Below are 57,671 nucleotides of genomic sequence, written 5' to 3' on the forward strand. Positions count from 1 at the left end.
TTTCTTAGAAAGCCTTGTAAACTGGGACTATGCAAACGCGAAATATGCCGGCCAAGAAGCTGGTGTTGAAAAATAAGATCTCAGCATTTTATTTTTGTATAAAGGCCATTCTGTTTAGAATGGCTTTTTTATGCGATTTAATTTTTTTTAATTCGAATATGATCAATCCTAATTACACAGTAAAAGCAGATCCAATAAAAATCTTTTATAGTTATGCGATGCTTAGCGCCATTCAGATCCTATGAACCTTTCTGCAACTGCAATAAAATTTAACCACTTATAATCATTTGATCTCGAATAAAGAGCTGGAAAACTTTAAAAATAATCAATATATATACAAACTCTTTAAATTCGGACAATAAAAAAACATTTAAGCCTTTTTTCTTATCATTTCACTTGACCACTTTGGCTTTCATCCATAAAATGCGCATCAGATTCTCCAATAGCTCAGTCGGTAGAGCGACGGACTGTTAATCCGCAGGTCCCTGGTTCGAGCCCAGGTTGGAGAGCCATCTATTCTTCCATAGCTCAGTCGGTAGAGCGACGGACTGTTAATCCGCAGGTCCCTGGTTCGAGCCCAGGTGGAAGAGCCAAATTCTAAAAAGCCCACTCATAATGAAGTGGGCTTTTTTATATCTTTATTTTCTATAAAGAAAAGATTTAAGCGCTTTTCGGCTTACACCTAAATTTTAGAACGCTTAAAACAACTTTGCTTTTATTCAGATTTACTTTTATTCAGAATGATCAAATATTTAGCAAATAATGCTTTTTTATGATGAATTTAACAATTTTTCCTTGACCCATTCCCATTTCATCCCTAAAATGCGTTCCAGATTCTCCAATAGCTCAGTCGGTAGAGCGACGGACTGTTAATCCGCAGGTCCCTGGTTCGAGCCCAGGTTGGAGAGCCAGATTTTAAAAACCCACTCATGATTGAGTGGGTTTTTTCTTATCTATACGATACCGATCGCTTATGTCTCTCGATTTACATCAAATTTTATTTTTATTGATTGGCAGTATCGCAACCATTGCTTTATTGCTTGCCTGCTTTGGTCAGCATTTATTTCGAAATAAACATTATTATGCAAAACGTGTGATCACCCCTTTTGAACAGAAAATGTTTTTCCGTTTAAATGAAGCCTTTCCTCAATATCATGTACTTGCGCAAGTCGCGTTTAGCGCGTTAATTGATTGCAATCAATTTAAATTGCGTTCCAAATTCAATCGTAAAGTGACCGACTTTGTCCTACTCGACAAACAGCTTGAAGTGATTGCTATTATTGAACTCGATGATCCCAGTCACCTCGGCAAAGAACATATTGATGCACAACGTGACGAGATGTTAGAACAAGCAGGTTATCAGGTATATCGCTATACCGATATTCCCAGTTGTCGAGATTTAAGAAAAGACATCGCGGATTGACCATGATCAGCCAAGCATTTCCAAATGCTAACCATTCAGCCATGTCTTATAAAATAATCGATGCAATACATAAGTAAACGATGACACCTGTTGCATCACAAATCGAGGTGACCAAAGGTGCCGAAGCACTTGCTGGATCCAGCTTTAAACGATTCAATATAAATGGCAGGCTCATCCCAATTAAGCAACCCATCAATACAATACCCATCATACTTAAAGCTAACACCAAAGCGACCATTGCATCGCCTCTAAAGTAACCAAGAATGGACACTGCAATTGCCATTGTTCCGCCCAAACATAAACCAACCAAGCTTTCACGCCCAATCAGATACATCCAATCTTTTAAATGTACATCACCCGTTGCCAATGCCCGTACCATTAAGGTGGCCGATTGTGAGCCAGCATTCCCGCCACTCCCGACCAAAAGCGGTAAAAAGAATACCAGCACAATATTCTTTGCAATAATATCTTCAAAATGGGCAATCCCGAATCCAGACAATAAGCTGCCAAAAACCAAAATCACCAACCAAAATACCCGTTTTTTATACAGGTAATGAATCGGTGCTGTCTTAATGCTCATTTTAGGAGACGATGAGACGGCACTGGATTTTAAAAAGTCTTCTGTGGCTTCTTCAGTGACGACATCCATGGCATCATCATAAGTAACAATACCTAAAAGCCTTTGTTGCTCATCAACAATTGGCAGCGCAATAAAGTCATAATAATGCAGCTTCTCTGCAATGCTCTCTTGGTCTTCATTAACGTCCCCAACAATCAAATCCGTACTCATGACTTCAGCAATGGTTTGCTCAGGCTCAGCAAGAATAATTTCACGTAAGGACACAACCCCGAGTAACTTGCCTTGTGCATTGACCACATAAATCAAATAGACCGTTTCACGATCTGTGGCAATTGCTCTGATCTGCTTGATGGCTTGTGTCATGTTCAAATCAGGTGACAATGTCACATAATCTGAACTCATGATTGCACCAGCAGACTCTTCTGGATATCTGGCTAAATGTTGGATCTGCTGTTGTATTTCAGGGCTTAAATCGGCATAAACAGCTTGCTGTAATGCATAAGGCAAGTACTTAAATAAATCTGTACGATCGTCCGAGTGCATCTCAGAAATGATATTGACCAGTATCTGTTTTGGTAAATGTTCAGAAATTTTAAGTTGTTGTTCGAGTGATAAAAACTCAAGAATATAGGCAGCATTGGGTAAATACTCCACCAATGCCAGCTGTTCATTTAAAGATAAATCTGCCAAAATTTTTGCGATATCGGCATCATTGATTTGTTCAAATTGTTTTTCAATGAGATCAAATTGATGGTTTTGAATGGCTTTTTCTATTTCTGAAACGAGTGCCAAAGAAAATTGCATAGGATGATCCAAATTCCATCAAACTTTTGCCACATGTTGGACTGCAATCCCACGAAAATAAAGATGTTTTTTGTTGTGAAACATATTTTAAAGATTCTATATGATTTGAAGCTTGCTCAATCTTCATCAAAGAACATTGAGCAAGCAAAGCTCATCAATCAACACCCTTACTCAGAGGGTACTTTTGATTTAAAAATTGAACGGACCAGCACATACATAAATGGGATAAACAGCAAAACTAAAACTGTTCCGAAGATCACCCCACCCAATACGCTTACCCCTATTTCTTGACGGCTGGCAGCACCTGCACCAAATGCAACAACCAAGGGAATAATCCCCGCACCAAAGGCCAAGGATGTCATCAGAATTGGACGCAACCGCAACCCTGCGCCTTCTAATGCAGCAGCAATCGCTGTTTTACCTTTTTCCTGTGATAGTGCAGCAAACTCAACAATCAAAATCGCATTTTTACACGACAAACCAATCGTGGTCAGCAATGCAATTTGAAAGTAAATATCGTTTGGAAAACCTGCCAATTTACTAAAAATAATATTGCCTCCAATCCCCAAAGGAATTGCTGCAATCACAGCAGTTGGAATCGACCAACTTTCATATAAGGCTGCGAGGCAAAGGAAAATAAAGCCGATCGAAATCAAATAGAGTAACCATGCTTGGCTACTTGATTTTTGTTCTTCAAATGACAAGCCACTCCACGCAACATCAATTCCATCTTGTTGACTAATCAAGGTCTGAATATCTTTCATGGCTTGACCTGAACTGGTATGCGCTGCTGCATTGGCTTCCATTTGTAAGGCGGTATAACCTTGGAAACGATTCACCACGTCGGGACCACCTTCCCAACGCGTTGTTGCGAAATTGCTAAATGGCACCATCTGGTTCTGTGCATTACGCACCGTCCATACTTGTAAATCTTCAGGCTTAGAACGAAACTCTGCATCGCCCTGCATCATCACCCGTTTAATTCGTCCACGATCAATAAAGTCATTTACATAAGAGCCACCCCATGCTGCTGACAAAGTATTGTTAATCGCGGTTTGACTCAGCCCATTTGCCAATGCCAATTTTTGATTAACATCAACTTTTAACTTAGATTTATCGGGATTGGATTTTTTATCCAGATTTTCAAAGGATTGGAACTGTTTGGCTTGTGCCTGCAATGTTGTGAATTGTTGGTCTAAATATTTCCGTCCTTGACCGTTAATATCCTGAATCCAAAATTCTAAACTATCACTATCCCCCAAGCCATTTACTGAAGCAGGCAAACTGACTGTAATCCGGGCATTGCGATCTTGACTAAAATACTTTGTCGCACGTTCACGAATTGCTTGCGCAGAATTTTGTGTACCTGAGCGATCATCCCAATGCTTTAAAGCCACAAAGCCTGTTCCTAAATTTTGCCCTGTACCTGAAAAATTACGCCCATAACGAATCAACACAATATCAACATTTTGTTTTTCATGCTCAAGGAAATATTTTCGAATATTTTCCCCAACCACCTGACTACTCGACATCGGTGCACCATCAGCTAAACGGAACTGTACACTCAACATGCCCTGATCTTCACTTGGAATAAAACTGGTGGGTAAAGCCCGATAGATCAGTGAAAATACAGCAATCAAAGCCACAAAAATCGTCAAAATTACCCATTTCAAATTTAAGGTCTTTTGAATCAGGCGAATATAACCTTGTCTTAGATTTTCGAGTTTAAGATTGAACCAAGTGGCCCAACGCATAGGTTTAGGATTAGGTTTTAAAATAATGGCACAGAGTGCTGGGGTTAAAATCAATGCAACCAACAATGACAAGGCCATTGCCGCTACTAAGGTGATGGAGAATTGACGATAAATTACACCTGTCGAACCTGTAAAGAACGCCATCGGAATAAATACCGCCGTCAAAACCACGGTAATCCCAATCAAAGCTCCTGTCATTTCCTGCATAGACTCGATAGATGCCTGTTTTGCAGTTAAGCCCTGCTCATGCATCAAACGTTCGACATTTTCCACCACCACAATGGCATCATCAACCAACAGACCAATTGCCAATACCAAGGCAAATAAAGTCAATGTATTAATACTCATACCAAGCACATTGAGTACCGCAAAGGTCCCTAAAATCACAATCGGTACAGTAATGGTTGGGACCAACGTGGCACGCCAGCTTTGTAGGAAAATAAACATGACCAGAACCACCAATACGATGGCTTCTAATAAGGTTTTGACCACCTCTTTAATCGATTCTTGCACAAACGGCGTGTTATCTCGTGGATAAACAATCTTATAGCCTTGTGGCAGTTTTTCAGAAATCTTTGCCAATTCGGCTTTAATTAATGCAGAGGTTGCTAAAGCGTTTGCACCTGAAGATAAAGAAATCCCCATGCCCGATGAAGGATAACCATTAATGGTATTAAACGACTGATAATTTTCTGCACCCAACTCAATACGCGCCACATCTTTTAAATAGATATAGCTACCATCGGTATTGGATTTAACAATAATATTTTTAAATTCGTCGACTGTTCTTAAACGTGAACCAGCGGTGACTTTTGCATTTAAATATTGGTCAGCAGTTACCGGTAAATCCCCCACACCACCAGCAGCAACCTGTGTATTCTGTGCTTCTATTGCTGTGCGAATATCACTGGGCATCAATTGATACTGTCGCAGTAAATTCGGATTCAGCCAAATTCGCATGGCGTATTGAGAACCGAAGACATCAACTTCACCAATCCCTTCAATCCGTGATATTTCTTGTTCTATAAGATCAGATAAATAGTCACCTAATTCGATATTGTTACTTTTACCTGTTTCATCATACAAACCCACCACCATAAAGGTATCGCCAAGCGATTTATTCACCGTTACACCTTGACGCTGTACATCATCTGGTAAGCGGTTGAGTACACCATTAATACTATTTTGTACTTGGACTTGTGCAGTATCCGGATCCGTTCCGTTTTCAAAACTGATACTAATTCTGGCACGACCCGATGAGTCACTACTCGAACTAAAATACAGCAGGTTGTCGATCCCTTTAATTTGCTGCTCTAAAACCTGAGTAACACTCTCTTCAACAGTTTCAGCATCTGCGCCTGTATAGGTTGTAGAAACAGTAATCCTTGGCGGAGCAATATCTGGATATCGCTCTATCGGTAAATTCAAGACTGAAAATACGCCTAAAGCCATGACAATAATTGCAAGTACACAGGCAAAAATAGGACGTTGAATAAAAAATTTTGAGAGCATCAGAGTAGGTTCTGCGTCAAAGGATTGAGGTAAAGTTGTCGTAGCAATTAAATCGACTTTATATGGATATTCTGTGACTTAAACTAAAAACTCAAGGAAAAATAACAGAAAAGCGAATGATAAGTTTAAATATGAAGAAACTATGAAGAATTTTTTTCTTCTAGGCATAAATCTACCAAAAGCATTTCATTAATTTTTCATCTTGATGTCATCGCAGTGTCAATTTAATGACATAAGCTATGCACAGTTTCCATATAAGAATTTGAGAAAAATATGATTAAAAATACTGGGTTAATGATCAGTATTATGGCGCTATTAACCGCTTGTAATGATGACGATAAAAAAACAGAAAACGTCACACCAGAATACAAAGAACCTAAAATCATTATTGTTGGTCACCGTGGGGCGAGTGCTTTACGCCCTGAACATACCCTTGAAAGTTATCAAAAAGCCATTGATGATGGTGCTGATTTTATTGAGCCAGATTTGGTATCAACCAAAGATGGCGTATTGGTTGCACGTCATGAAAATGAAATTGGTGGCACAACCAATGTCAGCACATTCAGCCAATTTGCAGATCGCAAGAAAACGAAAATCATCGATGGGACATCATTAACGGGATGGTTTACAGAAGACTTTACTTTAAGTGAATTAAATCAACTTAAAGCCCGCGAGCGTATTCCAGCGTTACGCCCAAACAATACCCAATACAATGATCAGTTGAATATCCCTACCCTTGAGCAGATTATTGAACTGGCAGAAAAGAATTATAAAAAAACTGGTAAAGTGGTTGGACTCTACATCGAAACCAAGCACCCAACATATTTTCAAAAATTAAATTTAGCCATGGAAGATCCATTGCTGAAGACTTTGGCAAAGTACCAATATAGCCGTGAAATTGCGCCGATTTATCTACAGTCTTTTGAAGTCAATAATTTAAAGTATTTTAAGGACCAATTGACAGCGCACAAAAGTTTAAAGCATGCCAAAATCATTCAGCTTTATGATGATAAGAAAATCAGCCCAGCAGATTATGTCGCACAAGGAATTAAAACCACTTATGGCGATATGGCCACAGCACAAGGTTTAAAAGACGTCGCCAAATATGCCGATGGTGTTGGTCCATGGAAACCGTATATTTTTAATGATAGCTATACTGCACCCTCTTCTTTCGTTACCGATGCACATACAGTGAACTTAAAAGTCCATCCATATACTTTCCGTCCTGAAAATAATTTCCTTGCCAACAATTTAAAATGTAGCACAGCTGAAGCAGATGCAGCCAAGCGTTGTGAAGCTGGCGCAAACAAAGAATATGAGATGTATTTTAAAGCTGGCGTGGATGGTGTATTTACCGATGATCCCGGTTTAGGTCGTAAAGCTTTGGATGCGTACTGGAAAGCCAATCCAAATACCAAGTAACAACTGATTTTTTCAAACAATTAAGCAAATGATTCAAACATTTGCTTAATTTTTTCTAAACTTGGTGTTTTTTGTTTAAAATTAATTCCGATTTAAGTTTAGAATAATACACTTCTTAAAAACTTTAGCTGCTTTGATTTATGAGTGATTATTCTCCATTTAAGGGTACGACGGGTTTCAAACGCATTCTCAATGCGACAGGCTATTCTTTAGCAGGATTTAAAGCTGCATATCAAAATGAAGCGGCTTTCCGTCAAATTGTTTGGATTAATATCGTTTTAATTCCGATTACGTTTTTTGTCGATGTCTCTTCTGTTGAACAGGCAGTGATGATTGCGGTGTGCTTATTGGCAATCATTGTAGAATTGTTTAATTCAGCATTAGAAGCTGTGGTTGATCGTGTTTCTTTAGAACGCCATCCACTGTCTAAAAATGCCAAAGATATGGGAAGTGCTGCACAGTTCGTAGCTCAAGCAATTATTTTCTTTACTTGGGTCATTATTCTTTTTAGATAAGTTATTTTTTCTAGATCAAATAATCTTGTTAGGTAAGTATTCTTTTAAAAAATTAGAGCGAATATTGACATTCCCCCACAGGTAAAATGTCAATTCATAAAAATTGATAACAGCCTAATTTTGCTTTGCTGCACTAATCCAGTCTAAGCACCACGACCTTTTAACTCGAACAGCGCACTTTTAGCTTAAAATTATCTCTGTAAACAATGGATTAAAGTGATGGTTTTGGAATTGGGATATTCTTGTCAATTTTGTCAGGTCGATTGATCTCCATAGAACAATTACTATATCCCCATTTGGTGACCTTACCTTGTTCAAGCATAAATTTCCTTGTACAAGCATTCCAGCCATCATTATATGAAATAATTTTTGCACCATTTGGGAGTTCATAGCTTCTATACGGTGGTCCCCATTTACTGATCAGTTTTTCTTCTGTACTCCCCACCCAAGACTGCATAAAATCATTTCTTGTTTCAAGTCTTTGTCCCATGATACTTAAACATCCTGTTAGCATCTGGCTGATTGCAATAATGAAGATTAATCTTTTCATTTTAGTTCTCCTCAGTTTTCGTGTTGTATTTATATTTACCGAATAGTACAAAAGCATAATAAAAAATATACAAAAAGACAAGGATGAAACAACTTGCATAAAAAATCCCCGCATAAAGCGAGGATTTTTTATGATCTGAGATCGAAACGATATTACATCATTCCGCCCATACCACCCATGCCGCCCATATCAGGCATAGCAGGTTTGTCTTCTGGGATATCAGTAATCATACATTCAGTTGTTAACATCAAACCAGCAACAGATGCAGCATGCTCAAGTGCAGAACGCGTTACTTTAGCAGGGTCAAGGATACCCATTTCTAACATATCGCCATATTGTGAAGTTGCAGCATTGTAACCAAAGTTACCTTCACCGCTCTTCACTGCATTGATCACAACTGATGGCTCATCGCCAGCGTTAGACACGATTTGACGAAGTGGCGCTTCAATCGCACGACGAAGGATGTTCACACCTACAGTTTGGTCATCATTTGCACCAACAAGACCGTCAAGTACTTTAGCTGCACGTACCAACGCAACACCACCACCTGCAACAACACCTTCTTCAACCGCAGCACGCGTTGCATGAAGCGCATCATCTACACGGTCTTTCTTCTCTTTCATTTCAACTTCAGTTGCAGCACCAATTTTGATTACAGCAACACCGCCAGCGAGTTTAGCTACGCGCTCTTGAAGTTTTTCTTTATCGTATTCAGATGTTGATTCTTCGATTTGAGCACGAATTTGAGTTACACGTTCAGCAATTTGATTTGCATCACCAGCACCATCAACAATCACAGTATTTTCTTTAGAAATCGTGATTTTATGTGCAGTACCTAAATCTTGAAGTGTTGCTTGCTCTAAAGACATGCCCACTTCTTCAGAAATCACAGTAGCACCTGTCAAGATTGCGATATCTTGAAGCATTGCTTTACGACGATCACCAAAACCAGGTGCTTTAACCGCACATACTTTGATGATACCGCGCATATTGTTTACAACCAGTGTTGCAAGTGCTTCACCCTCAACATCTTCAGCGATGATGAGTAATGGTTTACCTGTTTTTGCAACAGCTTCTAAAACTGTAATCAATTCACGGATATTACCAATTTTCTTATCAACAAGAAGAATGAATGGATTTTCAAGTTCAGCAGTCAAAGTATCTTGTTTGTTTGCAAAGTACGGGCTGATATAACCACGATCAAACTGCATACCTTCTACAACATCAAGCGCATCTTCAAAGCCTGAACCTTCTTCAACGGTAATCACGCCTTCTTTACCAACGCGTTCCATTGCTTGCGCAATCAACTTACCTACAGTTTCATCAGAGTTTGCAGAAATCGAACCGACTTGTTCAATTGCTTTAGTATCAGAAGCTGGTTTAGCAGTTGCTTTGATATTTTCAACAACAGCTCTAACTGCAAGGTCGATACCACGTTTCAAATCCATTGGGTTCATACCCGCAGTGACAGATTTGATCCCTTCATTTAAAATCGCTTGAGCAAGGACAGTTGCAGTTGTTGTACCGTCACCTGCGATATCATTGGTTTTTGAAGAAACTTCACGAACCAATTGCGCACCCATGTTTTCGAATTTGTCTTTTAAAGAAATTTCTTTCGCAACAGTTACACCATCTTTAGTGATGTGCGGTGCACCAAAAGAACGATCAATAACCACGTTACGACCTTTAGGGCCTAAAGTTACTTTTACTGCATCTGCAAGTACGTTTACGCCGGCGATCATTTTTGAACGCGCTGAATCACCAAATTTTACGTCTTTAGCTGACATACTAAACTCCAGATATCTTTATAAATTTTAAATTTTGACCAATATGTTTGGATGAAAACTCATCTCAACGGCAGAAGATTAACCTTCCAATACCGCTAAAATGTCAGACTCTTTCATCACAAGAAGTTCTTCACCATCAACTTTAACTTTAGTACCTGCATAAGCACCAAACAGTACGTTATCGCCAACTTTAACGTCTAAAGCGCGTACACCGTTATCAGTGATTTTGCCATTACCTACAGCAAGAATTTCACCTTGAGCAGGTTGTTCAGCTGCAGAAGTACTTAAAATCAAACCACCTGCTGTTTTAGTTTCTTTTTCAACACGGCGGATCACAACGTTGTCATGTAAAGGACGAATCTTGCTCATTTCTAACTCCATAGACATTTAAAATGTCATTGATTACTCAGCGAAGATGACTTCTTATTCCTAGGTCATCGACAAAATATTTGTATGTCACATTTGTGGGGATGGAAATAAACGCTTCAAGGGGAAAACGAAAAAAAATTTATTTAATTTGTATGTTTTTTCTTCTTTTGTATCAAATCATGTCTAATTCAGAATTTTTTATCGCAGTTTTGGCAATAAATTCCTGTAATTGTTCATCAAAAAAATAATGTTCAAAGCCACCATCTTTATGAATCACATTAAAGCTGTTGGGTATATTTTTATGCAAACGTCGAGAAACTGCTGTACCCGCATGAACCTCATAAACTGGTTGCTTTAAATTTAGCGCAAAGGCTTGATTCAGATCATAGACCGCAACTAAATGTAAATGACCATGCAATAAAGCATACAGTTGATGTTGTCCCCATTCTTTAATGGCAAACTGCCCTAAAGCTGGACAATCTTTTAAGTGATGGTCTTCATTAGAGGTATAAAAAGGTTGATGACTAACGATTATTTTTAATTTATTTTTCGGTGCATTGGCCAACAACTGATTTACATTTTGAATTTGCTCAAAAGAAATATGTCCGCGTGTGTGATAACGGCGACGAATACTGTTCATGCCAATTAAATAAAAATGCTCTGTAAATAAGCTGCGTTCTAAACTGCCAAAGAACAGTTGATATAAGCCAAATGGTCTAAAGGCACGATTCCAGACATGATACAAAGGAATATCATGGTTGCCAGGCACCACAAAATAAGGGATGTTTAGTGATTCTAAAAACTGCTTACATGCATAGAATTCTTTAAATTTAGCACGTTGAGTTAAATCACCGCTCACCACAACCACTTCTGGTTTATGCACAGCACAAAACTTTTGAATCGCCCGTATACACTCTGGACGCTCAGTACCAAAATGTAGATCAGACAGATGCAATAACATGCGGCACCATAATTTTTAAAGCATTTTTTTCTACGTGTAAGGTTAACGGGGTCGTCATTGAAACAATTTCTCCATCGACAGCAACGGTCAGTTTAGGCTTTTTTGAATAGACAATGACTTTTTGTGCACCAAAACTATACACATCGGAAGCGTTTTCCAATTTTCCACGAATGGTTTGAAACAAGGTTTTAAATAAAGTGGCTTTATCTCCTTTGGCGATCACCACACCGGCAATTTCCCCCACCTCTGCACATTTCGAAATTTTTAAATTTAATTCTTTTAATTGCAGTTGATTATTACCAAAAAAAATCAGTGGTGTTTTTACAGGATACTTTTGCCCATCTACTTCAATCTCTAATTTGAGTTCTTTACGATCACGAATCAGGACATCTAAACCTGACGTATACGCATTTAAAGGAAAGCGCCCAAACCGGCGATTATATTCTTCGCGTTTTTTAATAAACAAAGGATACAAACCTAAACTGGCATTATTTAAATAAATTTGATCATTGATACAGGCCACATGTGAGGCACGCGGCTCCCCTGTGGCAATCACATTGGCTGCCTCTAAAATATTCAAAGGGATATGTAGAACACGCGCCACATAATTAAAAGTACCCAAAGGTAGTATTCCCATAGGAATTTTTTGCTTTAACATTTGCGAGGCGACTGCATTCAACGTACCATCACCACCTGCAGCAACAATGACACCACAATCTGAGTATTGTGCATGACGTTGAAAGATTTTTTGCATCAGGGTTTTTATATCAGGCTCTGAACCAATATCAAAAACTTGAATTTCAAAACCATGTGAGGTCCAGATGGTCATGAGTTTTTCATAAATATCATCTTTCTGATTGGCATGAAAACCTGACTTTTCATTGTAAATCATTGAAAGAGGCTTGAGTTCTGTGTCCATAAGCTTGATTATTTTGAAGTATTTGCACTAATTTCGTCGATTTTCTAAACAAATAAAAGCACCTTTATGTAAAATTCGAATTATGCCCATTTATTAAATCAATAATTAATTTAGTAAATCTTATAATTTCAACTTATTGTAAACTATTATTATTTACAATTAAAATACCCTACATTCTATTTAAAAATACCAATAAAAATCAAACAATAATCCATGTTAGGCAATAAAAATCAAATACTTAGTGAAAATTCAGGCATTGGTATCTTTTAAGCCTTTAGTCTTATTTTTTTTATGAATATATGTTTTAATACCACCACTTTTTTTCATACTTAAATTTGAATGTAGTATCCCTTCATTCAGATTATTATTTGTACACAAAATTGTACATATTTTAGATAGGCCTCACCATGACCCAAGTGAACGCACCAGAATTCGTTCGTCATCCCAAGCTCATTGCATGGGTTGAAGAAATTGCTAAATTAACTAAACCTGCAAAAATTGAATGGTGTGACGGAAGCGAAGAAGAGAATCAACGTTATATCGACTTGATGATCGCTAACGGCACTATGCAAGCGTTGAACCAAGAAAAACATCCTGGTTCTTATTTAGCGAATTCTGATCCGTCTGACGTAGCGCGTGTTGAAGGTCGTACATACATCTGCTCTGAAAAACAAGAAGATGCTGGTGCGACAAACAACTGGGAAGCTCCTGCTGAGATGCGTACTCGCCTTAACGGTTTGTTTGATGGTGCAATGCAAGGACGTACCATGTACGTAGTTCCATTCTCTATGGGTCCATTAGGTTCTCACATTGCTCACATCGGTATCGAAATTACAGATTCTCCTTATGTTGCTGTAAGTATGCGTAAAATGGCTCGTATGGGTAAAGCTGTTTATGACGTACTAGGCACTGATGGCGACTATGTTCCTTGCGTACATACTGTTGGCGCTCCGCTGGCTGAAGGTCAAAAAGATGTTGCATGGCCTTGTAACCCAGAAAAATATATCGTGCATTATCCAGAAACGCGTGAGATCTGGTCTTACGGTTCAGGATACGGCGGTAACGCATTATTGGGTAAAAAATGCCTTGCTTTACGTATTGCATCATCTATGGGTCGTCAACAAGGCTGGTTAGCTGAACACATGTTGATCCTTGGTGTGACCAATCCACAAGGTGAGAAACACTATATTGCAGCAGCATTCCCATCTGCTTGTGGTAAAACCAACTTTGCGATGCTGATTCCACCTGCAGGTTATGAAGGTTGGAAAATTGAAACTGTAGGTGACGATATTGCTTGGATCAAACCAGGTGAAGATGGTCGCTTATATGCAATCAACCCTGAAGCTGGTTTCTTTGGTGTCGCACCTGGTACAAACATCAAAACAAATCCAAACTGTATGGCGACACTTCACAAAGATGTTATCTATACAAACGTTGCTGTAACAGAAGATGGCGACGTATGGTGGGAAGGTTTAACCAAAGAAGCGCCTGCTAACTTGACCAACTGGAAAGGCCAACCGCATGTTGCTGGTGAAAAAGCAGCACATCCAAATGCGCGTTTCACCGTTGCAGCGGGTCAATGCCCTTCTATTGATGCTGACTGGGAAAATCCAGCTGGCGTACCAATTTCTGCGTTCATCTTCGGTGGTCGTCGTGCAGATACAGTACCTTTAATCTCAGAAGCTTTTGACTGGGTTGATGGTGTTTATAAAGCAGCAACAATGGGTTCTGAAACAACTGCAGCTGCAGTAGGTCAACAAGGTGTTGTACGCCGTGACCCATTTGCAATGCTTCCATTTGCTGGCTATAACATGGCTGACTATTTCTCTCATTGGTTAGAAATGGGTGAAGAAGTTGGTGCTAAAGCGAAAGCTGCAGGCAATAAACTTCCTGGCATTTATAACGTAAACTGGTTCCGTCGCGATGCTGAAGGCAACTTTGTATGGCCTGGTTTTGGTCAAAACATGCGTGTGCTTGAGTGGATCATTGACCGTTGTGAAGGTCGTGCTGAAGCAGTGGAAACACCGATTGGTTTTGTTCCAACTTATGAGCAATTGAACTGGACAGGTTCTGACTTCACTAAAGATCAATTTAATCTTGTGACTTCTCAAAACAAAGATCAATGGATCAAAGAGATTGAGAGCCACACTGAGTTATTTGATAAACTTGGTGAGCGCTTACCAGCTGCACTTAAAACTCGTCAAAATGAGCTTTTAGAGGCTGTTAAAAAATCTGCTTAATCGCTAAAAATTAAGTCATACAAAAAGACCGCTACATAGCGGTCTTTTTTGCTTAGTGTGAACCAGTTCACTTTATTACTCTGGTATTCATTACAATTATGTAATAAAAATACAAATGATTACTGTTTCCATGTACAAAATTCATATTTTCTCTATAATTCAAACATTACTTTATTTTATTGATTTTTTTAATCATGTTAGAAAATATTATTTATTCGGCAAAAGTTATTAGAGCCAAATTTGTCTCAGATAGACGTTATCTCACCAAAAGATTTATTGCTAAATTGGGTTATACCCCGAACTTTGATCAGCCTAAAAGTTTCAATGAAAAAGTCACCGCCAGAATGATCTATGAAAGAGCACCTTTACATACGAAATTAGCAGATAAATTTGCTGTACGCGAAATGCTTGCAGAGAAAATTTGTTGTTCCCATTTTGTTCCACTGATTGGTGTATATAAGTGCTTTGAGGAAATTGACTTTAATCAACTTCCTAACAAGTTTGTTTTAAAATGCAATCATGACAGTGGCAGTGCGATTGTCTGTAATGATAAAGCGCAATTTGATATCAAAAAAGCACAGCACAAACTCAATCACCACCTTAAACAAAATATGTATTTTAGAAAACGAGAATGGCATTACAAAGATATTGTTCCTCTAATTTTGGCCGAACAACATATTGATTTGTTTGTTGATCAAGACAATAAACTGACCATTACAACATGCCGTGTTCATTGTTTTGAAGGTCAGCCTCGATATATTGAAGTCGATGTACAAGACAGCCAAGGCGTGGATTATTCAAATATGTATGACACATCTTGGGTGCTGCAACCCTTTACCGTTGATCTAAAAAGCAATACGCCAAGCTGTTTAGCAAGACCGCAAAAATTAAATAAAATGCTTCAACTGTCAGAAGATCTTTGTTTTAAATATGGTTATAGCCGAATCGATTTCTTATTATCTCAAGACGATGTTTTCTTTAGTGAGATTACCTTAACCCCCAATGCAGGTCGTATGGTCATCACCCCAAGTGAGTGGGATGAAAAGTTAGGCGCTTTATGGCTGACTGACTAAGCCGAGTAAAAAGACCGACGTGTTCGGTCTTTTTTGTGATTTAATGCAACCATTCAATGATCTAAAAATAAGCGCAATGACAACAATTAAAAACATTACCACAGTTCAACCTTATCTAACCCTGCTACCTGACCACGAAGTCGTCTTCGCCCCTTCAAGTCTATTTCTAGCTCAGCATTTACTTCCACTTATTTCAATTGATTTATCTACAATCAATCCAGCATGGCAAGGAAAAATTCATTTGCTCAATCCGATTGAACCTTATGAATGCTATATCGGAAGTGATACCACAGAATTTGCTGATGCATTTGCCAATGAAAATTGGTTTATTATGCAATTAAATCAACAAAATCAATATGAATGGTTAGCAAACAAAAGATATTTTGCTTTAGAGAATCCTGATTGCGAGGCCGATCTAAAAACCCATCATAAAGAAATGCATGAAGATTACTTGCAGCTTAAACAGCGCTTTGCTGAAACTGGAAAAGTCATTTCAACATCACGCATTGAATATCAAAATGATTCTGCAACAAGTCTGCTTGACCAATTAGGGGGTGAATGTGGCGGTGGAAACTGGACTTATCCGATTGATGAACATTTTGATTTACGCTACATCAACGCAGACCGTGATGATCAAGAAGTTCATATTTATGACCGTGATGGCAGGCGTTATTATTTTATTGCAGCTGTTGCTGGCTGGGAATATTGTTCACATGGGGCAGATTGGATTTTAATGTACTACCAACCTGAAACCCGACGCGTTTTATATACCTTTGATTGGTCATAACGTACCTTGTGCAAAGCTATATATTTTCCACTTTTGCTTAGGCAACATCTTTCTGTAAGCGGCGTTCATGCAATTCAAGCAAATATTCATCCAATGCTTGAATTTCAGCTTCGGTAAATTTTAAATATAACTTGCTACGGCGCTTTAAAATATCCTGACTGGTGATCGCCCACTCTAGGTCAACCAAATAATCGACCTCTTGGGCATATAAACCATGGCCAAAATCTTGACCAAGTTCATGAACAGATGTCGAATGATTTAAAAATTTCCATGTATAAGTTCCATAGGCATGTGCCCAACGGCTTGCAGTTTCATGATCAAGCCCTTTGATTTTATTTTGAATTTCTAAAACCAATCCATCAATTGAAACTAAATTCTCAGCACCCGGCAGTAAGGATTTTTCAGTCCAAGCTTTCCCAGCGTTAGGGAAGAACTTCTGCAAATGCTCCATGGCAGATTCAGCCAAGCGTCGATAAGTGGTTAACTTGCCACCAAACACAGAAAGTAAGGGTGCATCATTTTCATGATCTTGCGATAAAGCCAAAGTATAGTCACGGGTGATTGCGGCTGGATTATCAGACTCATCATCACACAATGGGCGCACCCCTGAGAATGTCTGAATAATATCGGCTTGAGTCAGTTGCACTTTAAAATGATCATTGGATACATCAAGCAGATAATCAATCTCTTGCTGACTAATTTCAACATTATTCGGATCTGCTAAATATTCACGATCAGTTGTACCAATCATGGTGTATTGATTGAGATAAGGAATTGCAAACACGATACGTTGATCATCATTTTGCATAATAAAGGCTTTATCACCGTCATATATTTTCGGCACAATAATATGACTGCCTTGAATGAGGCGAATTCCATATTGCGATTTTAACTGAAGCTCTTGCTTAATAAATTGTGCAACCCAAGGCCCCGCAGCATTGACCAAAACCTTCGCTTGTATCTGATAAATGCCCTGCTCATTTTCAAACTGGATATTCCATAAACCATGTTCACGCTGTGCTGAAATACAGCGTGTTTGCGTAACCACAGTGGCATTTTTTTCACGTGCTTGCATCGCATTTAAAATGACTAAGCGTGAATCATCTACAGCACAATCTGAGTATTCAAATCCGCGTGTGATCTCTGTTTTTAGTGGGCTAGTATAAGGATCAAATTCAACCAAATGTGAACCTGCAAGCTTCTCTCTTTTGCCCAAATGATCATATAAAAACAGCCCCGTACGAATCAGCCAAGCAGGACGCAAATGAGGTTGATGTGGCATGATAAAACGCATAGGACGAATGATATGTGGTGCTTTTGCCAGTAAGACTTCTCGCTCAGCCAACGCTTCTCGCACTAAACGAAATTCTTTATGTTCCAAATAACGTAGACCACCATGGATCAACTTACTGCTTGCAGACGAGGTATGGCTGGCTAAATCATCTTTTTCACACAAGAACACAGATAAACCGCGCCCAGCAGCATCATTGGCAATACCAACACCATTTATTCCACCACCAATTACAGCAATATCATAATACGTTTGTTGCTCATTGATTTGTGTCATAAACGCCACCACCTTTGATCATTTGCATATATTCACAATCATTTTTGAGAATATATTTTCGTTTGTTTTCATTTAAGAAAATAATAGATAGTTTTTTAATCAATGTCTATCAAAAAATGATCAATTTCACGTTTATCATATTTTCACTATGGGTTTTAAAATTAGCCTAAACCACAGTTAAAACCACTTCTGCTGCATGAATTTGTTTTAAATAATTTTCAGTGGGCACTTTATTGGTAAAAAGCCGATCTATTTCAGAAAGATGGCCTAAGCGCATCATTGCATGACGACCAAACTTGCTCTCATCTGCTGCTAAAAATACTTGCCGAGCACCTAAAATAATTTCTTGCGAGACAGACACTTCTTGAAAATCGAAATCGAGCATGGTTCCATCTTCATCAATCCCACTGATACCAATCAGGGCATAATCAACTTTAAACTGTTTAAAAAATTCAGAGGTGGCTTGTCCTATCACACCACCATCGGGGCGTACTTTTCCGCTGGCAATCAGTACTTCAAAATCATCATTCATACTCAAAATTTTCGCCACATTTAAGTTATTGGTGATCACTTTTAAACCGCGATGTTGCAATAAAGCATGCGCAATAGCTTCGGTTGTAGTACCAATATTGATAAATAACGATGCATGGTCTGGAACTGCGTTTGCAACAGCTGTTGCAATACGCTGTTTTGCCGCTAAATTATGGCTGATCCGTTGACTATATGCGGTATTGGTGACGCTTGAGTCTACCGCAGCGCCACCATGGTAACGACGTAATAGTCCGGCATCGGCCAATTGATTGATATCCCGCCGTACAGTTTGTGGGGTAACTGCAAAATGCTGTGCAATCTCATCAATACTGACGTAGCCCCGAGCCTTAACCAATGCTAATGTTTGCTGTTGTCGAATCATCAAGTCCATAGATGTGAAACCTTATTGTTTTATTTTCAAAAATGAACATTAAGCTGCTATAAATAGCATGACTGCTTAGCTTACGACTAGATTAAATTTTTAAATTCTCCCAACTCAGCTTATTAAATTGTGTACATTTCATACATTTAGATGCAAGCAAACATGCTTTAACTTTAAGCTAAATTCTTATAATTTATAAAATATTTCAAATTAAATAGCTGTTTTAAAAAAATTATTCATTTATTTCTAGAATTTCTCATTCTAGATCAACAATAAACCCTCAACACAGCTAAGACCAAAGTCTAATAAGGTCTGCTTTCATTCAAGCGTATAACGAGCATTGTAATTATTTGTATCTCCCTCGTCATACTGACTGAAATTCTCTCTGTTTGATTTTTCTGCTTTGATTTTCATCCAAAATAAAAGTTAAACAGGCTGTATTTTGCATATTCTTTTGGAGAATTGCCTTGTCCAATTCATCTCCTCAAGTTGCCACTTCGCAACTTGATAGAAAAACTCGTTTCAAATCTATACTTGGTGGTTCAGCTGGTAATTTAGTCGAATGGTATGATTGGTATGTCTATGCCGCATTTACCCTCTATTTTGCCCCTGTGTTCTTTCCAGAAGGCAATGAAACGGTCAAACTTCTCCAAGCTGCTGCTGTTTTCGCTTTAGGCTTTTTAATGCGTCCGATCGGCGCATGGATCATGGGCGTTTATGCTGACCGTAAAGGTCGTAAAGCGGGTTTAACACTTTCTGTTTCATTGATGTGTGTTGGCTCATTAATCATTGCTTGTGCGCCATCTTATGATTCAGTCGGAATGTTTGCTCCTGCACTGCTTTTATTTGCGCGCTTATTACAAGGTTTAAGTGTTGGTGGTGAGTATGGCTCTAGTGCCACCTATTTAACTGAAATGGCAGGTAAAAATCACCGCGGATTTTTCTCAAGTTTCCAATATGTCACCCTGATTTCAGGTCAATTACTGGCACTCTGTGTGCTGATTATCCTGCAACATAATCTTTCTGAAGATGCCTTACATGCATGGGGATGGCGTGTTCCTTTCTTTATCGGTGCATTACTTGCAATTGTTGTGTTCTGGATTCGTCGTGGTCTGGTTGAAACAGAATCATCTAAACAAGCACAACAACAAGCTAAAAATGGCGGTGAAACATCTGGTGCTTTGGCCTTATTCACCAAGTATCCTAAACAAGCATTTACAGTCATTATGCTAACAGCAGGCGGTACCTTAGCCTTCAATACATTTACGACTTATTTACAAAAATACTTAGTCAACACTTCGGGTTTTGAAAAAACCACCGCAACTGAAATTACCACAGCCGCAATCTTTATTTTTATGTTGATTCAACCTGCAGTCGGTGCACTTTCAGACAAAATTGGTCGTAAACCGATTATGATCACTTTTGGTGTACTCGGTGTGCTATTTACCATTCCTATTTTCAATGGTTTAGGCTCGACAACGGACCCTAAAACGGCTTTCTTCTTATGTATGAGTGGTATGGTCATTGTGACTGGATATACAGCCATTAATGCGGTTGTAAAAGCTGAATTATTTCCACCGCATATTCGCGCTTTAGGTGTAGCCTTACCTTATGCACTTGCCAACACTGTATTTGGCGGTACGGCTGAATTAGTTGCACTAAGCTTTAAAAATGCCGGTCATGAAAACTATTTCTTCTATTACATTACCTTTATGATCGGTTTATCTCTAATCACCTATGTGTTTATGAAAGATACCAAAAAACATAGCCTGATTACGGATGATTAATTCAAAATAAACTTTGCAATCTAATTCATTTAAAACAGCTTTTTTATTCACATGAAAAAGCTGTTTTATTTAAGCAATTCACTTATCGTGAAAATTGCAAAGCTATGGCATACTAAAAATAATTCAAAAAGCTAGGACTTTAAAAGATGAAAAAAATCACTTATGCAGGTTTAGGATTAATCGTTTTAGCTTTATCTGCATGTCAAACAACCCCTCGTCAATACAATGGCGTAACCGGTTATCAAATTGAAAATCAAACAGCAGATAGTGCAACCCTTGCGTATACCCTTTCAGGTCGTGCAGATCGTGATTTGGATGCGGATAAATTACAGCGCGCATGTCAAAAAGTATTGGGTGCAAACAAAAACTATAAAATTTCTGTATTAAGTACCAATGAAATTATCAACCCGCAAACAGCAAAAGATCAGGCTGGCGTTCAACTTGGACATAGCCGTACATCTTTTGGGCTTTCCAACACGCCAAGTCTAAATAACAGTGAAGATTATGCAACACGCCAAGCCTTAGATACCCGCCCAAGCACTTTACATGTGGTACGTTATACCTGTTCTTGATTTTAGCTATGTGTATCGCAGAATAAAATAAGACGCTGTCATAGCGTCTTATAAAAACTCACATTTCTAAATTCTTTGGCTTCATCTAAATCAGGCCAAGTGGTTGCACTTCGTTCATCCAATTTTTGGTAATTTGGATGACTAAAGTTTTTCACTCTACTATCTGCCACCCATACTTCTGGTGCAAATTTTAAAAACTCATCCAAGAAGAACCGGTTAGATTGATCATATAAAACATCTGCTGCTAATAAGACATCAACCTGTTCGGCTTTATATAAATCATCTAGATACTCAAGCTCAACATCATTGAGCAAAGCATTTTCACGACAAGCATCCAAACTTATCGGGTCGATATCACAACAGATGACACGTTTTGCACCTGCCATTTTGGCTGCAATTGCAACCACACCGGATCCAGCACCAAAATCCAGCACCACTTTATCTTTTACATGCTGTGGTTCTGCAATCAGCCATTGTGCCATTGCTAAACCAGAAGCCCAGCAAAAAATCCAATACGGTGTATCATTCCAAATACGGCGAATCACCTCATCATCCAAACGATCTGTTGGAAAAACTGGTGGAATCAACCATAACGAAATTGGGCTTTCAGGCAACTGCTGCGCCAATAATTCGCATTGAGGAATTACTTCATGCAAAGCATCAAGTAAATGTTGTGGGGCTTTAGGAAATTGATAAGTACAGCTCATGCAAAATATGACCAAAATTATTATTTTGATATTGAGGAAATACAGCTTCTTCCTCATATTCGATAGACAGTAACATCATGTGCTAAGGTTCGAGACGCTACTTCTTGTTAAGTCTCAGATACTGCTACTTAAAAGTAGATCTTAAACGCGTTAAGCCAATGACCATTAAACTAATGACAATATTGCCTACTTTTACTGAAAAATAAACATTGCTGTGTAAATGTAGGCTGAATTTAAGCACAGTGAATGCATGGCTTTCACTGTACCCAGAATAAAACAGAACTTAAGCTAACGCTTTTTCAGCTGCTTCCACAGTTTGACGAATCAACGTTGTGATCGTCATCGGGCCTACACCACCTGGAACTGGTGTATAAGCTGAAGCGACATCTTCAATACCGACCAATTGGATATCACCCACACCACCACCGTCACGAGGATGGAATCCAGCATCAACCACAACAGCACCTTGCTTAATCCAGTCTTTTTGGATTAATTCAGCTTTACCGACTGCACCAACAACAATATCAGCCTGTTTTACCAATTCAGCAAGATTTTGTGTACGAGAATGACAGATTGTCACTGTTGCATTGGCTTGAAGTAGCATCATTGCCATCGGCTTACCTAAAATAGCCGAACGCCCTACCACAACTGCATGTTTACCAGCAATTTCAATCTTGTTTTCTTGAAGAATCGTCATGATACCTGCAGGTGTTGCCGAACCATAAGCAGCCTCACCCATTGCCATACGACCAAAACCTAAGCAAGTTACCCCATCTACATCTTTTTCAAGTGAAATGGCATCAAAGCAAGCACGTTCATCAATTTGTTCAGGCACAGGATGTTGGAGCAAAATACCGTGAACATCAGGATTGGCATTTAATTTTTCAATTTCAGCCAATAATTGTTCAGTTGTGGTTTCTTTACCTAACTCTACTTTTAAAGAATCCATACCAACACGACGGCAAGCATTTCCTTTCATGCGTACATACGTCGCAGATGCACCATCATCACCCACTAAAATAGTCGCTAAAATTGGGGTACGACCTGTTTTTGCTTTTATAGCTTCAACACGAGTCAACAAGTCTGCTTCAATTTGTTTCGCTAATGCGCGACCATCCAATACCAATGCCACGGCACATCTCCAAAGTAGATATGAATCAATTTTGCAAATAATACATGATTATTTAGACAATTTTCTTTCATATGCTGAATTTATGTGCATATGCATGAATTATAGTATTGTTTTTTTTTCAAAGATTGCTAATATGTGCATCACCAAGACATGGCGGGGTGGCAGAGTGGTCATGCAGCGGACTGCAACTCCGTGTACGCCGGTTCGATTCCGACCTCCGCCTCCAATCTTGTAAAGCCCGAGTGGTGAAATCGGTAGACACAGGGGATTTAAAATCCCCCGCCCACAAAGCGTGCCAGTTCGAGTCTGGCCTCGGGCACCATTTTAATTCTTGTTAAAATGGTGCAATAAAGAACCCAGCGATAAGCTGGTTTTTTTATGCCTAAAATTTTATATTGTTTTTTATGTTAATATCCAAAGTGAAATTTAGATAAGCGAAGCCTATATGATTCAAAACAAGCAAGTTTCCCTCTATTTAAATCAATTACAACAACAATACCCACAAGCATTTAAGCGCAACTTTCTATTTTATAGTCAAATTAAAACCAAAGGGCTTTTAGATGAAGCAAAGGAATTTATTCCTTGGATTTTGTCGATTATGATTTTTTGCAGCATCTATTTTAGTTTAGGTCAGTATATTGCAAATCATTTTCCTCAATTCGATAGCTTTCAAGCCAATGGCATTGCCGCTTTAGCGATTATGTTATTTTTTATGATTATTGTTCCGATCATTATCAAACAAATAAAACACAGTTCGACACATTTATACCAACAACTCAATAATATTCCGCTTAAGCTTGCGGTACTGATCGTCCTGCAAGCCCTCAATCTTTATTTTATAGAAAGCACCCTGCTACAAGGCCTGTTATTTTTCTTTGCAATGAGCTTTGGTTTTGTCAAATTTTATAAAGAAAATTTATTTAGAGATAGCACCAAAGACACTGAATATTACCAATTACAACAAATTCGAAAAAGCTGTTTATGGGCTTATAAACAAGCCAAGAAAGCCAAATTCAAAATGCGATTCTTGGCCAAAGATTCTGAGAAGTATCAATTTTATCAAAAGCGCTTAGTCACCTTTTTAGAATTACATTTAGAACTATTAAAATATGAAAATGAAATGTGTAAAACCTATAAATATGAAGATTTAGATGCCTATATGGACAGTATGATGTAATCCATCTATCACGTTAAAAAGCCGAGTGATCTAAACTCGGCTTTTTAAGCTTGAAAATTTATGCACTTTTCTGAACAGTCTTTACATCAACCAAATTGTTATTTAAAACCACTTGATGGGCACGAGCAGTATCCACCATATAGGTTTTTTCCTTGATGCTATTTAAGAAAATCCAATCTGCTTGTACCTGTTGTGCTGTAAAGCTGACTTTTAAGTACCCTCGCTGATTTAAATTGGTGTAATTCAATTCATCAATGAGCGTGGTGAAGGCCATTTCAAATTGTTGTAACTGTGCCAAAGGAATACTTAAATACTTTTCCATCCCAGGTGAAGAGACCGAACTGGTTGCCAATTCAACCCCAACAAAATCACCCGCTTGGGTATGCAAGTCAGCAGACCATGCATTATGGGTATCCCCCGCCAACACCACAACTTTCTTATTTAATGTTTTAAGTGTGCCATATAAAATTTCACGTTCTGCATAGTAGCCATCCCAAGCATCTAAATTATAGGGTGCAACTGTGGTTACACGGGCTTTTTCTGCAGCGGTTAATGTTGGATCACCACTTTTCAAACGAACTTTTAAAGTAACTAACTCGATGATCTGCTGATTCATTTTTGCCAAAGTTTCGGCTGTGACATTTCCACTGGTAATTGCAGATAAAGACAATAGCAATTCAGCAGGGATTAACATTTTTGCCATCAACACTTGCTGACCCAATACATTCCAAGTCGTTGTAGATTGTGCCAGTTTCTTTTGTAGCCACTCACGTTGGGTATAACCCATCAGTGTACGCGTAGTACTGGTTAAATCTGCCTGAAACTTAGCAATATCTAAGCCCGAAGCCGTCATATAATTGGCATAATCGAGTTGCTTATCACGTGCCAAAATACGGGTATCTAACATGGTCAATTGTACCAATGAACCAAAGTCAAACTGGCGATAAATATTCAAGTGATCTGTTGCAGATACAGGACGAATCGGCATCCATTCAAAATAGGCTTGTAAAGCTGCCAATTTACGGTCTAAGAAATTACCCTCATTGGCTTGATGGTTTTCTGCACCGTCTTTCCATGCGTCATTTGCCAGTTCATGGTCGTCCCAAATCACGATAAAAGGATGACGGGCATGTGCGGCCTGTAGATCGGCGTCAGTATGGTAAAGCGCATAACGCTTACGGTAATCATCCAACTTGATAATTTCTTTATCATTGTCAGCAGCGAGGGTACGACCCAGCTTTACTGCCTCTTCTGTGGCATATCCATCTTTACCATATTCATAGATGTAATCCCCCAAATGGATGATCGCATCAACCTCTTGTTTTGCCATTTCCTTATACACATAGAAATAGCCAGCAGGATAGTTTGAACATGAACACACCGCAAACTGCACCGAGCTGGTGGTTTCAGGTAATGTTTTGGTACGCCCTACTGACGAAATCACCGAACCAAATTTAAAACGATAATAATAAGTTTGCCCAGACTTAAGCTTGTCTGCATCGACCTTAATAGTAAAATCCTGAGCTGATGCTGTTTGTACTTTTCCAGTATTGATCACTTGCGTAAATTTATCGTCTGTGGCAATTTCCCAAACCACTTCTAAACGCAAAGACGTATCCTGCGGGGTAATACGCGTCCACAAAATCACACGATCTTTTAATGGGTCACCACTGGCAACACCATGTAAAAATTCAACTTTTGTTGTAGGAGATGTTGAATCGTTGTTATCACTCCCACAAGCAGTCAACGACACTGGTATAGATAATGCCCCAAAACTGGCTAATGACTTTTGAATAAGTTCACGGCGTGAAATTGAGTTTGGCATTGAAGTAGGTTTCCTCTAAGTTTTTTTATCCAATCAATTTAAAGGCTTAATATTTCGCTTTAATCTCAAATTGATGAAAAAATCATGACAAAATACCCATTCAACGGCTTAAAATGCTTTATTTTCAAACATAAGCACATGAATTGATTGAAAAGAAAGCAAATCGACGTAAATACGCTTGCCAAGAGAAAAACTGTCCTTTATTATTGCGCACATGCCCGAGTGGTGAAATCGGTAGACACAGGGGATTTAAAATCCCCCGCCCACAAAGCGTGCCAGTTCGAGTCTGGCCTCGGGCACCATTTTAAGTCTTATTAAAATGGTGCAATAAAGAACCCAGCGATAAGCTGGTTTTTTTATGCCTAAAATTTGTAAATCATCTATAAATCGCCAATTTATAAATAACGCAAAGTTCAATACATCTTGCTAAAAAGCGTGATAGCTCAACTATATTTTTCTGGTTATTTTTCATTAAAAAACTTATAATATGTTAAATTTAAATTAATTATTAATATTTTCATAAACTTAATTAAACCAACACCATGTCTGAAATTACTACTGAAACTCAAAAAGCCGCCCCTATATTTCCTCGAATATTCGCATTTATCATCGACTGTATTACCGTCGGCGTAGCCTGTTTAGTGACGGGCAAAATACTCTACCCATATTTTGAAAATTCTCCTTTTATTTTCCAATGTATAGGTACGCTCCTCTGTCTATTTTATTTTGCTGCTTTTAACAGCCATATCGGTAATGGTAAAACCATTGGGAAAATCCTGGGTAAAATTAGGGTAAAAGACTTAAATGGTGCTTCAATTCCATTTATGCGCTCTCTGGTTAGATCAAGTATTTTTATCATTCCATTTTGCTTTGCTGGTTATTTACAAACATATTCAACTCAGCATCTTTCACTCAGCCTACTTGTGGCATTTTTTCAAAGTATCGTCTTTGCCTGTTTTTACTTGGCTATTTTTAATGGAAATAGCCAACAATCTCTGCACGACCTCCTCAGTGAAACTCAAATCCTCAGAAACGCTCAATCCAATATTCCACGCCAGTCTGTATGGCGTATTCATTACTACATCATTGCGCTGTTAACGATTGTGATTTTTTCTGTCAATTTATGGGGTTATTTCCAAAGCAAAGCAATGTCAGCCAATGATTTTAGTTTGATCTCCAATGACATTAAAAATGCTCAAGTTGAAAGTCGCCATACCTTCATCGGAGAAGCCGAATCCACAAATCAGGTTTTAATTTTAAATGTGAATCAGCCAGATTATCTGGATGACCTTGAGCGTGCCGAAACATTGCTAGAAAAGATTAATCAACAACACGCTGAGGTGTTAACGCAATACCACATCACTCAGGTGCAATTTAACTTTTCTTATCAATTTGGCTTGGCTAAATTATCAAAAACAACGCTTTATGATTATAAAAAGACGCCTAAAAGTAGCTTAAGCTATATTGGGGAGAGTACAGGGCTAAACCTTGGTTTTTAAACAAGACCAAGTCTCGCTGTTAAAGTTTAAATCTTGTAGATAAAAAAAGACCACGTTTTTGGAAACGTGGTCTATAAAAATGGTGGCTATGACGGGACTTGAACCTGTGACCCCCGCATTATGAGTGCGGTGCTCTAACCAACTGAGCTACATAGCCTAAAACTGTGCGCGCATTATCTGCTGTAAACAATGTTACGTCAAGCACTAATTAAAATAAAATTCATCGAAGTGAGCCGATAAGCCGGGTTCTGTCTAGAACGATCATTCCTCTAGGCGTATGATCACTCATACGCTCAAGCGACCTACCCGGATCCAGCATGGGCCATGCCTATAGGATCCCTATTTGGTCTTGCTTCCGGTGGGGTTTACCATGCCATGAACTGTTACCAGCCATGCGGTGCGCTCTTACCGCACCCTTTCACCCTTACCTTCCATTTCTCCGAAAAGAAACGTTATTGAAGGCGGTCTACTCTCTGCTGCACTTTCCGTCGGTTCACACCGCCCAGGCGTTACCTGGCACCTTGCCCTATGAAGCCCGGACTTTCCTCCCCTGCTTCAATCACGGAGATCTCCACAGCAGCGATCGTCTGGCTCACTTCGGGGCGTATCCTAACAAATTTCTCGGCTAATTGCTTGCGCTTTTTTGAGCAATTAGTTTTTTATACTTTTCCATCAAGTCGTCTTGGCTCTCTACATGGTTCGGATCGAGCGGAATACAGTCGACTGGACAGAAAAGCGCACACTGTGGCTGATCAAAATGCCCGACGCATTCTGTACATAGGTTAGGATGGATTTCATAAATCTCCTCCCCCATAAAAATGGCATCATTTGGACATACAGGCTCGCATACATCACAATTGATACATTCATCAGTGATAATTAAAGACACGCTACCAACCTTGTTGATGTTTACGATGGAAGGCTTCGACAACGCATTGAGGAACAAACTTTGCCACATCGCCTTTCAATCGTGCTATTTCTCGAACCATCGTCGAAGAAATAAATGAAAATTGCTCTGATGGTGTTAAAAATACTGTTTCAAAATCATGATCAAGCTGACGATTCATATTCGCAAGCTGAAATTCATATTCAAAATCTGAAACAGCTCTTAAGCCACGTAACACTGCTGTAGCATGTTGTTCACGTGCAAAATTGACCAATAACCCATCAAAACCGACAAACTCAACATTGGGTAAATGTTTGAGTGATATCTTTGCTAACTCTACACGTTCTTCCAAACTAAAGACTGGATTTTTATGATGCCCAATTGCAATTGCGACCACAACTTCATCAAACATTCGTGAAGCACGTGCGACTAAATCAACATGGCCATTGGTAATTGGATCAAAAGTTCCTGGATAGATGACACGAGTTTTAGACATCCATTTGTACTCTAGTTTGTTATGTAGGGCTATAGTTTAACAAAAACTTAAATATTAGCGAATAACCTCTTTTGATTTAGCTTTGGCTTTAATTGTGAAATGACTTCACCTGAAGCCAAGTTTGAGGCAAAATAAGGCTATTCTTGGAATATTTGTATTATGTCGAAAAACATTGTCGTTAAAAAAAATAATGGTATATATTCTTTATAGTTCGTTACAATTCTCTAAATCCTTTTAAGTTATTGAATATTAAAAATATCAGTTCATATTAGTTCGCAAGGTGCTCTTTTAATTTCCAGTCAAAACGGGTAAATATACGGGTAACGGTCAAGAATACTATTTAATCATGGCATCAATTAAGCTTTCAGACGCAAAAATCAAAACCCTTAAGCCTCAAGAAAAAACTTATCGTATTCTTGATGCAGATAGACTCTATATTGAAGTACGTCCTTCTAGTGCCAAGATTTGGCGATTTAAATTTGTTTTAAATGGCAAAGAGTCATCAATGAGCCTTGGTGAGTACCCATCTATAACTCTTGCCGAAGCCAGAACTCTCAAAGAAGAAATGAGAGCAAAATTAGCTAAAGGCATAAATCCTGTTGAAGAACGTCGCCAGGGTAAAGAAGCTCAAAAAGAAAGTAATAAAAATATATTTGATGCAATTGCTACCGAATACTTTAATGAGCGCTTAACTGGTAAATCTTTTCGATATAAGGAAAAATTTGGCATATCAATGCAAACAGATATTTTGCCTGTTATTGGAAATAAGAATATTAGAGATGTAACCGCTGCAGATGTTCTAAAAATATTAAGAAATACAGTTGCCCGTGTTAAAAAGGAAAGTGGTGGTAGATACTCTGGTGAATCAGCAGCAATTCAAAATAGGACCTTTATTGGATCTGTTTCGAGATATGCTATTGCAACACTAAGATGTGAGAATGATCCAACTTATGCTGTTCGTGATGCCATTCAGCGCCCACCAGTTAATCATGCAAGGCCACTAACAAAGCAAGAAAGAAAAATGGTTAGGGTAAATCTAGAAAACTACAACGGCACTCAAACAGTGAAGAATGCTGGTTTCATCTTAATCTATACGATGTTAAGGGCAGTTGAAATTCGGAGAATGGAGTGGTCATGGATTGATTTTGATGAACAGACAATTACATTCCCTAGAGAAGTAATGAAAAAGAATAGAGCTCATATTTTGCCAATCTCAAAACAAGTGAGTGCTATTTTGAAAAGCCAGTATGAAATATCGGGCAATCATGACATTGTATTTACATCTGTTTATCGAAGTAAAAAAGACAATGGCATGATTGCTAAGGAAACACTTAATGATATGCTTCGATACATTGGCTTAAAAGGCGTTACAACACATGATTTCAGAGCAACAGCTTCTACATTATTGTATGAGAAAGGATATGAAGAAGATTGGATCGAGAAGCAACTAGCTCATGCTGAATCAAATAAAACCAAAGCTTCGTATGATCACTCAAAACATTTGCAGCAAAGACGTGAGATGATTCAAGACTGGGCGAACATTGTTGATAGTTGGAAAGATTTAAAGTGAATTCTTCATAAAAAATTGATTTTATATACATGATACGCAAGTTTTATTGTTGTTTTGGCGAAATTGTCATTACAAATAAAAATGGTTTGGATTAGCTACCAACTAAACCAAACCATTAGGAATATAAAGTACTACCAATACTTTATATTGAATAGTCCTCTATCCGCTATTCACATATGATCAACTAAATAGAATCTTACTCTTAACAAGTTAATTCTATAGCAGAAGGCAATATTTTTCTATTTTATTTTAAGCTTGCGAAAATGCGCAAGTTAGCATTTTTTGCCTTTTTAATGGTTTTTTATTCCAAAATTATTCCTGAGAATATATTTGATTATTTTTTAGGCAAATTGGTTATAAAAAATTGAATTTTATTCTGTTGAATAAAGCCCTCACTCAGAGGGCCATGCATCCCTCAATCTTTCTGCATCAGCTGCGTGTTCATCAGCTTTTTCTGCCACTGTTCGATATTCAGTAATGCAGTTTTCGAGTATGTCACTGTTGGCAATGGTGTACTCAACGATGGTTTCTTTGGTAGAGCTGGACAAGCGACTGCCTGCAATTTTGAGTTGCTTTGACAAGCTGTCAGCGCTGGACTGAGCAATATCAGCATCAGACTCAATTTGTTTAATTTTGGCATTATAGTTTTGCTCCGCTTTTAACTGTTGTTCTGACCATAGTTTTTCTTTGATTGCTGAGTCTGCTTTGGCCTTTGCATTTTCAGCTTGCAGAATAATTTCAGTCTGCTTGAATTTATCGATCTGCCCTGTTTTGTGGTTCAGTAAGGCAAGGCAGATAAGCAATAAAAAAGCGAGAAGTCCGATTAAGATTTCTCGCCATTTTGAGATGATTAGGAATAGTGTCATTTTAAAAATAACTCCATTTCAGCTTTGCGACGTTTTACCAGACCAGCCAAGACGCGACCACCAGCTTTGTTCCATTTAGGAAATTCAGCTGCAGCACCTTTATAGTCTTTGGCATTTAGCTTTTTAAGCAGAGTTGATTTGCTAAGATTGCCTTCACCCAAGTTATAAGTGAATGAAGCTAAAGCATCGAATTGGTTTTGATTGAGTGGCACTTTCACCAAACGATTGATAGCGTTTTCAAATACTACTAAATCATTGCGAAGATATTGTTCTGCTTGAGATTCAGTGCATGTATCCCCTTTTTTGACACGCACACCATTCGGATATTTAATTGTGCCAAATCCAATGGTCCAAATGCCCACACCATCGTCATAGGCTTTCAAGCGTTTACCCTCGAAACCTTTGATTAGATTGATTCCTGAGTTACTTGTTTTCATGGCAACTTACCTCCCGAAACTACTGCTTTCCAAATCAACACAAATGTATCGATCGCTTTACCACCTAAATGACCTGCCATGCCTGCAAGTACGCCAATAAGTACCAACGGCATATCCCAATAAATACACAATAGAACTGTGATAATCCCTGCGAATGCAGAGATAATTAACTCACCGAAAAGTCGCATAAATATCTCCTTCAACGGCTTGGGTTCTTTTGACTGATTTAGTCTGCGAATGAAAGCAACCAAGCCTCCAAGCATTGCCAAAGCAATCATCCAACCGTATGTAATGAGACCTGTAACGATCTCTTTTAATGTTTCTTTATCCACACAACCCCCTATTTTTGGCAATAAAAAAGCACCCAGAGGTGCTAAAACTGAATTGATTCTATTTGCTCAATACTTTCTGAGTCATAAATAAGTTGCCGAGCTATTCGGCTTCTTGAATGACAGTTTGAAACATGCTGAGCTAGCGCAATTCTCAAACCTTTCAATTGTTCTGCATTTAGCGAAACGATTGAGTTGTCCTTTAAAGTCCATTCCACATCCGCGCCAAGTTCACTGGCTGTGATGATCCGAGACTGAGAAGTGATATCTGAATCAAAAATATGCCCTAAAAATGAAAAACCGCCATATTCGGCGGTTTCCCTTTCTTCTTTAATCTCAGACCATTTCTGATCCTTAATTTGATCTAATGATCGGGGATCAACCCACTGTTTTAAATCATAATCGAATACATGATAAATTGAGGGTTGTTTCGGTATAGATGCCCACCAACCACGATAATACATATTTGATTGTGGAGGATCCGAAACAGCCAAACAACCAAGTGGCTTATTTAAAGCAATTGTTTCTTTATTTGCATAAATCAATTGCAGCAATTCGCCTCTTCTTGAAATAATAGCTGTCATTTTTTTAGCTCCAACACTGATAATGTAGCAGTTAAGACAGATGCATTACCTGCGTTCCAAGGTCGAATCATGAGTCCAGCGTCTGATATTGAAGTTGACCAACCCACTCTAATTGAATACTGAACATTTCCAGTATATGCATCATCAATGATTGTAGGTAGCTGAACAGCCCCATTAAACACCGCAACATCGTTTGTGGTTTCACTTGAAGATGCAACACGACCTATAAAAATTGGTGATCCATTCCTGTATAAAACAACACCACAATACATAGTTTTTGGGGCATTGCTCACTGTAGATCCATTAGATCTCCAAGCTGATGCGCAAACATTATCAACATAAACATAGCCACTGATTTGGCACTTCCCTCCACTTCTGTTTAATGATAAAGAGATAATGTCTCCAAAATAGTTTGATGTATCTAGAATTACCGCATCTCCACCAGTAAATACAGTTGCACTTCTCTGAGTATTTTTTGGGATTGGTGTGACAAGTTTGATTCCAACTGGCACCGTTACTGCATTGTCTTTGATCTTCAGAGTATCTACCGCAAGATTTGCAATTTTCCCCTCAGTAACAGCTAAATTATCAATTTGACCAGTCTTCACAGCCAGGTTATCAATATGTGAGGTCTTAACAGATTGGTAATCCATGAATACTGATTTCAAGTATGCGGCAACAGGAAATACTGTACCTGTGACTGGATCGGTAAATGGTGTGGTTCGGAATATAAATGGGTAGTACCCGACACTATCACCGCGTCCAATAGCCAATGAGTCAACATCAAAGATATACTGCCCCTCTACACCATCATTAGCACCTCCCCACCCAATAACTTTGCCATTCACATCAATTTTAGTAAATTTTTGTGCGTACAAACCATTGGTTGATTCAGCAACTTCTTGAATCGAAGCTGTATTGTCTCCAACCTTTGTTTGAAGCGTTTCAGTCAATTTAACATTGGCTGATACCGCATCTGCTGTTGCTTTAATCTGTTGTTGATATAAAGCATCATTCTGGTTCATTTGGGCAGTAACTTGGTCAGTGCGAATAGACTGAGCTAAATCTCCTTCTATACGTGCTGATTGTTCAGACCATACGCCAGCATATCCACCAGAATTACCAATGAGATCAGATTCTGAACCAATCAGTGGTGGATTGATTTGAGCATATACACCATCAACCTTAGTCGTTGTTGCTGTCAATTTATTGTCAACATCAGCAACTTTTGAATCAACAGTACTCAATGCACCCGTTGTCGCATAATTGCCGAGCTTTGCCTCTACAGCATCCACTTTCGATACAGCAGAACTTGCATTTGTCACTGCCACATCAGCTTTTGATAAAGCAGTTGCAGAATTGGTTAATGCGTTATCGGCTGTACTTTTTGCTGACGTTGCTGTTGCATTGGCTTGTTGCGCCATAGATGCTGCCACACTTGAATCAGTAACCGCAGTATTTGCTTTGCTTAATGCACTGGCTGCATTAGTTTTTGCAGTCGATGCATCTGATTCAGCAACATCAACGCGGCTATCTAAAGCCTCAATAGAGCTACTGTTTGCTGTTGATTGTGTTACAGCAGTTTCAGCTTTTTGCTGTACTGAAGACAAGGCTGAATTATTGCTAGAAATATAGTTATTTAAAGCAAGCGTATTCGCTTTATCCCCATCAACTCGCGATTGAACCTCTTGTTGTGCAAATGCTTGTACATCATTGATCTGTGCAACTGTTGTATCAACTCGTTTACTAAGGGCTAGATCACCTTCAATCATTGCTGATTGGAGTGACCAAGTTCCAGCAAAGCCTTGATCATTGCCGATTAAATCAGAAGTGGACCCAATTAAAGGAGGATTCAGCTGAGCATAAACACCATCAGTTTTTTCAGCAGTCAATTTCAAATCATCAGCAACAACCTTGATACTTGATTGTGCTGCTGCTAAACCTTGATCACTTGATTTTTTGACTGTATCTACAACCTCTAAAACAGCATCATCGCCTGCTTTAATTTGCTTTGTTAATCCATCTTCCAACGTGCTAATTGCAGTTTTTCGATCCTGTATTTCAGTATTGATCTTTGTAGTTGTTGAATTGATTGATTCAATACGCTCAGTCCGTTCAATCGCTAAATCATCATTTGCTTTTTGAGCTGACTCTTTCGCTTGCTGTACAGAAGTCTTAAGCCCTGAAATATCAGTATCAATATTTTCAATGTGATCAATCTTAGTCTGTAAGTCTTTATGCAATTGGCTTTCAGTGATTTGCTCATTCAATAGTTCAAGTACATCTGAAGCATCTACTGAAGTTACACCACTGACCCAATCTGACCAGTCACCGACATTACCAATGCGATCAATTAAACGCCCACGATAAAACTGGCGCAGATTTGGCTGCATTCCTTGAATGGTATGTACCGTTGTCGGATAAGCAAATAAACCCAGTTGAGCAATATTTGATGTGCTATCTGGTGAAACTTCAATTTCAGTATATGCTGTATCAAGTGCGCCAACAGATGGAAACAACCAGGTTAATTTCATGCCAAATAAAATACCTTCAGCATGGATATTGGCTAACTTTGGTGGTTTTCCTTGCTTGCCTTTCAACTCTGTCAAAACTGAATACGTTGGCAAGGACGAAATATCAAAAGCACTGATTGCAAATACGCGTGCTTCATATTTACCTGCATAGATACCAGCTATCTCTGCCGAATTGTTTCCAGTTATTGGTAACTTTAACCAGGTGCCATTATCTTTACGCCATTCAACTTGATACTTGGTTGCACCTTTGGCTTGTGGCCAACTGATCACCATAGTTTCAACAGACATTCCTTGCTGAACCATTTGCTCACTGGAAATGCTGACTGATTCAACAGGATCTTGAGTTGTAGGATTAATGATTGAGATCGGGCGATCATCAATAAATGCACCATGATCAATGGCATCAAATTTAGAATCAGCATGCTGTAATGCAGTAATGGTAAATTGATGTGGATCGTCTTGTGAGATTGAAACTACACGAAATTTCATCGTAGCTAAATCTTGAGCATCAATCACCCAGACATTTTGTGGGGCAACAGAGTCATATGCTGATACAACAGTAATAACTCGACCAGCAATACTCGATACAACTCTTGCCTGTGCCTTTCCATTCTCACCATTCACAACTAGACGGTCACCAGCTCGGCACACCACATCATCACGATCTAAGGTGATTTGTTTTAAATCAGCACTGACTGATGAAATACGCCCACCATTATCGCGTCCAGCCAATAAGCTGTCAGCTAGCTCAATCACTTTACCGGGTAATGGAATATAGCCATCCAACCCAACTTTAAATGTGACAGTTCGAGTTTCGAGCTGTTCTGTTTTTAAAGCCCATTGACCAGTACGTTGTGCTTGACCTTCTGATGTACAACCCCATGCCTCAAGTTCTAATAAGCGTACTGCTTTAGCCTCTGCAATTGATTTTTCATCACGCACAAAAACATATTCAGTCTTATAGCGATTTTGCGGATTATCCCAAGCCACTTTGACTGCATTATGCCGATCACGTGCACGCGTACCGGTGTAATTGATACCAAGAACACCATCAATAATATTGGCAGATGTGTATGTAAAAATAGCATCTTGAGGTACATCAGCCTCACATACGATCGATGCACCATCCCAATAACTGATTGCACGAAATAAACCTGCAAGTTTGCTTAAAATATCAAAAGCAGATTCGGCACTTTGAATATATACATTACAAGTGAAACGAGGCTCTTGCTCACCCTTGCCATCTGGTACCAACTGATCACAATATTGAGCCAAACGATACAATGACCATTTATCAATCATTGGCTCTGTTAAGCGGTTACCCAATGCATATCGCTTATTGGTACATAAATCATAGTAAATCCAAGCTGGATTATTGCTATAAGCGCGCTTAAATAGACCATCCCATATCCCGATGTAGGTTCGGCTTACTGGATCATAGTTGCTTGGTACTTTGATCTTTACACCCTTTAGATCAACTGCAATTTTGGCAATATTCGAGAATGTTTCAGCATCATATTGCACGCCAATCAATGCAGTATTTGGGTAGGCAAGTTTAAGATCGACAACTTCAGTAATGGCTTGAATATACATCTTATCGCTGACATATTCAGAGCTTGAATTCGGTGTTTTACGTGTGACTCGAATCAACCAATTATTATTGGCTTTTGGTAAGCCGATACGATGGGTACGTTCATAATTTGCTGAAGTTTTTCCTGACATTTGAGTATCAAGCATTAACTCCCATGATCCCCCATCAGTCTGCACTTCAATCGAGTAATCAATAACAATGCCTGAAACATCGCCATTACTTGGATCTTGTTGTTTTAAAGCCCCAAAGCGCACTCTTACAATCACGGCATCAAGATTAAGATTGGTAATCCCTTTAACCCAAGGCGTATCACTTTTAAGTTCAACACCAACAGCAGTTTCAGAAGCAATGCTTTCAAAACCTTCCATGTATGCCTGATCATTGGTACCTGAGCGAAAATCTAGAGTGACATCTTCAAAGTTTCTTGCACCACTATCGTTTTCAACTGGTGTGTCATCAAGGAAGATTGATTTAAAGCCATTTGCTAAGCCCTCAACTTCTCCTTCACTCATGCCATATTGTAAACGTGCATAGGTTTTTGAAGCGGTTGTATCGTTTGCAACTTTGGGTTGTCTTTGGTTTTTGCTACCGCCTTTTGCGCCTTTTACTGTTTTAAGCATACTTTTTCCCACACAATAAAAAAGCGCTTAGTGCGCTTATATTCTTAAATTATTTTTTTCCACCGCTGCTGCCACCGCCTGTAAAACCAGCATCTGCAGAACTAAAGGTATCTACTGCAAATTGACCAGCATTTACAATGAATCCACCGACTTCGCGCTGACCATAAAGAATCGGAACTGGATTACCTTGTGCGATTGTAGTGACTGCCCCACCAAATCCAAAGTTAGACTTATTTCCATCTTGGTTTTGATCTTGAGCATCAACTTTTGGGGTAAGCATTTGTGCAATACCACCAATGGACATTCCAATACCTGCACCAATCAATGCTGCACCATAAGGAGTTGTTGCTCCAAAAGTAAAATAACCAGCAACTATCAACACAACCCCTAAAACTAAATTTAGAACCCCACTGTCACCGCCAGCTCCAATGACTTTAGGCACGATCTTGATAACTTTAGCACCAGTCTCAAAATCAATCTGATCCTCAGAGATATTTTCATCATCTTGAAAAACAGCAAAGGTAAGTCCTTGTTCATGAGCTGTTAGCATGAATTTTTCAAAGCCGGGCACTTGGACTGATAGCGCTTTTACAGCTTCACGGGTGCTTTCAACAGCAAGCTTAAATTCCTTACCAAACTTCTTTCCCAGTACGCCATATAATTTGATCGTTTTAAGCATTCTTATGCCTCACAATTTTGACAACACGCTCTTGCCATTGTTGCCCAAAGATTTCACGCACTGACTTTCGACCATAAGGATGATGTAGGATTAATGGTCCACCAAAACAACTTGTGCTTTCTTCTGACTTTAATTGCCACTGATCACCCAACCAAATCACAGCATGATTCGGGTGTTCTGTACGGCCAACATTACACACCAACATGTCACCATACTGAGGTTGACTGACTTCATAAAATCCCGCTGCGTCTAAATTTTCAAGATAAAGGGATTTATGTTTTTTATCACTCCACCAATTATCCAAACGCTCAAAATCAATGAGTTTGATATTCAACTCACGACGATAAAAATCACGAACAATTGAATAGCAGTCTTGGTAGCCATGATGATAGTCACGACCAATGAGTGGGGCTTTATAGCCACAGGGTTCATAGACTTGAAAATCAACTTCAGGATAAGCACAAATCACCCATGGCATTTCATGAAGCTCAATTTGTAATAAATCTAAATCAGAAGCACGTGCTGTAGCATTGGGATGTGAATGGACATAGGCTTGAATCTCACCTTGATCTTCAGCATTCGCCAAGTCTTCATGGTGAATTTGAAACTGACCTTTTTCAGCGACATTACGGCATGGAATATACTCACCTGAAACAATAACCCCGCAACATTCTGCGGGGAAACATTGTTCAGCATGAGATAGAATCGCTGCTTTAAGTTTTTTATTTAATTTCATATTTACACCATCGAAGATGCAGGGAACCCACCAAAACGAAGCTCATTTTTACGGCAGTTACACCCTGATGTTCTAAAACTGCATCGATCTAAAGCTGGATTGTCTGTCGGCTCGTCTTTCTCAGTAAACATTGCTGCACCGATGTAGCCACATTCTTCACTTCGATATTCCCAGTTGCAGTAATTTGAGATTTGTCGTGTAGGAATCTTTAGCCCTTCAAAATCCACTGGATTAGAAAGATCAAAAGTTACTTGCTGAGCATTTTCAGAAGTCTTTTGTTCAATGAACCAAATCTGCTCGCGCTTCTCACTTGGATTAGCCGTAACATTACCAGCACTAAAATTTTCAGCATCGAGATATTTGGCTAATGTAGTAATGACTTTGATTTTCGCACCAGCAAAATCACCAAACTGTAAACAATATGTAGTTACCGCACCTTGAATACCTTTAATATTGTTGGCCATACTTAAAGTCGGAGCAGAAGCTTTACCATCACTGCGCATTTCTAGACCATCGACTTGTAATGCCATTGGTTCATAGGTCTGACCATTAAAAATGATATTACGATGCCATACTTTCTCATCTCCAACATCAAATACCTTACCGATTGAGCCAGTATCAGCCCCCATTAACCCATCTGATCCAATCGATGAATAAATATTTTCCCAGTCTTCAAATGAAATATGCCCATGAAAACGTAAGATGCCAGCTCCCAAGTTGCTGGCGTCTAACTCAAATAATGTGATTAATCCATCTACATAGAGTTTCTGATAATCACTGTTCAGAGTCATCTTTCAATGCCTCCTCAACAGCTTTTGCCAAATTGGTTTGTTGAAATTCAGGTGGTGTGTTAGATATTTCAATTTCAGACTTTGGCAATTCTTTCAAACGAATGTCGATCCAACGACCAGCAGGAATGTCTCTAGGTTTCTCAAGATTTGGAACAATATCACCCGTTTCTTCGTCAAACTTTTTGGCTAAGGTTTTAACTTCGATCGTGTTATCTTCAAGCTGTTGATATTTAACTGCAACCAAAACATTACCATTCGCATCTTTTGGCATTTCGATATACCAGCCATTTTCTGAAAAACCTTCTGTATTTTTTAACAGGTAGTGACCAACATCCACTTTTTCAAATATAGGTTGTTGTTCTAATGCTTCTTGATTCGCATCAATTTTATCTGCAAACAATTGAACAATTGGAGATGCAGCTTTAACAAAACCGTTTGAATCTATTGTTGTATTATTTCCTGATAAAATTTTGCCATACCGCACTCCACGGACCGAAGGATCTGCCTGAACAGAAGTAGAAACTCCGTGATATAAATCTCCATTATTAGTACCAATCAAATAATTATTTGTATAAGCGTTTAAAGTCGGTAACGATATTGCTGATCCCGAACCGGAAGACACATCAGGCACATCCTTAAAACTAATAAATCTTGTTTTACGCAACTCGGCAGTTGGTAAATTTTTAAATGGATTTGAAATCTCAGATTGAAAAGCACCTAAGCCAAATGCCCCAGTTTGAAGTAAATTTCCACTTCCTTCACCTACATAACGACTTGCAGCATGTGTATTATCTGTGAAGTTTTCATTTACCTTTGTGCCAGTCGAACGAAATGTATCCCCGCCTGCACCACTTGGTGCGGATCCTAAATTAATTGTTTGGATTGTCATATTTTTCTCACAAAAAAGCCCCAGCTAGTGGGGCGTGAAGTTGATTGGATTTAAGGGTAAAAAACTTGGGTGAAAGTGGTGGAGATTTGCCACATGCCAGCACCTAATGATACCAATTGATATTCACCAGCTTTGACACGAACCTCGCCATCTAAAGGGGAATCCCATAAAAAAGAATCTGCACCCTTATGATCATCAAAAAAGGCCTTAATTTCTCGAATTAAAGCCTCTTTACCATTTTTAGAGAATTGCCAAACACCTGATTTATTGTTAATCCCTACCGAGACATTTTGCTCATAACCATCACCAAATTTACTGGTTAAAACTTTAAATGTATTGGATTGAGAGTTGCCTTCAAAGTTTTGGCAGTGAGTGAATTTACGGTTGCTCATTTAGACAATAATCCCCCTTGACGCTTCTCTCGAATAATCACAGCTCGTACAGCATTGCCAATCGCATCACCAAGTTGCTTTTGGTTTTGAGTGTTCCCACCTGAAGTATTTACGCCTGAGTCGGTGATGTTGACTTCAATTTTAATATCTCCACTGCCTTCACCCTGAGCTGAATTTTTTGGAATGGAATTGAATCGTCTACTATCAACATCAGTATAATTAAGTCGAGGCACCCCGATCTCACCACCATCTTTAAATTTTTGAATACTTAAATCTGACTGAGTAGATGGGGACTTCATAGACATATATTTGCTATGATCTGGAATCTCACCAGTAAGATTCATGTAATTTAAAGCGGATAAACCAAGTTTGGACACAGCTGAAGCCTTCATCATAAACTCGCCATTGGATGCCATGATTGGAATATCATCACTCGTTCCAGTGCCTTTGCCTGTGATGTGTCCGCCAGTTGCAAAACCCTGAGGGGTAATAGCTTGGATCATTGCTAAGAAAGTGCCCTGATCTAAAGCCGCCTTAGCACCTGCGGCAACTTTCTGCCATACAGTACCTGGCTCTTTAGCATAAGCATCTGAAACAGACGACCATAAATTCATACCAGCTTGAGCAAGCGCAAACCCCTGCTGCATTGCAAACATTGTTTTATATGCACCTGAGCTTTCACCAAGAATACCTTTAAACATATTTGCAAATGAACCAGTCAACTGCTGGGCTTGAGTTAATTGCAGATTCAAAGAATCAGTTTGATACTGATTTTCAATATCAATCATTCGCTGATTATGTGCAGCCCAAATTTGTTCACGAACCTCAGCTAATTTCTGTAAATCCGCTCCAGGTTCTTGCTCTTGGTTTTCTACATCTGCAATCTGTGTATCGAATAGATTTTGTGATGCACCCATTCTGCTGAATTTATCTTGGTTGACTTGGTATCGACCAGTAGATCCATTCATTTGCGCTTGAACCGTATCCCATCCTGTTGAAGCATCTTTTAAACGACGATTCATATCAACATGGTTTTGAAGTGCGAGCATTTGTGATTTGAACGCTTTATCTGCTGGATCATCATTGCTTTGCTCTAGAAGTCTCCTTTCAATGTCATATTTTGCTTTGGCAAGCTGCAACTCAGACATATAGAATTCTTTAGATTGAAGTAACTGCTGTTCTCTAACAAGTTTTGATTTTGCAAGTTCGTAATTATATTGCTTATCAATCAATGCAACAGCTTGGGTGCGCTGTTCCTTTGATAATTCAATATCTCTAGATGCATAAAACTTCTTTTGATCAAAACTATCTTTCAGTAATTGTTCATCAGTTTTCATAAAAGATGAATATTCTTCAAGTTTAGATTTTAGCGTATATTCAGCAATCGCAATCTCGTTGTCTGCTCTTGCTTGATACTCAGCTTTGATTTCCGCAGTACGTTCTGGTGTAAAGCCAGCCTTATCTATTTCAATCAACTTGTCTTTCAAAGATTCACGAATCTTGGTGACTTCATTTGCAACATTAAGCTCAAGTGACTTTCTAGATTCTGCCTGTTGTTTCACAAAATCAAGGTAGTCTTTAAGGTCCCCCATAGTATCGGAAGTGCCTTTAGCCTTTAGCTCACTACCTCCAAGACCCACAATCCATTTATTGACTGATGATGCAAAGTTAGCAACTTCTTTATTGCGATCTGAACTACCATCAACCCTTCCAGTTTTATCAAACTGTCTAGAGCCACCAACACCTGCATTATGGGACCGAATAGCAGACTCCCAACTACCCAACTCCTTGTAAGCTTTAGCAAGATTTCTAGCCACAACATCAGCAATTACAGGGAGATTTTTAGAGTCAGCAACACTGATTCCATTATCTTTTCGGTAACCACTTGTTGTTTGGAAATAACCGATAGCACCCGTTGGACTAACAGCATTAGGATCCCCCTTAGATTCTTGAGCCATAAGGCCTGCAAGATAATTTTTAGGGATGCCATATTTAGCACCAATACCATCTAAATCGGCTTTAGCTGAAAGATTCGCTATCTTCTGAAGCATTAGCAACTCAGACTGAGAATATTTAAATCTCTTTTCAGCTTCTCTGGTGCTCTCTTTTTCCTTTTTATTGCGCTCACTAATGAGATCACTTTTTTGCTGTTCTAGACTCACACTTTTTAAAATTAAGTCCTGTTGCTCTTTGGTGACAATTGAGCTTGTTGCAAATGCCTCGGACCAAGCTTTACTCAATGCTTGTGCTTGCTCAGCTGAGTAGCCTTGATTCAAATACCCAATTGTTAAGTTGTTTGAATAATTCTGATCATTCAAAGAGTTAATATAGTCTTGTAATTTGGTTTTAGCATTTGTGGCTGCGTTCGCAATGCCATCCAAACTACTGGCTTGTTTGTCATGCATAAATGCAGCATTAGAGGATTTATTTCCTGCCAATTCAGTGGTGATTCCAAAAACCTTAAGTGCCTCTTGAACCTTGTTAACCACTGGTAATTTTTCACGATAAAGGTCATTATCTTTTTGCAATTGCTTAAGCTGATCAGGAGAAATGAAGTCAAGCTGGTTAAGGGATTCAATTGCCTGCTCTTGACTCATTATTCCTTGTCGAACTTTATTTGAAATCTCAACAATTTGAAGATTCCCTCTATAAGCATTTTGCAGCTCAATTAAATGAGCGTTGAAAACGTAATTCAACTCTTTTAATTCTTTATTTTGCCCCTTAAAAGCTTCCTGTAGTTCTGATTTGGCACCATTTTTTTGTACTCCTTGAAGCGCTAACAATTCCTCCTTGGTTTTGTTTGCTACATCGGTCTGCTCTGCCAATTTTTCTGTTGCTTTTGCAGTTTGGTTTTGCATATACATATAGCCAGCAGCCAAACCAGCAACACCTATTGTTAGTAATCCAATAGGGCCACCAACTACACCTAAAGCTCTAGAACCGAGTGTTGTGCTTGCATTCAAAGCATTCTGTGCAAGAGTGCGCTGTGCTGTTGCTGCCGTCATATTTCTTTCCGCTACAGCCAACTGGATTGCAACTTGTGTTGCTCTTGTTTCTAGAACGATTCTTTCTTGAGTTGTAATATTTGTGCGTAATTTAGCAACAATTAAGTTTTGTTCTGCTGCTAATTCTCCCACTTTTGCTTTTGTGCGTAGCACCTCAACCATTGAAAGCCGAACTTGCGATTCTAGAGCAGCAGTATCCGCTATTCGACGCTGAATACTTTCAGCAATCGATTTTTTCATTGCTATTGTTTGAGTTAGTATTGTTTTGGTTAGAAATGCGAATCCACCCACCATTGCAACATCAGCAATAGTATCAACATTGTCAGCAACCAATTTTATTGAAGATGCGAGTGTTTTTGCTGCCCCTGAACCCGAACTAGCCTCACCAACAAATTTAGTGACAGAATCATTCAACTGTGTAAAAGATTGAGCAATTGTAAAGTCGGTTTTGGAAAATAAATCATCTACAGAAGTTTTGGCTTTGGTTAAAGCCTTAATTACGATGTCACCTGTTAATTGTCCTTCACCCGCCATTTTACGCAGTTCGCCAATGTTTACCCCTAAACCTGTTGCAATTGCCTTTAGGAGTGCTGGCGCCTGTTCTGCGATACTATTAAACTCCTCACCACGCAATACACCCGAAGCTAGAGCCTGCCCGAACTGCATCAATGCAGCTTCTGCACTCGCTGCGCTCGCACCTGAAATTGAAATGGCTTTTGAAACCGTATCAGTCAATGAAGCTGTTTGCTGCATTGTGATACCAAGACGTGAAGAGTTTTCAGCAAAACGTTGATAAACCTGAGCAACCGAACCCCAAGATTGCGCTGTCGCTTGAGCAATAGCAAAAGTATCTTTAGTAGCAGTACTTAATTCTTGCTGAGAATTAGTAACAAGTTTTAATCTGTTTTGTAAGTTTGTATAGCTATCTGTATAGGCTATCACTTGATGAATTGAGAATGAACCTAATGCGGCAACTGCCAGACCTTTTATTGCATTTGATGCGCCATTAGTACTTTGCTCAATGCGTCCTAATTCTCGATTAGCTGCATTGGAAGCGTCACGCATACCCTGAGTAAAATTGCCTGTACGACAAATTAAATCAAGGGTAAGAGATCCTAATTTAGTTGCCATACTTTTCTCCAGGCAATAAAAAACCGCCTAAGGCGGTTCTAATCTTTTAAGACAGGCTATTTGTTGATTGACTCATAACCTTCCATACACGCTAAATAGTAATTTGCAGAAAACTCATTTATAGATTCTTTTTTATTGCTTTCAGTAGAAAACTTAGGTTTGCTATAAGCATCTCTGAGTATTAATTTCACTAAAGAAGCCTCTTTTTCAGTTGATTCGCCTTTCGCAACCATTTTATTTAAATTATTCAATGCTTCAGCAAGTGGTAAGCCATTTTGCCTTATTGCCATTGCAGCCTCAGAAATTGCCATAGCATTTAGGCAATTTTGCTCTTGGTCTTTACTTACCTCTTTCGCAAAAAGATTTCCACACTGTAGCAATATAAAAGCCATTATTAATTTATTCATACCCCACCCTAAATTATAAATTTAGACCAAGATACTAATTATTGGGTTAAAAAGAAACCGACCTAAGTAGATTTCTTCTTAATAGCTTTCATGCGTTCCTCTTCAAAACTTGTCGGAGGTGTCTCTTCATGGAGCATGTATTCCCTTGCATCTTCTATTCGCTCATCCTCAGAAGCATGAGAGTTAAAGTACCGAACAAATAGTCTTGCAAATTCCTGTTCCAATCTACGACCAAAAAAAAGAGATCCATACTTATCTCGGTAGGATCTCCACGTCATTAATTCAGGTCGGGAAATATTAGCTTTGGCTTCAGCTATTGTTCTGCCGCCGATTCCGTTGATGACGAGTTCGCACCAGAATTCTTCTCCTGATTCGAGATCCACAGCTTTCCCGTGAAATTCACCACTTCATCAGCCGCATCAAACAAAGCGCCAATGACTTCAGTTGAAACTAAGCCAGTTTCTTCAACTTTGGAGAAGAGTCTTGTTTCTTCATCTTCATAAATGGTGTGATATAGCAATGCCTTACGGTATTGATCAATCGTTAGCTCAGAATTGTCTTTTAAACCCCATACATCCGCTGTAACCGCAAGTTCATCATGAGTAAGGACCTTAACAAAAACCTCTCCTGAAAACTCTTCCCCTGAGGCACCACGATACTTAATTGGTTTTTTTACAAAAGTACCAACACCAATGGATTTTTGAATCGCCTTTAATGTGAGTTTAGCCATTATGCTTGCACCTTAAATTCTTCAGTTACTTCTGTTTGGCGTTTCATAGGGATTGTATGATTGACCATTGCATCTACAGCGAACACTGGTGAGCCTTTACGCAAGATTGCAGTGAAGTGTGACCATGTGCGAGTTTTAGGCAAATCAATTTCACTCACCAATGTTGGCTCTGCAATACCATCCGACCATCCGACATAAACTTTAACTTCGGCTTTTTCTGCTGCTAATTTAAGCAATGTCATATGTGATAGGTTTTTAGGATCTGTATCAATTTGAATTGAACCTTCACCCGGTGTACTTAGACCATATTCAGAAGTTTTAGTACTGGTTTCTTGCAAACAGGTTGTATCTACTTCTGTCGCACTGTCATCCCCAAGCACTAAAGCTTTGATACAGCCCATTTTCGTTAATACAGGTACTGTGCCATGGACAATCCACACATCGGTACCATTAGATAAAACGCCTTTCTTCGCCATGAGTAGATCTCCTCAATTTTTGGCATAAAAAAACCACCCGAAGGTGGTAGTTGGTTTAAATAATTTAGTTTTCTGAATTTGGCTTAACTGCTTTATTAAAATTCTTAGAAGCATTGTTTAAGGTATTTTTTGTGCGCTGAAATACTTCGCCATCTTCAGTGGCATCAACAGGAATCATTACAGCATCAACGACAGCAGTTACAGGAGTGACAGCAACTGAAACAGCTGCTTTGGTTAGACTTTCAAGCATTCCAAACATGGCTTTCTCCAAGTTTTAGGCAATAAAAAACCTCCTTTCGGCGGTTTCGTACAATAAATAATTAAAATTTTTTCTAGCGATCAAACCACCAATTCGCATCAAAGCCACGTCCGAAAACTTTAACATCACCCATCATTTCATCCATGTCGGGAATTAAGTCACCATCTGTACAATCAGGATATGGAAGGGATTTAAGAATCGCATCACGTATGATTTCTGCTCTTGTCGCTTGAGTGTCAAAAACAACCAACTGAAAATACCGCTGTGAAATCTGTGCTCTACAGTCTAAATTTGTTGATGGTGTATCCCCCATCCCACTCCAAACAGCATATGGAAATATTTTATTAGTTGGTGCAATACCCTGATAAATACGTGTACCAAGATGTGCAACCACTTCAGGGGATTTTTGCAGTTCAATAAATACTGGTAATACGCTCATGTAGGACTCGCTAAAGCTTTGTCGATTTCGTCATTCAACATTTGAACAAACTTGTCTGTTACAGGCTGAATGTTGTTCGCAAGTGCTGGACGCATGAATGGTACGGCTGGATTATTTACAGATCCAAATTCAACCCAACGCCAATGCCTCGTATCACCACCACTCAAATTAGGTGGGTTTGGATTAGAGAATGACGCACCACCTCTCACACCTACTCGGATTTTAATATCACTGAAATTTCTTGTTTTTCCAGCTTGAACACTAATGTTTTTCCAAATCTTCTCACGTGTTTCGGGATCATCAATTAACTTGGCATTATTACGCGCTGCATCACGAACAATATTCGCTGCCTGTCTTAATGATTTACGAACCATAGATTTTACTTTACGCGGATTATTGAGGCGTTCTAGTTTGGATTGGAGTTGATCTAGTCCTTGGATATCGAATTGAATATCAGCCATATCTACCCCAATAATTTAAGCTCAAATGTCACATAAATTTCAGCGTTTTCATTGTCAGGTTTAGGCGGTGAAACGATCTGAAAAGTCTGATCTTTCCATAACACGCGCATTTCTGTTGTGATATCAGTACGTTTGCGAATCTTTAAGCGTGCATTGGTTTCTGATCCAACCGCTTTGGCAGTTAAGGTATCTTTTACAGATAAAAACTCAACTTTAGACCAAAGCTTTTTGTATTCAGACCAAATCGGCTCAAGTTCATTGTTATATTCATCGGTGGGCGTGATTTTATGTTGAATGGTTACTCGGTGGAGTAGTTCGCCTGCTCTTTGTCCCATACATCACCACCAAATGTTAATTTTATAATATGTTGAATCTTCAGAACCCATGCGTATTTCTTCAATCACCTCAAATCCATTCCTAGAGAGGTTTATTATGAGTTGCTTAACTTCTTGGCGCGAATAAAGTTGTTTCGCAATACTCAAAAATAACCTTGAATTTCCAGTCTTTATGGTTTCAAGGATTTTGGTTTCAGCAATAATTCCTAATCGTTGTACCTTTTGAACATCTGTTTGCAAACTCCTTGCGTGTGATGCTGAAATCATGATTCACCTCAAATTGCAGTAGGTTTACGATAGTGGAACAATAAGGACTGCACAGGCATTGGAAGATAATTACCGTTTACTGGTGTTTCACTCTCAGCATTACGGTGCTTATCCCAAAATCCACACAACAACAAAATGGCTTGATGAATTGCCTTAGGATATTCAGATTCAAATTCATCTGTGATGTAGTTTTTAACCACTGAATCTGCTGCGTCTAAATACCCCTGCAACATCATGTCATTGTCATCATCGTCATAGCGCAAATGTTCTTTTAGGGTTTCTAAACTAACAATACTCATTCATCACCCCATTTCTTTTGAGCTAATTTGAAGTTTTCATGATTAAATTCGCCAGAATGTTCCTTTTCGCAGTGCCAAAGTGAGCCATTCTTGGTGACAAATTCACCTACTTCATAATTTGAATTTTGACTAAAAACACCTTTATAAAGTGATTTTGATTCTGCTGGCTGACTTGAAGTGTTGGTTTTACCAAATGGATCATCTTGTGCATCACGTTTGGCTAATGCTTCCAGTGAGAAGTTTTGCTGTTGCATGTATGGCGTATTACCACCGATAACAGGCTCTCGATTAAATGCTGCTCTAGCTTCATCAATTTTAAAGATTCCAGCTTTTACACCACGTTCTTGAAAGTCCATCTGAGATGTTTTATCCATACGAATAAGAGCATCAATATCTAGGAATATCTCTAATCCTCTCTCTTTCAAGCCTAAGCTATCATCAAGTAAATTCTCAAAAGATTCGATTAAGCTCTGCAAGCAATCTGAATAATAGATTTCATTTAGATCGCCAACTTTTTGACCTGCTGGGATGCTACCCATACCAACCTTAAAAGCTGGCACATGTAGCACAGAGCAAATTATTTCATTTGAAAGTTTTAGCTGCTCTATTGTTTGAGCGTCAGATGCCGAAATGGAAATAGGTTGATACTTTAAGTCATCACCAAGTACAGCAGTTTTACCAATATTTGCGCCTGAATAGTTTGCATTCCAAGCTGACCCAATGGCTTTGGCTTTTTCTTCGTTGATTGCACCAGGTGCAGTTAATATCCCACTAGGTCTACTCATGTTGCCAAATGAGGCTTTAGAGTTTTGAAGTATGTTCAAGCCAACACCAGCTAATAACCCATAGGCAGTAATTGCAGGAATTCCCACTAAGGGATGATAAAAGCAATTTTCACGATCATGAATAATCTCAGAAGCAGGCACAATAACTGATTCAGTTTGATTCAAATTATCCATACCAAGTTGATAAAAAACCTGACCACTATCACTTACAAGTGGTTTAGTTTGATCGGGATTTAAAATCACAATACGGTAAACATAACCAAAAGCATCGCGTATTTTTAAAGCATAGGCATTACCCCTAAGCTTTTTTGATATCTGCCAAAACTCTAAGAATTGTTGCCAATTTTGATAGTGATTCGGTTTTTTAAGAACCTTTAAATCTTCTGGAATTGCTGCTTCAACATATATATTTCTTTGCTTCTTTTTTAGAAGAAGTGACATTTTCCCAATGTCTTGAGAAATAAGACTTATGCAAGAAAATACTGCTGGGTGAGCAACAATATCCTCACGTCTTAACTCATCATTCTTCTGCCAAGCACCCGAATAAGGCTCATGTACAAAAAGTGATGTAAAGCCACCGCCCGAATTGACAGACGATAGCGATTTTTTACGAAATAGTCTGTCAAAAAATCCCATTTTATCCGCCTTTATTCTTCAGTTTTAGATGGTTTCGCCTTAGGTGCTGGCTTCTTTTGTTCTTGGTAAATATCAGCAATATTCAGCTTTACAAGTACATTCGCCTGAATATCTGGAATTTCCTTCACATCACCCACTTTTGAATCATGAGTTTCTTTTAAATATTTAATTTTCATAGACTGTTCCCATAGCTAAACATTTTGATTGCTTAGATATGAAAACAGCCCCAATTAAGGAGCTGTTTGTTAATTTCGATTAGGAGCTAATTAAGCACCACCACCTTGGCTTGAATAATCGATAAACGCAGATGCAATTGCACGACGTTTAGCCCAAGTAATGAACTTCTCTACACGAATGGCAAACTTGTTTTCTTGCCATAAGTTGTGTGTGGTTGAGCCATCTGTAAGTGTAGCTTGATCGCTATAAGCAACATCAACACCACCATCTTGAGCAATCAGTAATTCACTCATTTTCACAAGAATTACTTTATCCCCAACTGATTGGGAGGTAACTACTGGAATACCCAATAATGTACGTGCGGTGCCAGCAAAACTCATTCCGTTGAAGTAGGCACCACCCAAAGCATCACGAAGCAAAGCATATTGCATAGCGCGAGTTTCGCTCATTAAGAAATAAGCATTGTCAGTGCTTAAGTTTGCTGTAATGAAAGTTTCGATTAACTTTAATAAGTCTGCTTCGATTTGCGCAGCAGTTGTGCCTGTAGGCGTAATTGCAGTCACGCCATTTAATACACCTGCAGGTGTGGTATCGGTTTGGGCTTGTGCACCAAGGAAAGTTGTATCAATCAATACTTTCGTTGCTTCAATCAAATCATTTAATACAAGTTGGTCAATTGCTGGATCTGCACGACGAAGAAGTTCTTGCGTGTAAACAGTGATTGCAGCCAGTTTATGCTCTTTGATTTCAATACTGCCAAAAGTTGGATTGGTTAAAGGTTTTTTCTGACCTTCACCAACCCATGAAGCTGTACCACCAGTTAATTGGCCGTTAATTTTCACATTGAATGGAACTGAGCGAAAACCTTTCAATTTATCGAAAATTGTTGCATTGCGAAGCAATTCAAGGAAATCACCTTTATATGTATCCTGTTGGACTAAAGGCGCTGCAAATCCAGCATCAGTGGTTGTACCAAGTGTTGCTTTTTCAATGTACTGAATCGTGTCCTGGTTATAACCAAGTTGTTTTGCGGCTTCCACAACTGTAAGGATATTGCCTTGCTTTTGCTCGTGGCATGCAAGCATTTTTGCGCGAGCAAACTGAGCGAATGGAACGCCTTTAGGAAGATTTGATGAAGTAGTAGCAACTGTTTTAGTCGTTTTGCCTTCTGCAGTATCTTTGGCACCTTGTTCAGATTGACCATCAACTGGAGTAGCTGATTTCGCAGCTTTGTCAGCCTCTTCAATTTGTTTACGAACACGTGCAATATTCTTTTCAATTGCTTCGATATCCTTTTCAACAGCCTGAATCGCTGCTTCTGTATCTTCATCAGGAGTTTGACCAGCATCTAGTGATTTAGTCATATGCCCTTGAAGTTCAAGATTCTTAGCAGCCAAAGCATCAAGAAGCTGTTTTAAATATTTATTCATACTAATTTTACTCCACCCTTTGTTGGGCTATTAAGTTTTACAATTACGTGTTTTTGCTCAGATGAAACGCCATCTGAACCGGTTTTCTGAGGTTCTTTGCCCAACGCGGCTTTGTATTCCTCGAAAGCTTTCGAATAATCTGTTGCACTCTCGCGATTGCATGGGATAGTCACAAGGGAAAGCTCGTACCACTCCCAATCATTGAATTGGATGCCACCACCTTTGATGAATTCGGCTTGTTCCCAATCAGCCAAGAAGCCAACTGATAGGCCTTTGACCAATCCATATTTAAGGCTTTGATAGGCTTCATCGACTCGGGCTTTTAAGTTGCCTTCTTCGGCGATTTCAGGAATGTGAATTTCAACTTCTATCCCTTTATCCGTAACCTTTGCATCAATGACCTGACCAATCGGAGCGCTATGTTCATGATGAAAAAGCAAAGGCAGTGGCAATTCAAACTTGGCACCACTTGGAACCATGATGTCTTTTGCTCGATCTGAATTAGGTGTGCTTGCTATACCTTTAAAGGTTCGCTTTTCATCATTTGTGCTTTTGATTTCAAAAGAGCCAAATGATTTTTTTAGAGCTGGCATCTGGCTCTCCTTAAAATGAAAAACCGCCAATTAAGGCGGTTATTGAGTTGGATTTATTTATACAAAATGGACGATGTATTTCTCAGGCTCACCAGCTAAGGCTAATATTCGATTAATCCCCATAAGCAAACACACAGCTCCATCGATCTTGAAGATGTTTTTCTGTTTACGGGGATAATCATTATTGTTTGCATCTGGTTTGCTGATCACATTACCAACCATCCAAGACAAAATAGGATTTCCGTCATGATGGAATCGACCTGAAGCAATCGCAGCAACAAGTTCTTTCATAGGTGGTGAAAAGTTTTTAGTGTTCTTTGCTACTTCAACAGCTTCAAGACCACTATCATTAATCTGTTTGGCAATTAAACGTGCACCCCAGTTGTCGTAAGGAACTTCAATAACTGAAAGACTTTTCGAATCAGAGATTAAATCCGAAGCTACCAAATCCAAATCTGTTTCAGCTCCTTCATGAACATCTAAAAGCCCCATGTTGTCCCATTTCTGGTACCGATCTAAAAGTGCTTTTTCATCACCTTCAAATACTGTTTCATGTGGCAAGTAGAAGTTTGGTGAAATACAGTAGTAATGCACCTTTCCATCTATGATTCGCCAAAACAAATTGATTCGCGCACAAATATCGATCTTTGATGCCAAATCTAATGGCATCACACATTTATCTTCAGCAAAATCACTAAGCTTTAAGGTTTTATCTGCACAAGCATTCCACTTTTCCATATTGAAGTACTGCTCACGCGCAGAAACCCAAATGTTTAAATGCTTAGTCTTGAATGTATTTTGACGAGATGGATTATTTATTGCCTTACGTTGCTGTGACTCAAGGTAATCGCCATAAACAGAAACATCGTAATTTGGATTGGCCTTGGCTAATACCTTAGGATCTGTCCACTCATCACCCTCATCAATGGTCCAGATATATCCAAACAGCTCATCATCTGGCACTGTACCAAGCAACATGTCTTGAATACGTAAACGCAAGTCGTGACAAGGACCATCAATATTGAAACCTGATGTTGTAATAACAAACATCAATGGCTGACGACGCGCCCCCATACCCGTTTGCATAGTGTCGTACTGTGCATTTGTTTGATGCTCGTGATATTCATCAATAATTGCACAATGCGGTGACTGTCCATCAGGCGGATCGCCTACAATAGTTTCAAATAATGAGCCATCTTCAGGTATTTCAAGACTGCCAGCATTTATCTGTATTCCAGCTGCCTCAACAAAATCAGGTGAACGCACTGCCATTAATCGAGCTGGTTTAAATACTTCCCATGCTTGTTTTTCGGTGGTCGCACCAGCGTAAACCTCGCTGCCCGATTCACCATCATTAGCAAACATATTGAGAGCAACACCAGCTGCAATTGCTGACTTACCATTTTTACGAGGAATTTCCCAATAAGACTCCCTGAATCGACGGTACCCATCCTTTTTACGAACCCAGCCGAAAGTACAAGCAATTCCAAATTTCTGCCAAGGCTCTAGTCTTAGCTTCATTCTTTTCATTGCCCACTCACCTTTTGTGTGGGGCAACAATTCAATGAAAGCTATCTTTTTTTCAGCTAATTTAGGGTCAAATTTATATAAAAAATCTTTATTTTTGCTATTTTTTAAGTCATTTAAGTGGCGTTCACAGGCTAATTTAACCCATTTACATGCAGGGATTTTATTTAAAACGACTTGCTTAGCCCACTTATTTGCAATATCAACATTCGGGAAAGCTGTCATTTAATGGCCTCACTACATGTTCATTACCTCTGCGAATGGGTTGTTCTTAGGCTTTCCGCCACCACCCAATAAGCGTGTACGTGATGCAGGATCTAGACCTAACATTGAGCCAAATTGAGCGATTTGTTTTGATGCTTCATTGACAGCAGTTAAAGCTGGATTTTTAACTCTTCCTGATTCTGTTTGAATAGTAATTCCATATAAAACAACTTCATGCTGTGCTTCACGTAAGTTGTGATAGGCCATGCAGAACATTTCAACGTTGTGCATATCTGTAAGTTTTAATATTTTTCTTTTTAGTAATTCAGGAATAATTGACTTCCACATTGTGACCGCTTGATCCATGTGCTCTAAGTGAAAAGGCACATCAATATCAAAAACATCATCAAAATCAGTATCGCCAGTTGCTTTGACTTTTGGCTTACGCCCTGCACCAGCTACCGCATTTCGCCCGCCCATGTCAAGACCCTCAATTTTTAATTTCGCTCACGTAAAAATGTGGTTAAGGGGGCGGTCATTTCGGCAAAAGCATTAAACTTTTCACCTCCCCCCCTCCCTTATTTGAGAATGATTATCATTCATTTGCAGTTTTGATTTTATGGCACGAGTCACACAGTGATTGAAGATTATCAATTGAATCTGTACCACCTTTGGCCTTATTCAATATGTGATCGACATCTGTAGCCTCAGCCAAGCGTCCATCCTTTCCACACTGCACACAGAGATAGTTGTCACGCTTCAATACAACCTCACGCAGCTTACGCCAAGCATGACCATAGCCGCGTTCTGTAGTTGATCCCATTCGCTCTGGTCGCTTGTTCCAATTACTGCGCTTATCTGCATGATCATCACAATAACCTTTCTGACTGCGTGACTTAACAAGGTTAGGGCAACCCCATTCACGGCATGGACGGGACATCTTCATCACCTACTATTCTATTTACTCCACACAATCCAATCTTGACGATTGCATGAAGCGGCTCATCTGGTTTATTCACAATCTCACAAGACAATTGATCAGCTAGAATCTCACCAGTTTCAGCATCATGAATAGCAACGCACTTCTTATTGTTAACTACCCGTTTAAGTATCAAAGCTCTTCGCATATCTCACCCATCCAAATACCCTGAACTCTCACTCTCACCTTTCAAATCCAAATGCTCAAGCAAGTGATTAATCTGTGCTGCCTGTTCGTTGTTGATCTGAATGAGTTGATTGTTCTGTTCTAATAGTTTGTTGTTCTGCTGGATCAATAACACCAAGACCTCGCAGGACTTTACGCATTCGTTCTTTTGCTCGTTCACTTTGATTCCTCACCCATTGTCTTCGTTGTTCACAGCCTTGGCAGCTCATATCACCCACCAATAAACTTTCTTAAAGTTTCCAATCGATAGTGTGTTTGTGGATTGTGAACACCAATGATGCACTTATCTGTACAGTAGCCATGAACTTTAAAATGCTCATTCCACTCATCAACGTAATAGACAGCATCGTCATGGGCGTTTTCAAGAATATCTAGAATCTTCTCAGCACCTAAACGCTCAATAAGTTTTTTATGTTTCATGAGATCCTCACAACAAAATAAATTCAGCATTTTGATTTATGTATTCTTTCCACTTATTGAACACATACACATGCCATTTACCTTTGATTTTCTTTGCTGGTGCCCAACCTAGGTGAGTTCTAACTCTGTGAGTTGCATCGTTTCTGCCCATATCTCACCAATCCGACCAAGGATTTAAAGCTCTTGGTTTGTTTTTGTGATACTTCCAATTTTTGTAGTCTTGGTACCATGAATAGAAATAAATCAAAACCACACTAATTAGGATGACGATTAAACCAATCAGAGTAATATTCATCCCACTTTCTCCCAGACAAAATAAAACCCCTTTCGGGGCAAAGGAAATGTAGCGAAAGGCTGTGAATTATTTATTTAATTCAGCCTGATACAACTTTTGTTTAAGTAAATAACCTTCCAGTTGCCAAATCTTGTTACGTGCATTTTCATACGCAATCTTTTGACCAATAATGCGATCATAGTTTTCAGGACTTGCACAAGCTGACTCACCTGTGACTGTAAAACCATTTTCCAAGGTTAAAATGCAAATGGTTAAACACGGGGTGCTTTTATCACTTTCCCAATCACCAACAGCATAAGCAGGTTCAATATCACCTGTTAGGTAACGAATTGCTCTGACTTTTGAATCAATAAGATCGGGCTTTAATCGTGGTGCATTCAGACCTTTGTCTTGAATTTCTTGTTCAATTTGCTTTTCGTTTAACATCTTCACTTTCCCCTAGGCATTAAAAAACCACCGTTGAGGTGGTTAGCTATCATATTCTTGTTGCTCTTTGATCTTTTGATCAAAATCAATCTTGGTTACAGCTTTAGGGATAATCATAATTCTTGAAATATCCTCATTGTTAGCCCTATTTTGTTCAATAGATTCAACTAAGCGGTTTATAAGTCCATCATAATCTTTGGGTGCTACATGAACTTGCTCAAAATCAATTTCACAGTCTAGTATTTTAACCTTATCCTGCTTTTCTAATAATTCAATCTTATCAATCAGTCGACCTTTTAACTCGTATGCATCACGAAGAGTTAGCTTAGAAATGTCTAAATCATAAGGATCTTCAACTGTAAATTTATTCATCTTATTAACCCTCTTTTATAGAGTTAAATTATACCATAACAACATGATTTTATTAAATTATATAGGTTTTAAATGTGTCTAAGTTTAACACTAAATAGCTTTGATTTTCCCACACTTCCGACACTCTCTCACCGTAAAGAAATCTGAATATTCCCAAACGTGACGGCAGAAGATTTGTTTGATTCGGAGCATGTTGTTCTCCTGAAATGCAAAAAGCCCACATTTCTGTGAGCTACTCGTCTTTCCGAGCTGTCAACATTTGCATCTACAACTTTTTGAGTTGCTATCTAATAATAAATGATTATCTATAATATTTCAAAAAAATGGTAAAAAAATACCCATGTATTGGAGTAGGTGGGTATGGAAATCAAAACTGTTTGGTCTTGGGTGAACCGTAATACGACCAGTATATTAATTAATATATCCTATTCCCATTATTTTGGGAAGCTTAATTTTTCACATCTTTATAGGTCTGTTTTCTATACTTTTCTACACCTTCAGATGCACATTTAATTGCACCTTCAATTGATAGGATCATCATGGTTTCGTATTGCTTC

At 38.8% G+C, this 57,671-nt stretch carries 58 protein-coding genes, 7 tRNA genes and 1 other RNA gene (2 of these 66 cut by a window edge); 18 read left to right on the plus strand and 48 right to left on the minus strand.

Going from position 1 to position 57,671, the window contains the following annotated elements:
• The 5 genes from PYV58_RS16590 to PYV58_RS16610 all read left to right on the plus strand — a co-directional run.
• Nucleotides 1–76, plus strand: the final stretch of a protein-coding gene (locus PYV58_RS16590) for a superoxide dismutase (RefSeq protein ID WP_004722425.1). Its footprint begins 551 nt before the window's first position; the window shows 76 of its 627 coding nt (coding positions 552–627); its start codon lies off the left edge, out of view; its stop codon occupies nt 74–76.
• 360 nt (nt 77–436) lie between these two features.
• A tRNA-Asn gene (locus PYV58_RS16595) sits at nt 437–512 on the plus strand.
• Nucleotides 513–517: 5 nt separating this feature from the next.
• Nucleotides 518–593 (plus strand) — tRNA-Asn (locus PYV58_RS16600).
• Between the two features lie 242 nt (nt 594–835).
• A tRNA-Asn gene (locus PYV58_RS16605) sits at nt 836–911 on the plus strand.
• A gap of 62 nt (nt 912–973) precedes the next feature.
• Nucleotides 974–1,423 (plus strand): DUF2726 domain-containing protein, encoded by a 450-nt coding sequence (locus tag PYV58_RS16610; RefSeq protein WP_034617302.1) that lies wholly within the window; start codon nt 974–976, stop codon nt 1,421–1,423.
• Between the two features lie 46 nt (nt 1,424–1,469).
• Here the strand turns inward: PYV58_RS16610 and mgtE are convergent, their stop codons facing one another.
• Both mgtE and PYV58_RS16620 read right to left on the minus strand, forming a co-directional pair.
• Entirely contained in the window at nt 1,470–2,807 is a 1,338-nt protein-coding gene (mgtE, locus tag PYV58_RS16615; RefSeq protein WP_004819678.1) for a magnesium transporter, read from the minus strand.
• A gap of 167 nt (nt 2,808–2,974) precedes the next feature.
• The gene (locus PYV58_RS16620; RefSeq protein ID WP_034617299.1) at nt 2,975–6,073 is read right to left on the minus strand and encodes a multidrug efflux RND transporter permease subunit; all 3,099 of its coding nucleotides are present in this window, start codon (nt 6,071–6,073) and stop codon (nt 2,975–2,977) included.
• 273 nt (nt 6,074–6,346) lie between these two features.
• Between PYV58_RS16620 and PYV58_RS16625 the strand changes: the two genes are divergently transcribed.
• Complete coding sequence (locus PYV58_RS16625; RefSeq protein WP_034617296.1) at nt 6,347–7,495, plus strand: glycerophosphodiester phosphodiesterase; 1,149 nt, start codon at nt 6,347–6,349, stop codon at nt 7,493–7,495.
• A gap of 140 nt (nt 7,496–7,635) precedes the next feature.
• Complete coding sequence (locus tag PYV58_RS16630) at nt 7,636–8,010, plus strand: diacylglycerol kinase (RefSeq protein WP_004819673.1); 375 nt, start codon at nt 7,636–7,638, stop codon at nt 8,008–8,010.
• A gap of 211 nt (nt 8,011–8,221) precedes the next feature.
• Here PYV58_RS16630 and PYV58_RS16635 read toward each other — a convergent pair whose 3' ends face one another.
• The 5 genes from PYV58_RS16635 to PYV58_RS16655 form a co-directional block, all read right to left on the minus strand.
• Nucleotides 8,222–8,560, minus strand: a complete 339-nt coding sequence (locus tag PYV58_RS16635; RefSeq protein ID WP_034617293.1) for a hypothetical protein — start codon at nt 8,558–8,560, stop codon at nt 8,222–8,224.
• A 152-nt stretch (nt 8,561–8,712) separates the two neighbouring features.
• On the minus strand, nt 8,713–10,347 hold the full coding sequence (groL, locus tag PYV58_RS16640) for a chaperonin GroEL (RefSeq protein WP_004819670.1): 1,635 nt from the start codon (nt 10,345–10,347) through the stop codon (nt 8,713–8,715).
• 78 nt (nt 10,348–10,425) lie between these two features.
• Nucleotides 10,426–10,716 carry a co-chaperone GroES gene (locus PYV58_RS16645; protein ID WP_004722444.1) on the minus strand — a complete coding sequence of 97 codons (291 nt, stop codon included), beginning with the start codon at nt 10,714–10,716 and terminating at the stop codon, nt 10,426–10,428.
• 172 nt (nt 10,717–10,888) lie between these two features.
• The gene (locus PYV58_RS16650; RefSeq protein WP_034617289.1) at nt 10,889–11,677 is read right to left on the minus strand and encodes a metallophosphoesterase; all 789 of its coding nucleotides are present in this window, start codon (nt 11,675–11,677) and stop codon (nt 10,889–10,891) included.
• A complete protein-coding gene (locus PYV58_RS16655) occupies nt 11,658–12,596 on the minus strand; it encodes a diacylglycerol kinase family protein (protein ID WP_004819665.1) in 939 nt (312 codons plus the stop codon). The genes PYV58_RS16650 and PYV58_RS16655 overlap by 20 nt, the downstream gene beginning before the upstream one ends.
• 407 nt (nt 12,597–13,003) lie before the next feature.
• On the opposite strand from PYV58_RS16655, the gene PYV58_RS16660 reads away from it, so the two are divergent.
• The 3 genes from PYV58_RS16660 (at nt 13,004) to PYV58_RS16670 (ending at nt 16,696) form a co-directional block, all read left to right on the plus strand.
• Nucleotides 13,004–14,836 carry a phosphoenolpyruvate carboxykinase (GTP) gene (locus PYV58_RS16660; RefSeq protein WP_004722449.1) on the plus strand — a complete coding sequence of 611 codons (1,833 nt, stop codon included), beginning with the start codon at nt 13,004–13,006 and terminating at the stop codon, nt 14,834–14,836.
• A 194-nt stretch (nt 14,837–15,030) separates the two neighbouring features.
• Nucleotides 15,031–15,909 (plus strand): ATP-grasp fold amidoligase family protein, encoded by an 879-nt coding sequence (locus tag PYV58_RS16665; RefSeq protein ID WP_004819661.1) that lies wholly within the window; start codon nt 15,031–15,033, stop codon nt 15,907–15,909.
• 76 nt (nt 15,910–15,985) lie between these two features.
• Nucleotides 15,986–16,696, plus strand: a complete 711-nt coding sequence (locus tag PYV58_RS16670; RefSeq protein ID WP_034617283.1) for a hypothetical protein — start codon at nt 15,986–15,988, stop codon at nt 16,694–16,696.
• Nucleotides 16,697–16,733: 37 nt separating this feature from the next.
• Here PYV58_RS16670 and glpD read toward each other — a convergent pair whose 3' ends face one another.
• Together glpD and PYV58_RS16680 are read right to left on the minus strand one after the other, a co-directional pair.
• Nucleotides 16,734–18,263, minus strand: coding sequence for a glycerol-3-phosphate dehydrogenase (gene glpD / locus PYV58_RS16675; RefSeq protein ID WP_034617280.1), 1,530 nt, complete (start codon nt 18,261–18,263; stop codon nt 16,734–16,736).
• Between the two features lie 166 nt (nt 18,264–18,429).
• Nucleotides 18,430–19,185: a DeoR family transcriptional regulator gene (locus PYV58_RS16680; RefSeq protein WP_034617279.1), complete on the minus strand. Its 756-nt coding sequence runs from the start codon at nt 19,183–19,185 to the stop codon at nt 18,430–18,432.
• Nucleotides 19,186–19,643: 458 nt separating this feature from the next.
• On the opposite strand from PYV58_RS16680, the gene PYV58_RS16685 reads away from it, so the two are divergent.
• Together PYV58_RS16685 and PYV58_RS16690 are read left to right on the plus strand one after the other, a co-directional pair.
• Nucleotides 19,644–20,963: an MFS transporter gene (locus PYV58_RS16685; protein WP_034617278.1), complete on the plus strand. Its 1,320-nt coding sequence runs from the start codon at nt 19,644–19,646 to the stop codon at nt 20,961–20,963.
• 146 nt (nt 20,964–21,109) lie between these two features.
• Nucleotides 21,110–21,535 (plus strand): hypothetical protein, encoded by a 426-nt coding sequence (locus tag PYV58_RS16690; protein ID WP_004722461.1) that lies wholly within the window; start codon nt 21,110–21,112, stop codon nt 21,533–21,535.
• A 38-nt stretch (nt 21,536–21,573) separates the two neighbouring features.
• Here PYV58_RS16690 and PYV58_RS16695 read toward each other — a convergent pair whose 3' ends face one another.
• Both PYV58_RS16695 and folD read right to left on the minus strand, forming a co-directional pair.
• Nucleotides 21,574–22,242, minus strand: coding sequence for a 50S ribosomal protein L11 methyltransferase (locus PYV58_RS16695; protein ID WP_004819654.1), 669 nt, complete (start codon nt 22,240–22,242; stop codon nt 21,574–21,576).
• Between the two features lie 283 nt (nt 22,243–22,525).
• Complete coding sequence (gene folD / locus PYV58_RS16700; RefSeq protein WP_004819653.1) at nt 22,526–23,374, minus strand: bifunctional methylenetetrahydrofolate dehydrogenase/methenyltetrahydrofolate cyclohydrolase FolD; 849 nt, start codon at nt 23,372–23,374, stop codon at nt 22,526–22,528.
• Nucleotides 23,375–23,526: 152 nt separating this feature from the next.
• Here folD and PYV58_RS16705 point away from each other — a divergent pair.
• The 3 genes from PYV58_RS16705 (at nt 23,527) to PYV58_RS16715 (ending at nt 24,551) form a co-directional block, all read left to right on the plus strand.
• Nucleotides 23,527–23,600 (plus strand) — tRNA-Cys (locus PYV58_RS16705).
• Nucleotides 23,601–23,610: 10 nt separating this feature from the next.
• Nucleotides 23,611–23,696 (plus strand) — tRNA-Leu (locus tag PYV58_RS16710).
• 123 nt (nt 23,697–23,819) lie between these two features.
• Nucleotides 23,820–24,551, plus strand: a complete 732-nt coding sequence (locus PYV58_RS16715) for a hypothetical protein (protein ID WP_004722467.1) — start codon at nt 23,820–23,822, stop codon at nt 24,549–24,551.
• A gap of 58 nt (nt 24,552–24,609) precedes the next feature.
• Here PYV58_RS16715 and PYV58_RS16720 read toward each other — a convergent pair whose 3' ends face one another.
• The gene (locus PYV58_RS16720; protein ID WP_034618382.1) at nt 24,610–26,376 is read right to left on the minus strand and encodes an alkaline phosphatase D family protein; all 1,767 of its coding nucleotides are present in this window, start codon (nt 26,374–26,376) and stop codon (nt 24,610–24,612) included.
• 216 nt (nt 26,377–26,592) lie between these two features.
• Between PYV58_RS16720 and PYV58_RS16725 the strand changes: the two genes are divergently transcribed.
• Together PYV58_RS16725 and PYV58_RS16730 are read left to right on the plus strand one after the other, a co-directional pair.
• A tRNA-Leu gene (locus PYV58_RS16725) sits at nt 26,593–26,678 on the plus strand.
• 240 nt (nt 26,679–26,918) lie between these two features.
• The gene (locus PYV58_RS16730; RefSeq protein WP_275059585.1) at nt 26,919–27,875 is read left to right on the plus strand and encodes an RDD family protein; all 957 of its coding nucleotides are present in this window, start codon (nt 26,919–26,921) and stop codon (nt 27,873–27,875) included.
• An 80-nt stretch (nt 27,876–27,955) separates the two neighbouring features.
• Here PYV58_RS16730 and PYV58_RS16735 read toward each other — a convergent pair.
• The 4 genes from PYV58_RS16735 to coaD form a co-directional block, all read right to left on the minus strand.
• Nucleotides 27,956–28,032, minus strand: a tRNA-Met gene (locus PYV58_RS16735).
• Nucleotides 28,033–28,096: 64 nt separating this feature from the next.
• An RNA gene (rnpB, locus tag PYV58_RS16740) (RNase P RNA component class A) lies at nt 28,097–28,474 on the minus strand.
• A 26-nt stretch (nt 28,475–28,500) separates the two neighbouring features.
• Nucleotides 28,501–28,764, minus strand: a complete 264-nt coding sequence (locus tag PYV58_RS16745; RefSeq protein WP_004722473.1) for a YfhL family 4Fe-4S dicluster ferredoxin — start codon at nt 28,762–28,764, stop codon at nt 28,501–28,503.
• Nucleotide 28,765: 1 nt separating this feature from the next.
• Nucleotides 28,766–29,257, minus strand: coding sequence for a pantetheine-phosphate adenylyltransferase (gene coaD / locus PYV58_RS16750; protein WP_004722475.1), 492 nt, complete (start codon nt 29,255–29,257; stop codon nt 28,766–28,768).
• Nucleotides 29,258–29,603: 346 nt separating this feature from the next.
• Here coaD and PYV58_RS16755 point away from each other — a divergent pair, with 346 nt between their 5' ends.
• A complete protein-coding gene (locus PYV58_RS16755) occupies nt 29,604–30,827 on the plus strand; it encodes an integrase arm-type DNA-binding domain-containing protein (RefSeq protein ID WP_275059586.1) in 1,224 nt (407 codons plus the stop codon).
• Between the two features lie 392 nt (nt 30,828–31,219).
• On the opposite strand, the gene PYV58_RS16760 is transcribed toward PYV58_RS16755, so the two are convergent.
• From PYV58_RS16760 to PYV58_RS16915, 32 genes are all read right to left on the minus strand, one after another.
• A complete protein-coding gene (locus PYV58_RS16760; protein ID WP_275059587.1) occupies nt 31,220–31,693 on the minus strand; it encodes a hypothetical protein in 474 nt (157 codons plus the stop codon).
• Nucleotides 31,690–32,130: a lysozyme gene (locus PYV58_RS16765; RefSeq protein ID WP_275059588.1), complete on the minus strand. Its 441-nt coding sequence runs from the start codon at nt 32,128–32,130 to the stop codon at nt 31,690–31,692. The genes PYV58_RS16760 and PYV58_RS16765 overlap by 4 nt, the downstream gene beginning before the upstream one ends.
• The gene (locus PYV58_RS16770) at nt 32,127–32,462 is read right to left on the minus strand and encodes a phage holin family protein (RefSeq protein ID WP_034708947.1); all 336 of its coding nucleotides are present in this window, start codon (nt 32,460–32,462) and stop codon (nt 32,127–32,129) included. Before PYV58_RS16770 ends, PYV58_RS16765 begins: the two co-directional genes overlap by 4 nt.
• A 41-nt stretch (nt 32,463–32,503) precedes the next feature.
• Entirely contained in the window at nt 32,504–33,043 is a 540-nt protein-coding gene (locus PYV58_RS16775) for a DUF4376 domain-containing protein (protein ID WP_275059589.1), read from the minus strand.
• Complete coding sequence (locus PYV58_RS16780) at nt 33,040–37,788, minus strand: phage tail protein (RefSeq protein ID WP_275059590.1); 4,749 nt, start codon at nt 37,786–37,788, stop codon at nt 33,040–33,042. The genes PYV58_RS16775 and PYV58_RS16780 overlap by 4 nt, the downstream gene beginning before the upstream one ends.
• Before the next feature lie 49 nt (nt 37,789–37,837).
• Complete coding sequence (locus tag PYV58_RS16785; protein WP_275059591.1) at nt 37,838–38,467, minus strand: tail assembly protein; 630 nt, start codon at nt 38,465–38,467, stop codon at nt 37,838–37,840.
• Nucleotides 38,460–39,203, minus strand: coding sequence for a C40 family peptidase (locus PYV58_RS16790; RefSeq protein WP_275059592.1), 744 nt, complete (start codon nt 39,201–39,203; stop codon nt 38,460–38,462). Before PYV58_RS16790 ends, PYV58_RS16785 begins: the two co-directional genes overlap by 8 nt.
• A 2-nt stretch (nt 39,204–39,205) precedes the next feature.
• Complete coding sequence (locus tag PYV58_RS16795) at nt 39,206–39,994, minus strand: phage minor tail protein L (protein WP_275059593.1); 789 nt, start codon at nt 39,992–39,994, stop codon at nt 39,206–39,208.
• Nucleotides 39,978–40,883: a hypothetical protein gene (locus PYV58_RS16800; protein ID WP_275059594.1), complete on the minus strand. Its 906-nt coding sequence runs from the start codon at nt 40,881–40,883 to the stop codon at nt 39,978–39,980. Before PYV58_RS16800 ends, PYV58_RS16795 begins: the two co-directional genes overlap by 17 nt.
• A 50-nt stretch (nt 40,884–40,933) precedes the next feature.
• Nucleotides 40,934–41,275, minus strand: a complete 342-nt coding sequence (locus tag PYV58_RS16805; RefSeq protein ID WP_275059569.1) for a phage tail protein — start codon at nt 41,273–41,275, stop codon at nt 40,934–40,936.
• Nucleotides 41,272–45,411, minus strand: a complete 4,140-nt coding sequence (locus tag PYV58_RS16810; protein ID WP_275059595.1) for a tape measure protein — start codon at nt 45,409–45,411, stop codon at nt 41,272–41,274. Before PYV58_RS16810 ends, PYV58_RS16805 begins: the two co-directional genes overlap by 4 nt.
• 56 nt (nt 45,412–45,467) lie before the next feature.
• Nucleotides 45,468–45,818, minus strand: a complete 351-nt coding sequence (locus tag PYV58_RS16815; RefSeq protein WP_275059596.1) for a hypothetical protein — start codon at nt 45,816–45,818, stop codon at nt 45,468–45,470.
• 313 nt (nt 45,819–46,131) lie between these two features.
• Entirely contained in the window at nt 46,132–46,548 is a 417-nt protein-coding gene (locus tag PYV58_RS16820) for a hypothetical protein (RefSeq protein WP_275059597.1), read from the minus strand.
• Nucleotides 46,548–47,024, minus strand: coding sequence for a phage tail tube protein (locus PYV58_RS16825; protein WP_034616709.1), 477 nt, complete (start codon nt 47,022–47,024; stop codon nt 46,548–46,550). The genes PYV58_RS16820 and PYV58_RS16825 overlap by 1 nt, the downstream gene beginning before the upstream one ends.
• A 64-nt stretch (nt 47,025–47,088) precedes the next feature.
• The gene (locus PYV58_RS16830; protein WP_275059598.1) at nt 47,089–47,283 is read right to left on the minus strand and encodes a hypothetical protein; all 195 of its coding nucleotides are present in this window, start codon (nt 47,281–47,283) and stop codon (nt 47,089–47,091) included.
• Nucleotides 47,284–47,356: 73 nt separating this feature from the next.
• Entirely contained in the window at nt 47,357–47,722 is a 366-nt protein-coding gene (locus PYV58_RS16835) for a DUF3168 domain-containing protein (RefSeq protein WP_275059599.1), read from the minus strand.
• Nucleotides 47,719–48,183 (minus strand): HK97-gp10 family putative phage morphogenesis protein, encoded by a 465-nt coding sequence (locus tag PYV58_RS16840; protein WP_275059600.1) that lies wholly within the window; start codon nt 48,181–48,183, stop codon nt 47,719–47,721. The genes PYV58_RS16835 and PYV58_RS16840 overlap by 4 nt, the downstream gene beginning before the upstream one ends.
• A gap of 2 nt (nt 48,184–48,185) precedes the next feature.
• The gene (locus PYV58_RS16845; RefSeq protein ID WP_275059601.1) at nt 48,186–48,518 is read right to left on the minus strand and encodes a phage head closure protein; all 333 of its coding nucleotides are present in this window, start codon (nt 48,516–48,518) and stop codon (nt 48,186–48,188) included.
• Nucleotides 48,519–48,521: 3 nt separating this feature from the next.
• Entirely contained in the window at nt 48,522–48,785 is a 264-nt protein-coding gene (locus PYV58_RS16850; RefSeq protein ID WP_275059602.1) for a hypothetical protein, read from the minus strand.
• 8 nt (nt 48,786–48,793) lie between these two features.
• The gene (locus PYV58_RS16855) at nt 48,794–49,084 is read right to left on the minus strand and encodes a head-tail connector protein (RefSeq protein ID WP_004817444.1); all 291 of its coding nucleotides are present in this window, start codon (nt 49,082–49,084) and stop codon (nt 48,794–48,796) included.
• Complete coding sequence (locus PYV58_RS16860) at nt 49,081–50,505, minus strand: phage portal protein (protein ID WP_275059603.1); 1,425 nt, start codon at nt 50,503–50,505, stop codon at nt 49,081–49,083. Before PYV58_RS16860 ends, PYV58_RS16855 begins: the two co-directional genes overlap by 4 nt.
• An 11-nt stretch (nt 50,506–50,516) precedes the next feature.
• Nucleotides 50,517–50,681 (minus strand): hypothetical protein, encoded by a 165-nt coding sequence (locus PYV58_RS16865; protein ID WP_275059604.1) that lies wholly within the window; start codon nt 50,679–50,681, stop codon nt 50,517–50,519.
• A 90-nt stretch (nt 50,682–50,771) separates the two neighbouring features.
• Nucleotides 50,772–52,112 carry a phage major capsid protein gene (locus PYV58_RS16870; RefSeq protein ID WP_275059605.1) on the minus strand — a complete coding sequence of 447 codons (1,341 nt, stop codon included), beginning with the start codon at nt 52,110–52,112 and terminating at the stop codon, nt 50,772–50,774.
• Nucleotides 52,109–52,705 (minus strand): HK97 family phage prohead protease, encoded by a 597-nt coding sequence (locus PYV58_RS16875; protein WP_275059606.1) that lies wholly within the window; start codon nt 52,703–52,705, stop codon nt 52,109–52,111. The genes PYV58_RS16870 and PYV58_RS16875 overlap by 4 nt, the downstream gene beginning before the upstream one ends.
• A gap of 57 nt (nt 52,706–52,762) precedes the next feature.
• Nucleotides 52,763–54,457 carry a terminase TerL endonuclease subunit gene (locus PYV58_RS16880; protein WP_275059607.1) on the minus strand — a complete coding sequence of 565 codons (1,695 nt, stop codon included), beginning with the start codon at nt 54,455–54,457 and terminating at the stop codon, nt 52,763–52,765.
• 12 nt (nt 54,458–54,469) lie between these two features.
• The gene (locus tag PYV58_RS16885; protein ID WP_275059608.1) at nt 54,470–54,916 is read right to left on the minus strand and encodes a phage terminase small subunit P27 family; all 447 of its coding nucleotides are present in this window, start codon (nt 54,914–54,916) and stop codon (nt 54,470–54,472) included.
• Between the two features lie 115 nt (nt 54,917–55,031).
• The gene (locus PYV58_RS16890; protein WP_275059609.1) at nt 55,032–55,376 is read right to left on the minus strand and encodes an HNH endonuclease; all 345 of its coding nucleotides are present in this window, start codon (nt 55,374–55,376) and stop codon (nt 55,032–55,034) included.
• A gap of 254 nt (nt 55,377–55,630) precedes the next feature.
• Nucleotides 55,631–55,810, minus strand: coding sequence for a hypothetical protein (locus tag PYV58_RS16895; RefSeq protein WP_275059610.1), 180 nt, complete (start codon nt 55,808–55,810; stop codon nt 55,631–55,633).
• 1 nt (nt 55,811) lies between these two features.
• Nucleotides 55,812–56,021 carry a hypothetical protein gene (locus PYV58_RS16900; RefSeq protein ID WP_275059611.1) on the minus strand — a complete coding sequence of 70 codons (210 nt, stop codon included), beginning with the start codon at nt 56,019–56,021 and terminating at the stop codon, nt 55,812–55,814.
• 361 nt (nt 56,022–56,382) lie between these two features.
• The gene (locus tag PYV58_RS16905) at nt 56,383–56,742 is read right to left on the minus strand and encodes a Gp49 family protein (protein WP_275059612.1); all 360 of its coding nucleotides are present in this window, start codon (nt 56,740–56,742) and stop codon (nt 56,383–56,385) included.
• A 42-nt stretch (nt 56,743–56,784) separates the two neighbouring features.
• Nucleotides 56,785–57,114, minus strand: coding sequence for a hypothetical protein (locus tag PYV58_RS16910; RefSeq protein WP_275059613.1), 330 nt, complete (start codon nt 57,112–57,114; stop codon nt 56,785–56,787).
• 448 nt (nt 57,115–57,562) lie between these two features.
• Nucleotides 57,563–57,671, minus strand: partial view of a hypothetical protein gene (locus PYV58_RS16915; protein ID WP_275059614.1) — the 3' portion only. It continues 443 nt past the right edge of the window; the window shows 109 of its 552 coding nt (coding positions 444–552); the start codon falls outside the window, past its right edge — the gene reads right to left on this strand; its stop codon occupies nt 57,563–57,565.

It is taken from the genome of Acinetobacter sp. TAC-1 (assembly GCF_029025845.1).
In the GTDB taxonomy this organism is placed as follows: Bacteria; Pseudomonadota; Gammaproteobacteria; order Pseudomonadales; family Moraxellaceae; genus Acinetobacter; species Acinetobacter guillouiae.

What these genes read in the sequence shown, in the direction of transcription:
- PYV58_RS16715 (WP_004722467.1), top strand. Translation starts at nt 23,820, where the DNA reads ATGATTCAAAACAAGCAAGTTTCCCTCTATTTAAATCAATTACAACAA.
- PYV58_RS16765 (WP_275059588.1), bottom strand. Translation starts at nt 32,130, where the DNA reads ATGAAAACAAGTAACTCAGGAATCAATCTAATCAAAGGTTTCGAGGGT.
- PYV58_RS16690 (WP_004722461.1), top strand. Translation starts at nt 21,110, where the DNA reads ATGAAAAAAATCACTTATGCAGGTTTAGGATTAATCGTTTTAGCTTTA.
- mgtE (WP_004819678.1), bottom strand. Translation starts at nt 2,807, where the DNA reads ATGCAATTTTCTTTGGCACTCGTTTCAGAAATAGAAAAAGCCATTCAA.
- PYV58_RS16695 (WP_004819654.1), bottom strand. Translation starts at nt 22,242, where the DNA reads ATGAGCTGTACTTATCAATTTCCTAAAGCCCCACAACATTTACTTGAT.
- PYV58_RS16720 (WP_034618382.1), bottom strand. Translation starts at nt 26,376, where the DNA reads ATGCCAAACTCAATTTCACGCCGTGAACTTATTCAAAAGTCATTAGCC.
- PYV58_RS16815 (WP_275059596.1), bottom strand. Translation starts at nt 45,818, where the DNA reads ATGAATAAATTAATAATGGCTTTTATATTGCTACAGTGTGGAAATCTT.
- PYV58_RS16885 (WP_275059608.1), bottom strand. Translation starts at nt 54,916, where the DNA reads ATGGGCGGGCGAAATGCGGTAGCTGGTGCAGGGCGTAAGCCAAAAGTC.
- PYV58_RS16890 (WP_275059609.1), bottom strand. Translation starts at nt 55,376, where the DNA reads ATGTCCCGTCCATGCCGTGAATGGGGTTGCCCTAACCTTGTTAAGTCA.
- PYV58_RS16630 (WP_004819673.1), top strand. Translation starts at nt 7,636, where the DNA reads ATGAGTGATTATTCTCCATTTAAGGGTACGACGGGTTTCAAACGCATT.
- PYV58_RS16840 (WP_275059600.1), bottom strand. Translation starts at nt 48,183, where the DNA reads ATGGCTGATATTCAATTCGATATCCAAGGACTAGATCAACTCCAATCC.
- PYV58_RS16900 (WP_275059611.1), bottom strand. Translation starts at nt 56,021, where the DNA reads ATGAAACATAAAAAACTTATTGAGCGTTTAGGTGCTGAGAAGATTCTA.
- PYV58_RS16895 (WP_275059610.1), bottom strand. Translation starts at nt 55,810, where the DNA reads ATGAGCTGCCAAGGCTGTGAACAACGAAGACAATGGGTGAGGAATCAA.
- glpD (WP_034617280.1), bottom strand. Translation starts at nt 18,263, where the DNA reads ATGACACAAATCAATGAGCAACAAACGTATTATGATATTGCTGTAATT.
- PYV58_RS16785 (WP_275059591.1), bottom strand. Translation starts at nt 38,467, where the DNA reads ATGCTTAAAACGATCAAATTATATGGCGTACTGGGAAAGAAGTTTGGT.
- PYV58_RS16860 (WP_275059603.1), bottom strand. Translation starts at nt 50,505, where the DNA reads ATGGGATTTTTTGACAGACTATTTCGTAAAAAATCGCTATCGTCTGTC.
- PYV58_RS16660 (WP_004722449.1), top strand. Translation starts at nt 13,004, where the DNA reads ATGACCCAAGTGAACGCACCAGAATTCGTTCGTCATCCCAAGCTCATT.
- PYV58_RS16655 (WP_004819665.1), bottom strand. Translation starts at nt 12,596, where the DNA reads ATGGACACAGAACTCAAGCCTCTTTCAATGATTTACAATGAAAAGTCA.
- PYV58_RS16855 (WP_004817444.1), bottom strand. Translation starts at nt 49,084, where the DNA reads ATGAGTATTGTTAGTTTAGAAACCCTAAAAGAACATTTGCGCTATGAC.
- PYV58_RS16850 (WP_275059602.1), bottom strand. Translation starts at nt 48,785, where the DNA reads ATGATTTCAGCATCACACGCAAGGAGTTTGCAAACAGATGTTCAAAAG.
- coaD (WP_004722475.1), bottom strand. Translation starts at nt 29,257, where the DNA reads ATGTCTAAAACTCGTGTCATCTATCCAGGAACTTTTGATCCAATTACC.
- PYV58_RS16755 (WP_275059586.1), top strand. Translation starts at nt 29,604, where the DNA reads ATGGCATCAATTAAGCTTTCAGACGCAAAAATCAAAACCCTTAAGCCT.
- PYV58_RS16835 (WP_275059599.1), bottom strand. Translation starts at nt 47,722, where the DNA reads ATGAGCGTATTACCAGTATTTATTGAACTGCAAAAATCCCCTGAAGTG.
- PYV58_RS16870 (WP_275059605.1), bottom strand. Translation starts at nt 52,112, where the DNA reads ATGAATAAATATTTAAAACAGCTTCTTGATGCTTTGGCTGCTAAGAAT.
- PYV58_RS16845 (WP_275059601.1), bottom strand. Translation starts at nt 48,518, where the DNA reads ATGGGACAAAGAGCAGGCGAACTACTCCACCGAGTAACCATTCAACAT.
- PYV58_RS16905 (WP_275059612.1), bottom strand. Translation starts at nt 56,742, where the DNA reads ATGTTAAACGAAAAGCAAATTGAACAAGAAATTCAAGACAAAGGTCTG.
- PYV58_RS16820 (WP_275059597.1), bottom strand. Translation starts at nt 46,548, where the DNA reads ATGGCTAAACTCACATTAAAGGCGATTCAAAAATCCATTGGTGTTGGT.
- PYV58_RS16790 (WP_275059592.1), bottom strand. Translation starts at nt 39,203, where the DNA reads ATGAAATTAAATAAAAAACTTAAAGCAGCGATTCTATCTCATGCTGAA.
- PYV58_RS16830 (WP_275059598.1), bottom strand. Translation starts at nt 47,283, where the DNA reads ATGTTTGGAATGCTTGAAAGTCTAACCAAAGCAGCTGTTTCAGTTGCT.
- PYV58_RS16910 (WP_275059613.1), bottom strand. Translation starts at nt 57,114, where the DNA reads ATGAATAAATTTACAGTTGAAGATCCTTATGATTTAGACATTTCTAAG.
- PYV58_RS16635 (WP_034617293.1), bottom strand. Translation starts at nt 8,560, where the DNA reads ATGAAAAGATTAATCTTCATTATTGCAATCAGCCAGATGCTAACAGGA.
- PYV58_RS16650 (WP_034617289.1), bottom strand. Translation starts at nt 11,677, where the DNA reads ATGTTATTGCATCTGTCTGATCTACATTTTGGTACTGAGCGTCCAGAG.
- PYV58_RS16805 (WP_275059569.1), bottom strand. Translation starts at nt 41,275, where the DNA reads ATGAGCAACCGTAAATTCACTCACTGCCAAAACTTTGAAGGCAACTCT.
- PYV58_RS16760 (WP_275059587.1), bottom strand. Translation starts at nt 31,693, where the DNA reads ATGACACTATTCCTAATCATCTCAAAATGGCGAGAAATCTTAATCGGA.
- PYV58_RS16810 (WP_275059595.1), bottom strand. Translation starts at nt 45,411, where the DNA reads ATGGCAACTAAATTAGGATCTCTTACCCTTGATTTAATTTGTCGTACA.
- PYV58_RS16730 (WP_275059585.1), top strand. Translation starts at nt 26,919, where the DNA reads ATGTCTGAAATTACTACTGAAACTCAAAAAGCCGCCCCTATATTTCCT.
- PYV58_RS16645 (WP_004722444.1), bottom strand. Translation starts at nt 10,716, where the DNA reads ATGAGCAAGATTCGTCCTTTACATGACAACGTTGTGATCCGCCGTGTT.
- PYV58_RS16800 (WP_275059594.1), bottom strand. Translation starts at nt 40,883, where the DNA reads ATGACAATCCAAACAATTAATTTAGGATCCGCACCAAGTGGTGCAGGC.
- PYV58_RS16680 (WP_034617279.1), bottom strand. Translation starts at nt 19,185, where the DNA reads ATGGACTTGATGATTCGACAACAGCAAACATTAGCATTGGTTAAGGCT.
- PYV58_RS16780 (WP_275059590.1), bottom strand. Translation starts at nt 37,788, where the DNA reads ATGCTTAAAACAGTAAAAGGCGCAAAAGGCGGTAGCAAAAACCAAAGA.
- PYV58_RS16875 (WP_275059606.1), bottom strand. Translation starts at nt 52,705, where the DNA reads ATGCCAGCTCTAAAAAAATCATTTGGCTCTTTTGAAATCAAAAGCACA.
- PYV58_RS16625 (WP_034617296.1), top strand. Translation starts at nt 6,347, where the DNA reads ATGATTAAAAATACTGGGTTAATGATCAGTATTATGGCGCTATTAACC.
- PYV58_RS16880 (WP_275059607.1), bottom strand. Translation starts at nt 54,457, where the DNA reads ATGACAGCTTTCCCGAATGTTGATATTGCAAATAAGTGGGCTAAGCAA.
- PYV58_RS16825 (WP_034616709.1), bottom strand. Translation starts at nt 47,024, where the DNA reads ATGGCGAAGAAAGGCGTTTTATCTAATGGTACCGATGTGTGGATTGTC.
- PYV58_RS16670 (WP_034617283.1), top strand. Translation starts at nt 15,986, where the DNA reads ATGACAACAATTAAAAACATTACCACAGTTCAACCTTATCTAACCCTG.
- PYV58_RS16620 (WP_034617299.1), bottom strand. Translation starts at nt 6,073, where the DNA reads ATGCTCTCAAAATTTTTTATTCAACGTCCTATTTTTGCCTGTGTACTT.
- PYV58_RS16795 (WP_275059593.1), bottom strand. Translation starts at nt 39,994, where the DNA reads ATGACTCTGAACAGTGATTATCAGAAACTCTATGTAGATGGATTAATC.
- PYV58_RS16865 (WP_275059604.1), bottom strand. Translation starts at nt 50,681, where the DNA reads ATGAAAATTAAATATTTAAAAGAAACTCATGATTCAAAAGTGGGTGAT.
- PYV58_RS16665 (WP_004819661.1), top strand. Translation starts at nt 15,031, where the DNA reads ATGTTAGAAAATATTATTTATTCGGCAAAAGTTATTAGAGCCAAATTT.
- PYV58_RS16775 (WP_275059589.1), bottom strand. Translation starts at nt 33,043, where the DNA reads ATGACAGCTATTATTTCAAGAAGAGGCGAATTGCTGCAATTGATTTAT.
- groL (WP_004819670.1), bottom strand. Translation starts at nt 10,347, where the DNA reads ATGTCAGCTAAAGACGTAAAATTTGGTGATTCAGCGCGTTCAAAAATG.
- PYV58_RS16610 (WP_034617302.1), top strand. Translation starts at nt 974, where the DNA reads ATGTCTCTCGATTTACATCAAATTTTATTTTTATTGATTGGCAGTATC.